The organism is Lysinibacillus sp. CNPSo 3705 (genome assembly GCF_028674935.1).
Taxonomy (GTDB): Bacteria; Bacillota; Bacilli; order Bacillales_A; family Planococcaceae; genus Lysinibacillus.
In genome coordinates, this window is sequence record NZ_JAQZSD010000010.1 from 1 (window position 1) to 56,639 (window position 56,639).

Annotated in this window: 66 protein-coding genes and 2 pseudogenes; 54 read left to right on the top strand and 14 right to left on the bottom strand. The window is 36.9% G+C overall.

Annotated elements, in window-relative coordinates; translation table 11 throughout:
• Positions 1-37 precede the first annotated feature (37 nt).
• The 4 genes and pseudogenes from PVA17_RS06355 to PVA17_RS25515 all read left to right on the top strand — a co-directional run.
• On the top strand, positions 38-1,021 hold the full coding sequence (locus PVA17_RS06355; protein ID WP_274067190.1) for an alpha/beta fold hydrolase: 984 nt from the start codon (positions 38-40) through the stop codon (positions 1,019-1,021).
• A 5-nt stretch (positions 1,022-1,026) separates the two neighbouring features.
• Positions 1,027-1,698 carry a response regulator transcription factor gene (locus PVA17_RS06360; RefSeq protein ID WP_274067191.1) on the top strand — a complete coding sequence of 224 codons (672 nt, stop codon included), beginning with the start codon at positions 1,027-1,029 and terminating at the stop codon, positions 1,696-1,698.
• The gene (locus PVA17_RS06365; RefSeq protein WP_274067192.1) at positions 1,695-2,687 is read left to right on the top strand and encodes a sensor histidine kinase; all 993 of its coding nucleotides are present in this window, start codon (positions 1,695-1,697) and stop codon (positions 2,685-2,687) included. Before PVA17_RS06360 ends, PVA17_RS06365 begins: the two co-directional genes overlap by 4 nt.
• A 24-nt stretch (positions 2,688-2,711) precedes the next feature.
• Positions 2,712-2,954: pseudogene (locus PVA17_RS25515) on the top strand (lactonase family protein); the annotation flags it as partial.
• Positions 2,955-3,103: 149 nt separating this feature from the next.
• Here PVA17_RS25515 and PVA17_RS06375 read toward each other — a convergent pair.
• On the bottom strand, positions 3,104-3,982 hold the full coding sequence (locus PVA17_RS06375) for a LysR family transcriptional regulator (protein WP_274067193.1): 879 nt from the start codon (positions 3,980-3,982) through the stop codon (positions 3,104-3,106).
• 118 nt (positions 3,983-4,100) lie between these two features.
• Here PVA17_RS06375 and PVA17_RS06380 point away from each other — a divergent pair, with 118 nt between their 5' ends.
• From PVA17_RS06380 to PVA17_RS06430, 11 genes are all read left to right on the top strand, one after another.
• Entirely contained in the window at positions 4,101-5,321 is a 1,221-nt protein-coding gene (locus tag PVA17_RS06380) for an MFS transporter (RefSeq protein ID WP_337993598.1), read from the top strand.
• A gap of 157 nt (positions 5,322-5,478) precedes the next feature.
• Positions 5,479-6,489 carry an ATP-binding cassette domain-containing protein gene (locus PVA17_RS06385; RefSeq protein ID WP_274067194.1) on the top strand — a complete coding sequence of 337 codons (1,011 nt, stop codon included), beginning with the start codon at positions 5,479-5,481 and terminating at the stop codon, positions 6,487-6,489.
• Entirely contained in the window at positions 6,486-7,274 is a 789-nt protein-coding gene (locus PVA17_RS06390; RefSeq protein WP_248718927.1) for an ABC transporter permease, read from the top strand. The genes PVA17_RS06385 and PVA17_RS06390 overlap by 4 nt, the downstream gene beginning before the upstream one ends.
• Positions 7,275-7,438: 164 nt before the next feature.
• Positions 7,439-7,825, top strand: a complete 387-nt coding sequence (locus PVA17_RS06395; protein ID WP_274067195.1) for an SRPBCC family protein — start codon at positions 7,439-7,441, stop codon at positions 7,823-7,825.
• 100 nt (positions 7,826-7,925) lie between these two features.
• Positions 7,926-8,459 carry a sigma-70 family RNA polymerase sigma factor gene (locus PVA17_RS06400; protein ID WP_132358437.1) on the top strand — a complete coding sequence of 178 codons (534 nt, stop codon included), beginning with the start codon at positions 7,926-7,928 and terminating at the stop codon, positions 8,457-8,459.
• Positions 8,443-9,327 (top strand): hypothetical protein, encoded by an 885-nt coding sequence (locus PVA17_RS06405; protein ID WP_274067196.1) that lies wholly within the window; start codon positions 8,443-8,445, stop codon positions 9,325-9,327. The genes PVA17_RS06400 and PVA17_RS06405 overlap by 17 nt, the downstream gene beginning before the upstream one ends.
• A gap of 171 nt (positions 9,328-9,498) precedes the next feature.
• Positions 9,499-10,215, top strand: coding sequence for a toast rack family protein (locus tag PVA17_RS06410; protein WP_274067197.1), 717 nt, complete (start codon positions 9,499-9,501; stop codon positions 10,213-10,215).
• A gap of 307 nt (positions 10,216-10,522) precedes the next feature.
• On the top strand, positions 10,523-10,945 hold the full coding sequence (locus tag PVA17_RS06415) for a hypothetical protein (RefSeq protein ID WP_274067198.1): 423 nt from the start codon (positions 10,523-10,525) through the stop codon (positions 10,943-10,945).
• A 79-nt stretch (positions 10,946-11,024) separates the two neighbouring features.
• The gene (locus PVA17_RS06420) at positions 11,025-11,567 is read left to right on the top strand and encodes a sigma-70 family RNA polymerase sigma factor (protein WP_132358429.1); all 543 of its coding nucleotides are present in this window, start codon (positions 11,025-11,027) and stop codon (positions 11,565-11,567) included.
• Complete coding sequence (locus PVA17_RS06425; protein ID WP_274067199.1) at positions 11,551-12,657, top strand: DUF4179 domain-containing protein; 1,107 nt, start codon at positions 11,551-11,553, stop codon at positions 12,655-12,657. Before PVA17_RS06420 ends, PVA17_RS06425 begins: the two co-directional genes overlap by 17 nt.
• A gap of 87 nt (positions 12,658-12,744) precedes the next feature.
• Complete coding sequence (locus PVA17_RS06430; protein ID WP_274067200.1) at positions 12,745-13,269, top strand: tubby C-terminal domain-like protein; 525 nt, start codon at positions 12,745-12,747, stop codon at positions 13,267-13,269.
• Positions 13,270-13,406: 137 nt separating this feature from the next.
• Here PVA17_RS06430 and PVA17_RS06435 read toward each other — a convergent pair whose 3' ends face one another.
• From PVA17_RS06435 to PVA17_RS06445, 3 genes are read right to left on the bottom strand one after another with little or no spacing between them, the layout of a single operon-like run.
• Positions 13,407-15,911, bottom strand: coding sequence for an ABC transporter permease (locus PVA17_RS06435; protein ID WP_274067201.1), 2,505 nt, complete (start codon positions 15,909-15,911; stop codon positions 13,407-13,409).
• Entirely contained in the window at positions 15,911-16,639 is a 729-nt protein-coding gene (locus tag PVA17_RS06440; RefSeq protein WP_483308010.1) for an ABC transporter ATP-binding protein, read from the bottom strand. Before PVA17_RS06440 ends, PVA17_RS06435 begins: the two co-directional genes overlap by 1 nt.
• Positions 16,640-16,691: 52 nt before the next feature.
• On the bottom strand, positions 16,692-17,153 hold the full coding sequence (locus PVA17_RS06445; protein ID WP_483308008.1) for a sigma-70 family RNA polymerase sigma factor: 462 nt from the start codon (positions 17,151-17,153) through the stop codon (positions 16,692-16,694).
• 602 nt (positions 17,154-17,755) lie between these two features.
• Between PVA17_RS06445 and PVA17_RS06450 the strand changes: the two genes are divergently transcribed.
• The 7 genes from PVA17_RS06450 (at position 17,756) to PVA17_RS06480 (ending at position 25,876) form a co-directional block, all read left to right on the top strand.
• The gene (locus tag PVA17_RS06450) at positions 17,756-18,760 is read left to right on the top strand and encodes a DoxX-like family protein (protein WP_132358417.1); all 1,005 of its coding nucleotides are present in this window, start codon (positions 17,756-17,758) and stop codon (positions 18,758-18,760) included.
• Positions 18,757-19,368: a DUF4166 domain-containing protein gene (locus PVA17_RS06455; RefSeq protein ID WP_274067203.1), complete on the top strand. Its 612-nt coding sequence runs from the start codon at positions 18,757-18,759 to the stop codon at positions 19,366-19,368. The genes PVA17_RS06450 and PVA17_RS06455 overlap by 4 nt, the downstream gene beginning before the upstream one ends.
• Positions 19,337-20,869 carry a YndJ family protein gene (locus PVA17_RS06460; protein ID WP_274067204.1) on the top strand — a complete coding sequence of 511 codons (1,533 nt, stop codon included), beginning with the start codon at positions 19,337-19,339 and terminating at the stop codon, positions 20,867-20,869. Before PVA17_RS06455 ends, PVA17_RS06460 begins: the two co-directional genes overlap by 32 nt.
• A gap of 70 nt (positions 20,870-20,939) precedes the next feature.
• A complete protein-coding gene (locus PVA17_RS06465) occupies positions 20,940-21,377 on the top strand; it encodes a hypothetical protein (RefSeq protein WP_132358411.1) in 438 nt (145 codons plus the stop codon).
• A 270-nt stretch (positions 21,378-21,647) separates the two neighbouring features.
• Complete coding sequence (locus PVA17_RS06470) at positions 21,648-23,330, top strand: methyl-accepting chemotaxis protein (RefSeq protein WP_132358409.1); 1,683 nt, start codon at positions 21,648-21,650, stop codon at positions 23,328-23,330.
• A 243-nt stretch (positions 23,331-23,573) separates the two neighbouring features.
• Positions 23,574-25,220 (top strand): right-handed parallel beta-helix repeat-containing protein, encoded by a 1,647-nt coding sequence (locus PVA17_RS06475; protein WP_132358407.1) that lies wholly within the window; start codon positions 23,574-23,576, stop codon positions 25,218-25,220.
• Positions 25,221-25,684: 464 nt separating this feature from the next.
• A complete protein-coding gene (locus tag PVA17_RS06480; protein WP_132358405.1) occupies positions 25,685-25,876 on the top strand; it encodes a hypothetical protein in 192 nt (63 codons plus the stop codon).
• 170 nt (positions 25,877-26,046) lie between these two features.
• On the opposite strand, the gene aac(6') is transcribed toward PVA17_RS06480, so the two are convergent.
• On the bottom strand, positions 26,047-26,481 hold the full coding sequence (gene aac(6') / locus PVA17_RS06485; protein WP_132358403.1) for an aminoglycoside 6'-N-acetyltransferase: 435 nt from the start codon (positions 26,479-26,481) through the stop codon (positions 26,047-26,049).
• Between the two features lie 123 nt (positions 26,482-26,604).
• Between aac(6') and PVA17_RS06490 the strand changes: the two genes are divergently transcribed.
• The 7 genes and pseudogenes from PVA17_RS06490 to PVA17_RS06520 all read left to right on the top strand — a co-directional run bounded on the left by PVA17_RS06490 (position 26,605) and on the right by PVA17_RS06520 (position 30,964).
• Positions 26,605-27,129: a cysteine hydrolase family protein gene (locus PVA17_RS06490; RefSeq protein WP_274067205.1), complete on the top strand. Its 525-nt coding sequence runs from the start codon at positions 26,605-26,607 to the stop codon at positions 27,127-27,129.
• A 578-nt stretch (positions 27,130-27,707) separates the two neighbouring features.
• Positions 27,708-28,282 (top strand): annotated as a pseudogene (locus PVA17_RS06495) (DNA-3-methyladenine glycosylase I).
• Positions 28,272-28,955, top strand: coding sequence for a DUF1963 domain-containing protein (locus PVA17_RS06500; RefSeq protein ID WP_274067206.1), 684 nt, complete (start codon positions 28,272-28,274; stop codon positions 28,953-28,955). Before PVA17_RS06495 ends, PVA17_RS06500 begins: the two are co-directional and overlap by 11 nt.
• Before the next feature lie 73 nt (positions 28,956-29,028).
• Positions 29,029-29,229 (top strand): hypothetical protein, encoded by a 201-nt coding sequence (locus PVA17_RS06505; RefSeq protein ID WP_274067207.1) that lies wholly within the window; start codon positions 29,029-29,031, stop codon positions 29,227-29,229.
• A 232-nt stretch (positions 29,230-29,461) separates the two neighbouring features.
• Entirely contained in the window at positions 29,462-29,752 is a 291-nt protein-coding gene (locus tag PVA17_RS06510) for a hypothetical protein (protein WP_274067208.1), read from the top strand.
• Between the two features lie 141 nt (positions 29,753-29,893).
• On the top strand, positions 29,894-30,283 hold the full coding sequence (locus PVA17_RS06515) for a hypothetical protein (protein WP_274067209.1): 390 nt from the start codon (positions 29,894-29,896) through the stop codon (positions 30,281-30,283).
• 60 nt (positions 30,284-30,343) lie between these two features.
• A complete protein-coding gene (locus PVA17_RS06520) occupies positions 30,344-30,964 on the top strand; it encodes an NAD(P)-dependent oxidoreductase (protein ID WP_274067210.1) in 621 nt (206 codons plus the stop codon).
• Positions 30,965-31,302: 338 nt separating this feature from the next.
• Here the strand turns inward: PVA17_RS06520 and PVA17_RS06525 are convergent, their stop codons facing one another.
• On the bottom strand, positions 31,303-32,154 hold the full coding sequence (locus PVA17_RS06525) for a hypothetical protein (RefSeq protein ID WP_274067211.1): 852 nt from the start codon (positions 32,152-32,154) through the stop codon (positions 31,303-31,305).
• Between the two features lie 262 nt (positions 32,155-32,416).
• Positions 32,417-32,548 (bottom strand): hypothetical protein, encoded by a 132-nt coding sequence (locus PVA17_RS06530; RefSeq protein ID WP_274067212.1) that lies wholly within the window; start codon positions 32,546-32,548, stop codon positions 32,417-32,419.
• A 205-nt stretch (positions 32,549-32,753) separates the two neighbouring features.
• Here PVA17_RS06530 and PVA17_RS06535 point away from each other — a divergent pair, with 205 nt between their 5' ends.
• From PVA17_RS06535 to PVA17_RS06550, 4 genes are all read left to right on the top strand, one after another.
• Positions 32,754-33,122, top strand: a complete 369-nt coding sequence (locus PVA17_RS06535) for a hypothetical protein (RefSeq protein WP_274067213.1) — start codon at positions 32,754-32,756, stop codon at positions 33,120-33,122.
• Positions 33,109-33,747 (top strand): O-methyltransferase, encoded by a 639-nt coding sequence (locus PVA17_RS06540; protein ID WP_132358381.1) that lies wholly within the window; start codon positions 33,109-33,111, stop codon positions 33,745-33,747. The genes PVA17_RS06535 and PVA17_RS06540 overlap by 14 nt, the downstream gene beginning before the upstream one ends.
• Positions 33,748-34,091: 344 nt before the next feature.
• Complete coding sequence (locus PVA17_RS06545; RefSeq protein ID WP_132358379.1) at positions 34,092-34,391, top strand: DUF2089 family protein; 300 nt, start codon at positions 34,092-34,094, stop codon at positions 34,389-34,391.
• A complete protein-coding gene (locus tag PVA17_RS06550; protein ID WP_132358377.1) occupies positions 34,391-34,690 on the top strand; it encodes a hypothetical protein in 300 nt (99 codons plus the stop codon). The genes PVA17_RS06545 and PVA17_RS06550 overlap by 1 nt, the downstream gene beginning before the upstream one ends.
• 259 nt (positions 34,691-34,949) lie before the next feature.
• Here PVA17_RS06550 and PVA17_RS06555 read toward each other — a convergent pair whose 3' ends face one another.
• The 3 genes from PVA17_RS06555 to PVA17_RS06565 form a co-directional block, all read right to left on the bottom strand.
• Positions 34,950-35,378 (bottom strand): GNAT family N-acetyltransferase, encoded by a 429-nt coding sequence (locus tag PVA17_RS06555; protein WP_274067214.1) that lies wholly within the window; start codon positions 35,376-35,378, stop codon positions 34,950-34,952.
• A gap of 172 nt (positions 35,379-35,550) precedes the next feature.
• Positions 35,551-35,883, bottom strand: coding sequence for a chaperone CsaA (csaA, locus tag PVA17_RS06560; RefSeq protein ID WP_132358373.1), 333 nt, complete (start codon positions 35,881-35,883; stop codon positions 35,551-35,553).
• Positions 35,884-35,895: 12 nt separating this feature from the next.
• Complete coding sequence (locus tag PVA17_RS06565) at positions 35,896-36,426, bottom strand: hypothetical protein (RefSeq protein WP_274067215.1); 531 nt, start codon at positions 36,424-36,426, stop codon at positions 35,896-35,898.
• A gap of 180 nt (positions 36,427-36,606) precedes the next feature.
• On the opposite strand from PVA17_RS06565, the gene PVA17_RS06570 reads away from it, so the two are divergent.
• The 4 genes from PVA17_RS06570 to PVA17_RS06585 all read left to right on the top strand — a co-directional run bounded on the left by PVA17_RS06570 (position 36,607) and on the right by PVA17_RS06585 (position 39,096).
• Positions 36,607-37,344: a polysaccharide deacetylase family protein gene (locus PVA17_RS06570; RefSeq protein WP_132358369.1), complete on the top strand. Its 738-nt coding sequence runs from the start codon at positions 36,607-36,609 to the stop codon at positions 37,342-37,344.
• Between the two features lie 93 nt (positions 37,345-37,437).
• Positions 37,438-37,605, top strand: coding sequence for an NUDIX domain-containing protein (locus PVA17_RS25270; RefSeq protein WP_337993599.1), 168 nt, complete (start codon positions 37,438-37,440; stop codon positions 37,603-37,605).
• Positions 37,606-37,951: 346 nt separating this feature from the next.
• Positions 37,952-38,650 carry a Type 1 glutamine amidotransferase-like domain-containing protein gene (locus PVA17_RS06580; RefSeq protein ID WP_274067216.1) on the top strand — a complete coding sequence of 233 codons (699 nt, stop codon included), beginning with the start codon at positions 37,952-37,954 and terminating at the stop codon, positions 38,648-38,650.
• A gap of 155 nt (positions 38,651-38,805) precedes the next feature.
• A complete protein-coding gene (locus PVA17_RS06585) occupies positions 38,806-39,096 on the top strand; it encodes a DUF5316 domain-containing protein (RefSeq protein ID WP_132358365.1) in 291 nt (96 codons plus the stop codon).
• Between the two features lie 193 nt (positions 39,097-39,289).
• Here the strand turns inward: PVA17_RS06585 and PVA17_RS06590 are convergent, their stop codons facing one another.
• A complete protein-coding gene (locus PVA17_RS06590) occupies positions 39,290-39,505 on the bottom strand; it encodes a YjcZ family sporulation protein (RefSeq protein ID WP_274067217.1) in 216 nt (71 codons plus the stop codon).
• 269 nt (positions 39,506-39,774) lie between these two features.
• On the opposite strand from PVA17_RS06590, the gene PVA17_RS06595 reads away from it, so the two are divergent.
• Positions 39,775-40,059, top strand: coding sequence for a hypothetical protein (locus tag PVA17_RS06595; RefSeq protein ID WP_274067218.1), 285 nt, complete (start codon positions 39,775-39,777; stop codon positions 40,057-40,059).
• A gap of 247 nt (positions 40,060-40,306) precedes the next feature.
• Here the strand turns inward: PVA17_RS06595 and PVA17_RS06600 are convergent, their stop codons facing one another.
• Positions 40,307-40,585 carry a DUF3784 domain-containing protein gene (locus PVA17_RS06600; protein ID WP_274067219.1) on the bottom strand — a complete coding sequence of 93 codons (279 nt, stop codon included), beginning with the start codon at positions 40,583-40,585 and terminating at the stop codon, positions 40,307-40,309.
• A gap of 473 nt (positions 40,586-41,058) precedes the next feature.
• Positions 41,059-41,562 (bottom strand): NUDIX domain-containing protein, encoded by a 504-nt coding sequence (locus PVA17_RS06605; RefSeq protein ID WP_274067220.1) that lies wholly within the window; start codon positions 41,560-41,562, stop codon positions 41,059-41,061.
• Between the two features lie 292 nt (positions 41,563-41,854).
• Between PVA17_RS06605 and PVA17_RS06610 the strand changes: the two genes are divergently transcribed.
• Complete coding sequence (locus PVA17_RS06610; protein ID WP_248718968.1) at positions 41,855-42,199, top strand: hypothetical protein; 345 nt, start codon at positions 41,855-41,857, stop codon at positions 42,197-42,199.
• A gap of 442 nt (positions 42,200-42,641) precedes the next feature.
• Here PVA17_RS06610 and PVA17_RS06615 read toward each other — a convergent pair whose 3' ends face one another.
• On the bottom strand, positions 42,642-43,076 hold the full coding sequence (locus PVA17_RS06615) for a PaaI family thioesterase (RefSeq protein ID WP_274067221.1): 435 nt from the start codon (positions 43,074-43,076) through the stop codon (positions 42,642-42,644).
• A gap of 431 nt (positions 43,077-43,507) precedes the next feature.
• Here PVA17_RS06615 and PVA17_RS06620 point away from each other — a divergent pair, with 431 nt between their 5' ends.
• The 15 genes from PVA17_RS06620 to paaX all read left to right on the top strand — a co-directional run bounded on the left by PVA17_RS06620 (position 43,508) and on the right by paaX (position 56,475).
• Positions 43,508-44,839 (top strand): phenylacetate--CoA ligase family protein, encoded by a 1,332-nt coding sequence (locus PVA17_RS06620; protein ID WP_274067222.1) that lies wholly within the window; start codon positions 43,508-43,510, stop codon positions 44,837-44,839.
• Entirely contained in the window at positions 44,836-45,852 is a 1,017-nt protein-coding gene (locus tag PVA17_RS06625) for an NAD(P)/FAD-dependent oxidoreductase (RefSeq protein WP_274067223.1), read from the top strand. The genes PVA17_RS06620 and PVA17_RS06625 overlap by 4 nt, the downstream gene beginning before the upstream one ends.
• A gap of 28 nt (positions 45,853-45,880) precedes the next feature.
• The gene (locus PVA17_RS06630; protein ID WP_132358351.1) at positions 45,881-46,120 is read left to right on the top strand and encodes a ferredoxin; all 240 of its coding nucleotides are present in this window, start codon (positions 45,881-45,883) and stop codon (positions 46,118-46,120) included.
• Positions 46,121-46,192: 72 nt separating this feature from the next.
• Positions 46,193-47,146 carry a 1,2-phenylacetyl-CoA epoxidase subunit PaaA gene (gene paaA, locus PVA17_RS06635; protein ID WP_132358349.1) on the top strand — a complete coding sequence of 318 codons (954 nt, stop codon included), beginning with the start codon at positions 46,193-46,195 and terminating at the stop codon, positions 47,144-47,146.
• 22 nt (positions 47,147-47,168) lie between these two features.
• Positions 47,169-47,537: a 1,2-phenylacetyl-CoA epoxidase subunit PaaB gene (gene paaB / locus PVA17_RS06640; RefSeq protein WP_274067224.1), complete on the top strand. Its 369-nt coding sequence runs from the start codon at positions 47,169-47,171 to the stop codon at positions 47,535-47,537.
• A complete protein-coding gene (gene paaC / locus PVA17_RS06645; RefSeq protein ID WP_274067225.1) occupies positions 47,515-48,315 on the top strand; it encodes a 1,2-phenylacetyl-CoA epoxidase subunit PaaC in 801 nt (266 codons plus the stop codon). The genes paaB and paaC overlap by 23 nt, the downstream gene beginning before the upstream one ends.
• Positions 48,316-48,346: 31 nt before the next feature.
• Positions 48,347-48,844 (top strand): 1,2-phenylacetyl-CoA epoxidase subunit PaaD, encoded by a 498-nt coding sequence (gene paaD, locus PVA17_RS06650; RefSeq protein WP_132358343.1) that lies wholly within the window; start codon positions 48,347-48,349, stop codon positions 48,842-48,844.
• A 19-nt stretch (positions 48,845-48,863) separates the two neighbouring features.
• Positions 48,864-49,166, top strand: a complete 303-nt coding sequence (locus PVA17_RS06655; protein ID WP_132358341.1) for an EthD family reductase — start codon at positions 48,864-48,866, stop codon at positions 49,164-49,166.
• Positions 49,166-49,942, top strand: coding sequence for an enoyl-CoA hydratase/isomerase family protein (locus PVA17_RS06660; protein WP_274067226.1), 777 nt, complete (start codon positions 49,166-49,168; stop codon positions 49,940-49,942). Before PVA17_RS06655 ends, PVA17_RS06660 begins: the two co-directional genes overlap by 1 nt.
• Before the next feature lie 2 nt (positions 49,943-49,944).
• Positions 49,945-50,718, top strand: coding sequence for an enoyl-CoA hydratase-related protein (locus PVA17_RS06665; RefSeq protein ID WP_274067227.1), 774 nt, complete (start codon positions 49,945-49,947; stop codon positions 50,716-50,718).
• A gap of 16 nt (positions 50,719-50,734) precedes the next feature.
• Positions 50,735-52,243 carry an aldehyde dehydrogenase family protein gene (locus PVA17_RS06670; protein WP_483308009.1) on the top strand — a complete coding sequence of 503 codons (1,509 nt, stop codon included), beginning with the start codon at positions 50,735-50,737 and terminating at the stop codon, positions 52,241-52,243.
• Positions 52,244-52,316: 73 nt separating this feature from the next.
• A complete protein-coding gene (locus tag PVA17_RS06675; protein ID WP_132358333.1) occupies positions 52,317-53,186 on the top strand; it encodes a 3-hydroxyacyl-CoA dehydrogenase in 870 nt (289 codons plus the stop codon).
• On the top strand, positions 53,183-54,385 hold the full coding sequence (locus PVA17_RS06680) for an acetyl-CoA C-acyltransferase (RefSeq protein WP_274067229.1): 1,203 nt from the start codon (positions 53,183-53,185) through the stop codon (positions 54,383-54,385). Before PVA17_RS06675 ends, PVA17_RS06680 begins: the two co-directional genes overlap by 4 nt.
• Positions 54,386-54,852: 467 nt before the next feature.
• Complete coding sequence (locus PVA17_RS06685) at positions 54,853-55,629, top strand: enoyl-CoA hydratase-related protein (RefSeq protein WP_274067230.1); 777 nt, start codon at positions 54,853-54,855, stop codon at positions 55,627-55,629.
• Between the two features lie 21 nt (positions 55,630-55,650).
• Positions 55,651-56,475: a phenylacetic acid degradation operon negative regulatory protein PaaX gene (gene paaX / locus PVA17_RS06690; protein ID WP_132358327.1), complete on the top strand. Its 825-nt coding sequence runs from the start codon at positions 55,651-55,653 to the stop codon at positions 56,473-56,475.
• The last annotated feature ends 164 nt before the right edge of the window (positions 56,476-56,639 follow it).

A 56,639-nucleotide genomic window follows, 5' to 3' on the forward strand; every position in this document is an offset into this window, starting at 1 on the left:
TGTTTATTGTTACAGTATCAACTGAAAGGGGAATTACATGAGAAAAATAGTTAAAAAAATAGCTATCTACTTTATTGCAGTTATACTTATTGGACTAGTGACGATCTTCAGCTTTGATCGCTATCAGCTTAGTAAGGAATCGAAACTTTTAGATACTATCGGAACACTTGTTGAGGTCGATCATCAAAAAATCAATGTTTACACTGAGGGGGATGGTCACGAAACTTATGTGTTTATGGCAGGCTCAGGAGTTGCGGCACCGATTTATGAAATGAAAGGGCTGTACAGTAAATTTTCTCAAGGACATAAGATTGCTGTAATTGAAAGAGCGGGCTATGGGTACAGCGATGTCTCAAAGGACGAACGAGATATTGATACACTATTAGCACAGACGAGAGAAGCGCTCCAAAAAAGTGGAAATAAACCTCCTTATATATTAGTACCGCATTCCATTTCAGGTGTTGAAGCTATTTATTGGGCACAAAAATATCCGGAAGAAATTAAGGGAATTATTGCGCTTGATATAGGTTTGCCAAGTCAATATGTGGAGCATAAAATGGGAGTAATCGATTTATGGACTGTTAAGGGAATGAATTTACTAACGAAATTAGGCGTACATCGATTAACACCTTCGCAAGTATATAATCCAGAAGTAATGAAGCAATCATTTTTATCAGCGGAAGAAAAAGAAATATATAAGGCACAATCCTATAAACAGGTTTTTAATGATGATATGAAAAATGAGCTACTGCACGTGTACGAAAATAGTTTAAAATCAGAGGCGCTACCGAAACCAAAAGACACACCGATATTAATAATTGATGCTATTACTGAACAAAATAAAGATTCAAATTTTACGAAGTACCATAGCCAGAAATATGCGGAATTTGCCGAGCAAATTAACATAGCGGAAGTGAAAGAATTAAGTGGTACTCATAGTATTTATTTATATAAGCCTGATGAGATTTATAATCTTGCGATCGCATTTATGGAGACAAAAGTTGGCAGCAAAGAAAGGTAGAGGTAATGAAAGGATTTAAGATTTTAATAGTAGAAGACGACCAAATGATTGGTGATTTGATGCAAAAAATACTACAACGTGAAGGTTACGACGTTGTATGCAAAACCGATGGACGGGAAATTTTGACTATAATCTATCAAATTGATTTAGTCATAATGGACATTATGCTTCCGGGAGAAGATGGCTACCAGCTGACAAAGAACATTAAAAGCCTAGGCTTAAATATCCCCATTATTTTCCTTTCAGCGCGGAATGATATAGAGAGCAAGCTTCAAGGGTTAACCGTAGGGGAAGACTATATGACAAAACCATTTGATCCGAGAGAGCTCCTTTTAAGAATGCAGAAAATGCTAGAGCAGCAATATGGAACATTCACGCAAATCCAACATCTATTGATTGATATCGAGCATCGTAAATTATATAAAAATAATATACATGATGAAATTTCATTAACAGCAATCGAACGTAAAATCTTCTTTTATTTAGTTGACAACAAGGATACGGTGTTAACGAAGGATCATTTTTTTGACTATTTATGGCCACTTGAAGATCGAAATCAAAATATCATCAATGTTCACATTAAAAAGATCAGAACGAAAATTCATGATTCATCAGGTACCATCCTACAAAATATTTACGGAGAAGGGTATCGATTAAATACCTACATAAAGAAATGACATTAAAAACAAAATATCGATTATTATTATTTACGGCAATAGTTAGTGTCCCAATCGTCTTATTAGGGATCAGTGTGTCGATGTCTATTCTTTACGAATTCACTTTTAAAACTAGAAATAAAGGCACTCCATTCCATGAATCTTTCGCCTATCCAACGATGGTGATTGTATTCTTCCTATCCTTATGTTTGCTAGCATTTTTATTTTCGAAATCGATCAATTCATTGCTGACGAAAATTAATATGCTAAACAAAACGATTCGTGACTTAGCGAGTCATGAAAGTACACCGAGTACATTAGAGGTTGGCAGTGAGGATGAAATAGGAGAGTTAATTCAAGCGGTGAATATACTAATTGAGCGAACTACTTATCGGGAATTAGAGCTTCAACAACAGCAGGAACTACAAAAAGAGCTACTGCAAAAGCTAAGGCACGACATAAATACACCGTTAACGGCGATCCGCTTACAATTATTTTATCTAGAAGAATACTATAAGGAACAACCCAAATTGGTCGAATCCTTGAATGGGCAAATTCAATATATCTCTAGTTTAACGAATGAATTTAATTTGCAGTCCTTAGACACACTAGAAAATTCTTATATCGTAACGGAAGAAGTGCAACTCACAACATTGTTAGAAACGATGATAAAAAAGTGGAGCTATTTGTATAGAATGCACAACATCGAACTAATCTATCATCCAGAAGATAGCCATGTAACATGGACGAGTAATGAACTATGGTTACAACGAATGTTCGATAATGTGTTCCAAAACACTTTAAAACATTCAAAAGCTACAAAGCTCGAGATAACAATAAAAGATAATCAGATTTTCATGATGGATAACGGTATTGGCTTTGAACAAAATCGTGTTAGTAGGGGTCTAGGTTTGAAGATCATTGATGACATCGCTAGAATTCTTCAAGTAAGCTATTCACGCCATTCAAACGAAGAAGGGACATCATTTTGTTTTTCTATTTCAACCTAAAAATAGCGGCTTTTTCACTTGCCGCGTTTTTTTATTACATCGAAAAAAGCTAGGTGTTACTGCACAACAATTGGACAGCTGTCCAATGGTGCCCTGTCAGTGGCAGGACAGATTACTAGTACACCGATAGGAACAACTCCAGAACTGCCAATGGATGTTGGTTTGAGTAAAGATGGACAGCATTTTTACACCCTTAACGGAAATCAGGGAACGGTCTCCGTATTTACGATTCATTATTTTGGATCACAAGGATTAGCTGTTCTTTGATTTTGTTGAGAAGTGGGTGATAAAAATAAAAAGTTGGGCGATAAACCTAAAAATTAGAGCGACAAATCTTAGAATTGTTCCGATAAATCCTAAAATTGTTCCGACAATTCATAAAATCATTCCGATAAATTAATTTAGACCCTATCGAACTAGCTTCGTTCGATAGGGTCTTCCAACAACAATGATTCAATCACATGTTTTAATTGAAAAATAGCAGATTGTTGACTCTCGCTCTTCTTGTACATAAAGACAGTCTCGATCACTTTATTTAACTTCGGCAAATTATAATAGTGAATGTTGGAATAGTTATAAAGGTCAATTAGTTTTGTATTTAACACAGCAATTGTATTGTCTATTTGTAGGAAATCAAGGATACTACTGACCGATTTTATTTCTTTCATCGTAAATGGAACTTGATTCATTTTTAACCACTCTGCCAGCGCCCGTGTATACATACAGCCCCTACTTAACACAAGGAGTGTGACGGGCGAACGTTTCTCAAAATCAATAATATGTGAATCGTTCGAAATGACTTCAAATGTTTCTGATGCAATTATGTCATAATTTACATCAGGGTAGTGTTTAATAGGATTACTCGTCAGTGCACAATCCATTTCGGCATTATGTATTTTTTCATTCAAGGAAGTGCTAGATTCCACAGTGAAATCTACATCTAAAGAAATATTATTTGTCTGCAATGCATTCATAATGGATGCGCCATAAATTTTAATCGTTGTATGGGAAGTGCCAAGGCTAATTTTGGTCTTCGTTTGCGCTAAACCAATGTCTTGTAAAAAGTCATCGTACTCCCGTGTCATAAGCTTTAGAAATTTTAAATATTGTGTCCCCACATTTGTAATCTTCAGCCCCTGCGGTGTACGTTTAAACACCTCCTGACCAATTTCCGCCTCCATTTTCTTTACTTTAGAGGTTAAGGCAGATTGCGTATAATTTGTCATTTCAGCGGATTTACTAAGATTTTGCCTCTCTAAAATTTCAATCTTTAATGCTATTTCTTCTATGTTCATGTTGGAAGTCACACACCTATAAAATTTTTTGATAGCTACTATCATTTTCCTCCATTTTACGCATTCATTGAGGAAGCGTAAACTCAAATACGTAAAGTCAATGAATTAGTGAAACAGCATTGGAGGGAATTTTATGAATACATATTATAAATGGATCATTGTATTAGTAGCTACACTGTCTCAAACTGCGGCAACTTTTGTAACTTACGGCATGGGGCCAATTGCCACATTTTATCAAATTGAATGGGGATTATCCTCGCTTCAAACTGGTTTTATCGTTTCTGCTGTTAATATTGGGCCAATTTTTTCGATGATTTTGTTCGGCTATTTAATGGATAAACGAGGGGAAAAACAAATTATAGGGTGGGGCTCCATTTTACTAGGATTTTCAGCGCTACTTCTTATGTTGGTCAATAATTATGCAGTGTTGTTATTTTTATTATTAATTGTGGGCATATGGTATGGAAGTGCACAAACAGGAGGCAGCACTGCAATTGTGAAATGGTTTCCAGACAAACATCGTGGTCTAGCTATTGGCATTCGACAAACAGGCATTCCAATCGGTGGAGCTTTAGCATCAGCCATTCTCACATATATGTACTATCACCATAGCCTAACATCGGTACATCTTGTGCAAGGCATAGTAGCTATTGCTGGGGGACTGCTTTTTTTACTGATTTATCAGGAGCCTAAAAATCGAGTAGCAGTAGCTGCCACCTCTGTCACTTTTAAAGAAAAGCTCGAAGCTATTAAAAATAATAAAAATTTATATCCAATCTATATTGTTGGAATTGTGATGATGACCTTACAAATGATACTCGTTGCTCATTTTATGAGCTATTTACATGAAGAAGGCGGTTATTCCTTAACAGCGGCGGGGCAATATTTAAGCCTTGTATTAATCGGTGGAATGATTGGAAGGGTAGCCATTGCGTGGATGAGTGATCAATTTTTTGCGCAGAAGCGGGAATTGTTATTAATGATCGTAATGGCTAGTGCAGTCATTCTTATCGTCCTATTGCCACTTATGCTACATGCGAAAATGTTGATGCCCTTAGGTTGTTTCTTATTGGGCTTTGTAGCACTTGGCTGGTATTCATTGTTTATCGCTTGTGTAACAGAGCAATCGAATCCACATTATGTTGGTCTCACTGTAAGTGCAGCCTTGACGTTGAATCAGTTTTTTATTGTAATTGCCCCTTCGTTATTTGGATTCATCGTCACTTTTTTTTCAAGCTATCAATTGGCATTGGACATTGTAGCGATATTTGTTGCTCTCGGTGCAATGAACTTATATAGGGTGACCCAAAATACGAAGATTAGTTCAAAAACGTTGTAGAATTGTAAAAATAATAAACCCAAATTCGGTTCACATTCAGTTCATATATTTGTTGTATCATCCGTTTATAGACAACATCTATAAAAAACTTAGAAAAGTGATTTTCATCTGTTTCAAGAAAAATGAAACGATGGAAATAAGCGAAGGAGGAAATATAATGAGTAGAACGAAAAGCTCGCTAGCGAATAGTGAGTGGGCCATTGAAGCACATGGTCTTATGAAACATTTTGGAGAAAATCGTGCTGTTGATGGTGTCGATCTAAACGTACGTGCTGGCACTATCTATGGTGTACTTGGTCCTAACGGAGCAGGGAAGACTACCACTATCAGAATGCTAGCAACCCTACTACGAGCAGATGCTGGGACGGCGCGAATATTCGGTTATGACATAGTGAAAGAGCCTCACATTGTACGTCAATTAATTGGCGTCACTGGTCAGTATGCTTCGGTTGATGAGTCACTTAGTGCAACGGAAAATTTGATTATCTTCTCTCGTTTGTTAGGATTGGGACGTAAAGAGGCCCGGAATAAAGCAGCTGAATTACTGGAAGAGTTCGGTTTATCAGAAGCCGCTAAACGTCCATTGAAAAATTTCTCTGGCGGTATGCGCCGTCGCTTGGACTTGGCTGCTAGTTTGATCGCACAGCCACCATTGATTTTCTTAGATGAGCCGACTACAGGCTTAGACCCACGAACACGTAATCAAATGTGGGATACGATCCGCCGTTTAGTAGATACAGGTTCAACCGTCCTATTAACGACACAGTATTTGCAAGAGGTTGATGAACTGGCAGATCGACTTGCCGTTATTGATCATGGCCGGGTTGTTGCGGAGGGAACAGTCGATGAGCTAAAAGCATCTGTAGGTACATCATCTTTACATTTGAATATTCGAAATCATCAGGAAACCATAGTTGCCTGTGAAACCATCGAACAAATACTCAAAGTAAAAACAACAGTTACACAGGACATTGGGAAGATTACGGCCCCGATGGCAAATGTTGACGCTGTTACTGATTTACTAATCGCACTTCGTCAAAAAGGAATTCAGCTTGACGAGTTTAGTGTACAAAAACCGACCTTAGATGAAGTGTTTTTGACCATTACTGGTGAAAATGTTCCCCAAGAAATCAAAGGCTCTGAGCAAGTAGAGGGGGAAAGAGTATGAAAAGTCAATTGCTAAAGAAGCCGAGCTTCAATCAATCTTTAAAAAATTCGTTAACGATGGCCTATCGAGGCGTATTAAAAATTCGACGTACACCAGAGCAATTATTTGATGTAACGCTTCAACCGATTATTTTCACCCTCATGTTCACCTATATTTTTGGGGGAGCCATTTCGGGCAATGTGCAAAACTATTTGCCAGTCATCATTCCAGGAATTCTCGTGCAAACGGTCATCACTACCTCAATCGTTACAGGAGTCCAATTGCGGGAAGATATGGATAAAGGGGTGTTTGATCGATTTAAATCATTACCTATTGCACGTATTGCGCCACTGGCAGGGGCCCTATTGGCAGATACGATTCGTTATACAATTGCAACTGTCCTTACTTTTACTATGGGATATATCATGGGGTATCGACCAGAAGGGGGATTGGGTCACGTTGTACTTGCGGGACTTTTAGTTATTGTCTGTGCCTGGGCTATTAGCTGGATCTTTGCCTTCTTTGGTGTCATTGCACGTACAGCTTCGAGTGTACAAGGAATTTCCATGCTAGTGCTATTTCCACTGACATTTCTTTCTAATGCTTTTGTTCCGGCAGAGACTTTGCCAAATTTCCTACAGTGGTTTGTGAAAATTAATCCGATTTCACATCTCGTCACAGCCGTCAGAGAACTTACAAATTCGGGAGCTATAGGCTGGGATTTGTCAGCTTCACTTATTGGTGCTGCAATTGTTGTCATCATTTTTGCGCCACTAACCGTTCGTGCTTATATGCGTAGAACATAAGAAATGTCCTTAAAGAGTGTGTTTTCAATTGTAAAAACACGCTTTTTATTTTGGGTTAATTCGGAAAAGCGTAGCAAACAAAGAATTAAAATTGCAACTGTTATTTATTCCTATTATAGGATAAAGTTATAGAAAAATCCGGTTTCAGCAAATGGAGGAATGCGATGATGGATCAAGAAAAAAGCTCGATTTGGATTGATGCAAGTATTGCAACAGTTTGGCGGGCTGTCACAGAGGAACAGCTGCTGACGCAATGGTACGCTCCTGATTCAACTTGGGAAATCCCCAAATTAGCGGTAGGAGAAGAGATAATATTCACGATTATGCCGAATGAACAAAATCAGCTTGCTGAAAAATTACCGATGGTGTTAACGATTAAACGTGTAACGCCAAATCGAGAGTTTTCGTTTTACTTAGGTATAGAAGAAACGCTGATCGCTATTGTCTTAGAGGAAGAAAAAAATGGTACCACGGTCACTTTTAATACGAAGGGCTACGAGGCTTCTCTCGCTAACTTACAAGCTTTAGTGGAGGGAAATGATAACTTTTAACATATAAGTTTCATGGAGAAATTTGATTTTTCCATGAAACTTTTTCATTGTTCATCAGTCTAACTGTAAATGTTTTTGTAAAAGTAAAGGGGGCGAGCAAATGTTAAAAGAACAAAAGGACGCTCACTTATCTAGAGCCATGACAGTGTACGGGGATTATTTATTACGTGTATGCTTTACATATGTTAAAGATTGGACAGTGGCTGAAGATTTGGTACAAGACACATTTGTTAAATACTATGAAAAAATGGAGCAATTTCGTGAAGAAGCTTCCATCAAGACATATTTATATCGAATTGCGATTAACAATTGTCACAGTTATCTTTCAAGCTGGCGTTATAAAAAAATACAAGTCATTGATTATTGGAGCAAATTCAAGAGCCTTTCCAATAATCCTGAAAAGGAAGTATTGATGGGAGAGACAGATGCATTGCTAGTGGCATCGATTGAGAAACTTCCGACGAAATACAAAGATGTACTACTACTATTTCACTTTGCAGAGTTTTCCTTAAAAGACGTTGCAGAATTGCTAAAGCTACCAGAAAATACGGTCAAAACACGATTAAGGCGAGCGCGTCAAATGGTGGGCATCACGCTATTGGAGGAGGGGTTCGAATATGGATCGGATTCGTAATGCCATCAACGAAATGTATAAGGAAGGTAACTTCTCGTATGAAAATCATGAAAAAACATTTCAAAAAATCAATCAAAAAACGAAGAAACGAACACCGTTAATGCCAATTATCGTAACAGCAGTCGTATCAGCATGTCTGATCATTGGCTTAAAGATGATGCTTTTCCAACATGATATCCAATCCACGACGTCGGCAATTATCGATTCACATCTTTATCCAGAAAAGTCTGGAAAGGTGAAAGACTATAGCGCCTTATCACGACCATGGATGGTAGTAGGGTTAGTTAGTACCGTCTTCCTGTTTATTTTTACATTATTTGCTCTCGTTAAAAAATGGTTTTGGCGAGCACTACTAAGTATCATCATAATAATTGCTATTTTGGGGAATATGTCTGAACGAATTGGCTATCGCGTTTACGTACAAAATGAAGCAGAAATTCGAAATACTGTAAAACTTGGACCTTTTCATCCGGATACTGTTAAAATGAATGGTACAATAACGATACAACAGTATAGAATGGGTTATTTTTCAGAGAATCGCTTTCAAGGTATAGCAATTTTCAAGCATGATGGTAAAGGCTATGCATTGGATCAATATATACAGAGCGAAGAAGATACTATGAATTCTATTTATTTGAAAGACATTCACTATCTTGTTATTCCATTACTTAACGATCATAACATTGAAAAAGTAATAATAGACACTGGGACCGAGCGTATTGAGAAAGCAGTTGATTCCAATGATGCGCAATTAATATCAGTGCCTTTAAATTCAGAAATAGCTACTTCTCAATTGGTGATACATGCATTGGATCATGAAGGAAATACTTCTATTCTTTATAATGATTCACGTATTTTCACCTATTAACAGCTACCCCGTATGAATATGATGTTTTCATACGGGGTTTTTGAGATCCATGGAAGGGGTGCACACTACGTCTTAGGTCTTAGAAGATTTTAAAGCGGAGGGTCGTTTTTATAAATGAAAATTCCTATATAATGAATTTATTGGAATATTATATAGCGGGAGGAAATTACATTGAAAAAATTTATGGGACTTGGTTTGGTAATAGGCGCCTCATTAATTGCGCTAGCGGGGTGCAACTCAGTCGTACCAGGTAAAACCAAAGATGAAACGATCTTAGTTGAAAAGGATAAAGCAGAAAAGTTAGATGTAGAATTAGAGCTTGGAATTGGAGAAATAACAGTAGAAAAAGGTGCTAAGGATTGGATTGAAGGTACTGCTCAATACAATGTTGATAAATTGGCTCCAAAAGTAAAATATGACCTACGCGGCAAGACAGGAAAAATATCGATTGATCATAAAGGCTCGACTAACGTGCGTTTAGGGAAAATAAAAAATATATGGGATATTAAACTAAATGAAGATATTCCAATGGATCTCTCAATCGAAACGGGAGCATCGGATGCAGAAATAAATCTACAAGGGTTGCAGCTTGAAAAATTAGATATTAACACGGGTGTTGGCGATCTTAAAGTAAATTTAGGTGGCGATTGGAAAAAAAGCTTCGAAACGAATATTGAAACAGGTGTTGGGAGCACTACTGTCACTTTACCGTCAAAGGTAGGGGTAAAGCTTACGACAGAAAAAGGCATCGGCACATCAAATATTGAAGGCCTCATTTCTAAAGGAGAAGGGGTTTATGTAAATGAAGCATATGACAAATCAGATGTAAAAATAGAAGTCAATTCAGAAATCGGATTAGGCGACATTACGTTCAAATTGGATAAATAAAGAAAAGTTTAGTAGGCTACTTTAAGTGAAGTAGTCTACTTTTTTTGTAGAAACATAGGTGACGGATAGATGACAAAAGTAATGGATAGAACGGTAGTGTACGATGGAAGGATCAAAGTCGTGGATGGAAGAGCCAAAATCAGGATAGAAGAGCTGAAGTCATGGATAGAACAATCAGAATCGTGGATAGAAGAGCCAAAATCGTGGATAGAACAACTAGAATCGTGGATGGAAGAATCAAAGTCATAGATAGAAGAGTAAAAGTCGTAAATAGAAGAGCCAAAATCAGGATAGAAGAGCTGAAGTCATGGATAGAACAATCAGAATTGTGGATAGAAGAGCGAAAATCGTGGATAGAACAACTAGAATCGTGGATAGAAGAATCAAAGTCGTGGATAGAAGAGTTAGAATCGTGGATGGAAGAATCAAAGTCATAGATAGAAGAGTAAAAGTCGTAAATAGAAGAGCCAAAACCAGCGATGTTCCGTTTTCTATCAGCGATTATGGCTTTCTTATCAGCGATGTTCCGCGTTCAATCAGCGATTATAGCTCTTTTATCAGCGATGTTCCGCGTTCAATCAGCGATTATGGATCTCTTATCAGCGATGTTCCGCGTTCTATCAGCGATTATGGCTCTCTTATCAGCGATGTTCGGCGTTCAATCAGCGATTATGGCTCTTTTATCAATAATGTTCAATTTTCTATCAGCGGTTCTCGCTCTCTTGGATAGAAGATTTATAAAAAGATTTTTTCAAAGTGAAACCTTTTGATTGAGTTAATTACTCTAAGTATTGAAAGGAGGAAACAGCATGGAACATGACTTATCGATCGTTAAACAGGCTATAACAGGAAATAAGGAAGCGTTTGAGCAGCTACTTATTTTAGAGGAAGAAAAATTATTTTATACCGCGCTTTCTTATGTTGGCCAAAAAGAGGATGCATTGGACGCTATTCAAGAAGCAGCATGTAAAGCTTATCTAACCGTGCATCAACTAAAGCATCCGGAATTTTTCTCCACATGGCTGTTTCGGATTTTAATACATGAATGTTATCGTTTGCTAAAAAAAGGGCAGAAAATCATTCCTTATGAAGAAAGTGAATTATTACATCGTTTACAGGAGCAAGAAAATGTTATGGCGAATCCAATTGATTTATCGGATGCTATACAGCTTTTGAATCATTCTCAGCAAATGGCCATCATTTTATTTTATTATCATGATTTGCCGATTAAAGAAATTTCAGAGGTAATGGAAAAGCCAGTTAGCACTATTAAAACGTATTTGCATCGTGGAAAAAAACAATTAAAACGAGAATTAGAAAGGAGTGCAACGTTTAATGAAAAAGCCATTTAATGAAAAAAGTACCCTTCCGGAATTCCCAAGAGATGAGGTACGAGCAGCGATTGCCAATGGCATAAAACAAGCAGAGGAGCAAAAAAATATGACTCAAACACCTGTACAAATTAAAAGAAAAAGTAAACGTAAACCATTATTGTATGTAGCAAGTGCGGCAGCCGCATTTAGTATTATGGTAGGTTCTGCCGCGTATGTATCACCAACTTTCGCGAGCACATTATCACAGCTACCAATTGTCGGGTCGGTATTCAGTAACTCAGGCTTACCTGGGCTTAAACAAGCTAGTGAACAAGGATTAACAAGCACTATTGGAGAAAATCATACTATTAATGGTATTTCTGTAACGATAGACGAAGTTCTTTATGATGATTCTAATATTACAGTAGGATTTACAGCTAATTCTGAAAAGGCATTAAGTAAGGATTACTTTGGGGCAGGACTAAACTTTACTATTAATGGTAAAAACCCAGAAGTGGCATCTGGAACCTTTTATGAAAAGGTAATAAGTCCAACGGTTCATACAGGTCTTGCAAGATTTGCTGTGATGGGAAAGATGCCAGATTCCTTTGAAATGGGCTTAATGTTAGAAGGGAAAGAAGGGGAGAAATGGGAATTTACAGTTCCTGTTGAAAAGATTAAGAATATTATTGATGTACCAGTTAATCATCAGCAACAAGCAGAGGGCATTCAGCTGGATGTTTCCAAAATTTCATTAAGCCCATCAGGTATAGCACTTGACTATAAAGCGTCTGAAAAGGGGACAATTGATAATTCACAAGTAGGTGCATCGTTTATAGAATTCCGTATTACCGATCAGAATGGCAAGGAGATTACTTCGCATTCTGGTGGAGGAGAAGGTCATTTCGAAAATGGTGTATGGAACTTTAGCAGTATAAAGTCCTTTGACCCGATTTCAAACGATGTTCAAAAATTAACGATTACTCCATATTTAATGCTCCCTTCAGACGGGGGCGGTGTACAAATGGATAAGGATGGCATAGAAACAAAAATACCATTCGATAAGTCATCACTAAAAGAAGTGAAGTTCCAACCATTCACAGTCGAAGTACCTAAGCAAACTAAATAAACACTAAAGGCGTCAAATACAACCTTTGTATTTGGCGCTTATTTTATGTTAGTTTATAGAAAGCAACTGAATGAAGGAGCGAACGGATTGAAGATTTATACATATAAACAACCAGCGGCCATTGAGTCAACAGAATCAGTAGCCATTTTAAATGAAGCGGGGGAAGTATCGACGACTGTTCAACGTGTTTATTCGAATGGACTGAAAAAGGCATTTGACCGCACGATGGACTATCGCTATTTTGTACGTTTTGATGTTAGTGATGTCACTGGTCAGCCTCTTTTCACATGTAAGAAAGTGTCGCGTCGTGGTCGAGTGCATTTTATAGGGGAGGATTTCGTCACAGGCAAAGAGTATATGATTGCCTATGATGGCTGGCAAATTATGATCCCTGATTTAATCATCACAGACGGCGTCCAAACTATAAAACTCAACAAGGAAATGGAGGACTGGTCCGTATTTTCTCTTGATGATCAACCAATTGCACGCTGGCAGGCTGTCTTTTGCGAGACTCATTTTGAGATTACGCTGCAAATTGTAGACAACAGCCCGATACAGCATGAAGCATTTTTTATTGCAATCGGACAGGCAGTGCTGTTTGTAGGAGCGTAAGATGTCGATAAATTTGAAAAAATGTCCGATAAAATGAAAAAGTTGGGCGATAAAATGAAAAAATTAAGCGATAAAACGATAAAATAGCTCGATAAATGAAAACAGCCCCTCTGCTACTTAAGAGGGGCTACTTTCATTTAAATATCTAGCATTTCATTCGCTAATTTTCTACGACTTATCCAGTAACCTTGTAGTGTAAAGACAATAAGTGTCGCGCCTAAAAAGACGATACTCGTAACACCTAATGTAACGAAGTCATAAGTTCCTCCGTCAATCGTGAACAGTAATTTTGTAACTAGAAGTCCGAGAAATGTCCCAACAGCCAGTCCATAAAGAACAAAGGATAACACTTGCGTCAAAATCAGCTTAATTAATCCTCGCGGTGAAAGACCTATAAGCCGCTGAATTGCATAATCGGCACGTTTTGAGTAAATGGAGTGAAGCAGTGTTTGCAATACGCCGAGACAAGTTGCGGAAATTAGGATAACAAAGACTCCAACAAAAAGGCTCCAGCGCTGGAAGGTCATTTCATCGTATTGCTTGATAAATGTCTCTTTATCAGTAATTTTTAAAGCTGGCCAACGTTCTTGTAAGTATGAGAGATCGGCTAATGCCTGCTCTGTATTATCTGCTTCCACCATTATGTTTGTAATGATAGTTGAATCAGAAGATACTATAAAAGAGGACCAATCCACAAATAAATCTATATATTTATTATAAGAATCAAGCGCTACATCAATTACTAGTAATTCACCAATTGGCAGATTTTGTTGAAGTGTTTCATCAAACGTCCCTGCCATTATACGATCACCAACTGCTAATTGATGTTTTCTAGCAAATCTTTCTGTAATGATCACTCCATTTTTCAAATCTCCTTTAACAGCATCAAGCTTTTTTAATTGGACGTATTTTTCAACATCAATGGCCTCGAAGTTACTACCTTCTTCCCAGCCATTTTCGCCTTCAATCGTGATCCAAGGTGCTTCACTTCGTGCATAGGCATAGGCTACACTCGGCAATGCCTCAATTTCTGTTATTAGATCCGGTGTAATGGTTGGGTCATTTAATTCATTATCAATTTTAATCGATGTTTCATATTGAGAGTTAATATACTCATAGGAGCTTTGCTGAACTGATTTAAATAAAGAGCTGCCGAAAATTAAAATGACCATTAAGCCGATAATGCTAAGTATAATCGGCATATTTCTTCGTACTTGTGGCATAAGCTGCTGACACGCTAAGTATGCTTCTTTGCCGAGCACAGTACGAATAGGCTTCAATGAAAATTTAAATAATGCTGTAAAGAGGTATGGTATCAGATAAAGGAAGATTCCACTGACGAGTAATGTGCCTATTAAAATCATAAGTGCACCTTGTCCACTATTTTTTCCGACTTTATAAGCATTTAAAAACAAGAATAGGGACATGAACGCAACGCCACTCACAATAATCGTTTTCCATTTTGTCCATCGTAAACTTAAATTTTCATTCTCTGTTGCGATTTGTAAAGGTAATAGACTTGAGCTTTTATGAACTTGCCACTGTGTGATTAGCTGGAGCAATAAAAAACTTACAATAGCAATCGCCAATACAAAGATCATCGGTAAATCAGTTTTTGCATCTGGCATTTTCATCAAACTAATGAGCTGTGGTAACCAACTTTTTATTATCAATAAACTGACCGCTGTCCCAAGCAATACGCCTACGCCAATGATTGTAGATAATTGCAATTGTACAATGCGTCCTACTTGCTTGTTAGAGGCGCCAAGTGCACGAAATACCATAAGCTGTTCTTTAATTTTGTAAAATAATAGCTGGAACGTTGATAGCAGTAAAACATTTGAAATAAGTAATATAAAGAATGAAAGTACAACCATAAAAATGATTAATGCTTGTAAATTTCTCTTAAATTCATCATAGTCACTCATGACATCTACACGTAATGTTTCATCAAGTTGTTTCAAATCTGTACCAACTGAGGTAGCCATATTATCTTCCGTTTTAATGAGTGCAAACATACCGGCCGTTTGTGCATTACTATTATTCATCCAAGTTTTCAACTCATCATTTTGCATAAGGATAAAATTAGGACTATCTGTGCCTTTAAGGGGTGAAAGGATTTCTTGTATCGTAAAGCTACCTGTATTTGCTTCAACAGAATCTCCAATCGTTTTATTGAAAGTAACGTTTAGCGTATCGCCGACCTCTTTGTGGAAAAGACGTGCCACATTTTCAGTAATCACAACTTCGTTCGGGCCAAGATCGACATTAAAATGATAGCGGCTTTTCACTAAGTCGTCGTTTTCCACACCAACTGTATAAAATGATGTATTTTTCTCATTTTCAACATTAGTTTGAGCTAGTGATACACTCGAAACTTTTGTAACACCAGGTATTGCTTCGAAATTTTCGATTTGCTGTGAAGATAACAGCCTATTTTGATCGGGGTTATAGCCGACCATTAAATCCATTTCGCCATATAATGCTTGTATGTCTTCTTTCATTTGACTATGGGCATTCCATATGTAAACACTCATTGTCATGACAAGGCAAATGGAAATGGTAATAATACTAATACTCGTTAATACATTGGCCCATGCTGCACGAAATAGCTTCAGAGCAATGGTACACATCGTAAACATTACACATCACCTCTAGTAATCAGCTTGAATTTCGCTAAAATACAATCTAAATCCTCCGCTGTTTGCGTATTTTGATAGGAATCCACAATGGCACCATCATGGAAAAATAATACACGATTTGCATAAGTCGCAACATAAGGGTCATGTGTCACGAGTAACATGGTTTGATTCATAGTTTTTTGCAAGTCTACTAACAGCCCTAAAATTTCATCAGTCGTATTCACATCCAATGCACCAGTCGGCTCATCTGCCAGCAATATTGGTGGGTTTGCGATAATAGCGCGGGCTATGGCCACACGTTGCTTTTGACCACCAGAAAGCTCATTTGGTCGATGCTTTGCCCAGGCAGCAATATTTAGCTTTTCCATCATTTGCTGTACGCGTCCTTTAATGTCTTTACTTGGTACATCATTGAGGATAAGAGGGAGCGCAATATTATCTTCAACTGATAAATCCTTCAACAGATGGAATGATTGGAAGATAAAGCCGATATTCTCTTTGCGGAATTTCGATGCTTTTGGCTCTTGATAAATATCATGTGCTTCCTTTCCAAATAAGAATAACGCTCCTTCAGTCGGTTCATCGATGGCGCTAATCATATTGAGCAGTGTACTTTTACCAGAACCGCTCGTTCCCATAATGGCCACCATTTCACCTTGATAAACCGTACAATGGATATTTTTCAAAGCTTTGACCGTATGATGCTTTTGTTGAAAGATTTTTGACATCCCTTCGATGCGTAACACTTCTGTTAAACGTCCTTCGGGGATCGGAATCGCATTAATAACTCCTTTCAACGGATTGAACCCATTCATCTATATATGCCCCCTTTAATTGTTGTCGTAAAGCTTGTAAGCCTCGGCGAATATGCGTTTTCACAGTGCCCTCAGGATATTGTAAAATCGCTGCAATATCTTTTACCGAGTAGTCTTGATAAAAACGTAATAGTAAAACCGTTTTGTATTTTTCCTCTAGCTCGCAGAGAGAATGCCATAGATCAAGTTCTTCTTCGATATATGTAGGTGAAGTACTATTGAGATCTTCTAATGTATGTGGTTCAACAAGCTGTACCGAGTTTTTCTTGGCAAGATAGGTTTTACAGCAATTTATAATAATGCGCGTTAACCAGGTAGAAAAATATTGAGGGTCGTTTAATTTAGGTAAGCCCTCATATGCACGGATAATTGTCTGTTGAAAAACTTCTACGGCGTCATTTTCATTTTGGACATAAACATAAGCCATTCGATATAACTTATGTTGCTCCTGCTCAATAAGCTGATAAAAAGCTTGCTCATCTCCGTTTTGTGCTAACTGTACTAATGATTCTTGCTTTGTAGTAATGAAAAACGCCTCCTTCCGACTATTAGACTTGGCAAACGATCATTTCGATTCAACTTTTTTTATTTTATAGGAATTTAATGGTCCATTTCCGAAAACAGGATATTACTTTTGTTAAAGACTATACAATGCATATCAGTTGATCTTCGTTCCGACTTGGCTCCTCCTTGGGGATTAGCGATAGGGGAACGAAGGCTAAACCTGTGATAACGCTTTAGTGACCAACATCGTGTTAGCCCAAGACCCTGGAGCGAAGCGGATGTTTTCGGTGCAAAAGGTGTAGTGCTAACGTAGCAGCAGCAATAAAGTTTTATCAGAGCGAAAGCGCTCAGTAGGAACGGAAATCAACCCTATGTTATGGTATTGTTCCGATTAAATGGGTAAAGTCCAATTTATGGTTAAAAATTAATTTATTGCTATAATACCATTAATAGAGTAGTGGTTATGGAGGATTATAGAAAGGAAACTAAAATAACCAATAAGCTTGTTTGAAGGAGGATATAAAGATGAAGAAAAAGCCTATTTATGTGGAGGTGGATATACGAGCACCCATCAATGAGGCTTGGAATTATAGCCAAAACCCTAAGCTGCATGAGCAATGGGATTTACGTTTTACTGCTATTACATATATCGATAAAAAATCTCCTGAAGAAGCTCAGCGCTTTACCTATGAAACGAAGGTGATGCCGGGCATATCAGTTAGTGGCTGGGGTGAGAGTAAAGGAGAGCATCATAAAAAAGATGGCACGAAAACATCCTCGTTACATTTTGGCACACCCCAAAAAATATCTCCAATTGCAGAGGGGAAAGGTTACTGGAAATACATTCCTAACGGCAAGGGGCTCACATTTTTAACTCAGTATGATTATGATGTTCGCTACGGGAAACTAGGGAAATTATTTGATGCTGTGTTTCGTCCCGTAATGGGCTGGGCTACAGCTCTTAGTTTCGATGTTTTAAAAAGATGGCTTGAAAAAGGAGAAAATCCTTTTTCTCAGTATCGTCGCTTCTTATTAACAATGCTTATTAGTGTGCTTTTTTGTTTTGTGTGGTTGTACCACGGTCTTGTACCGAAAATTATCGTACAACATCCTACTGAGGTGATGATGATTGAGGAATTATTAGGCGGGGATTATAGTCAGTTGAATGGATCGGGCGTAGAGCCGAGCGGATCTGTTGTAGCGAACAAATCTACAACAATGCAAAAACTTGCAGAGTCACCTAAGAGTAACACTAGCCAAATCGTAAACTGGATTGGCCTTGCAGAGATCATCTTTGCACTTTGTTGGTTATTGCCTAGAGGAAAGCGTTTATTGTTTGGCGTGCAAATATTGCTATTTCCAATTTTAACATTGGGTGCCGTTCTAGCGGATAAAACGATTGCATTTGCTCCATTTAATCCTGTAACACTTAATGTAGCATTGTGGGTATTGTCTATTATCGGGTTGATTTTAAGTAAAGATATGCCGAGTGCCAAAAGCTGTAAACGAAAGCGAGGAGGAACAGCATGACGATTTATCAAACTTTATTAGGTGAGGGCTTTTCTAGACTCCATCCAATGCTACAGAAGCGTTATATGTTACCTGTAGATCAGCCTTTTTATGCTACTGGTGTGATGCATAAAATTGAATCTGGTGCAAAGTGGCTGCGTCCTTTTTATGCGATAGCTACCAAAACTAGATTCCTATTTCCTGAATCAGGCGACGATGTTCCGTTCTCAATTTGTAATACTTGTCGTGTATTACCAAATGGGGAACTCGAGGTGTTATGGGAGCGTACTTTCCATTTTTCAAACAGCACTAGACATTTTGATGCGAGAATGACGATTGATCCAATCCGAAAAATAGTCAAGGATTACTTAGGATCACCAGCTCTTTTTTATTCAGATTTGCATTTTGCGGTGACAGGTGAGGGGAAATTGGTTATTCGCTCCGGAGTCCAACGATTTGTCGTTTCTAAAATAGAATGTTCAATACCCAAAATATTAGAGGGGCGTGTTATCGTCGAGGAAGGATTTGATGACAAAAGGAATGTGTTTACCATTCATGTGTCCATTCATAATCCAATAATAGGGAGGCTGATGATGTATGCTGGTGAATTTACGCAACAATCTATGTAGTCCTGTCCTACTATTAGGGCTTATGCTGTCGGTCGTTTGTTATTTGTTTAGCCCGCAGCCTGAATATATGTTGCTACTCACAGTTGCACAGCTGATCTTTGTTCCAGCGATGGTGAAAATGATCATTTCCTTTAACAAAGCCGGCGACGCTATTATTGTTGCGATGATGTTTGCTATTACGTTGTTACATTGGTCTGAAGGTTGGATAGCGATCGTTCTCGTACTTATTTATGTTTTTTATACGGCGTTTCTAGCTATACAAGGTATGAAGCGATTTTTACAGCGAGGCTTTACAAACATAGCGGAGATATCAATTGACGTGGGGCTTATTTATATATGGATTGGTGGACTATGGTTTTTTGCTTTTATCGCAAACATCGATACAGGTTTTTCATCGTTAATAACGTGGTTAACAGCCATCCATTTTCATTATTCAGCTTGTTTATTAGCTATTTCTATAGGTCTTTTTGGGCGAATACATAAGAGTAGATGGTACAATGCAGTCGTTGTTATATTATTGACAGGCCCACTTCTTGTAGCAATTGGTATAACGTTCTCTACAATAATTGAAATTATTTCAGTGATTCTTTATATCGCTGCGATTTATAGTTTATTTTTCCTTGCTTTCAAAACGAAACTTCCTCGTGGACAAGGTTTACTGTTACGCATTTCCTACGGGGCACTATGTATCACGATAATATGGTCATTTATGTATGCATTTGGCTATGTAGGGATACCAGAAATGCTCACATTTCATGGATTTATGAATGGTATTTTCTTCGGTAGTGTAGGGGTGCTAGCTTGGGCTATAGCTATTCCCGAAACTAAATTTCAACCATTCCATTTTCCAGTAAGCCAAATTAGGGGGAAATTGCGAGAACGAAAAGACCCGCACCCAGGTTTAGTCGATGCGCTAAGTGACTTTGTGGATACGACAAAGCTACCACACATCATTCCACATTTTTATGAAGAAACAAATCAGTATCGTTTAATGGCATCTATAAAGTGGAAAACCTGGTTTAAACCGTTTGCTTTAATTTATCAAAGCTTAAGTCGCTTCATGCAACAGCTGAATTTACCCTTCTCCAGTAAGCAAATTGAGATGACAGGAAAGGTTGTTAAAGTAGATGAGCTGCACGATGGACGTCCAGCTCCACGCGCATGGATTCGTAAAATAGAAAAACAAACAACCTTTGTCGCAATCTATTCAAAACATACAACAGGACAAACCACCTATATGAATATTGCACTTCCACTGCCTTTTTCAACAATGATAGGGGTGTTATATGTATATGAAGATAATGGTGCTTTATATTTAACGAGTAATCACGATGGAGATGCTGGGATTTATTTAGCTATTAACCGTTTTTTATTTCAACTACCTTTACAGGAGCATTTTAAGATAAAGGCACAAGATGAAACAACGCTAACGGCTGTGCACAAGATGCGTATTTTCGGTCTACCTTTTTTAGAAATTAACTATCAAATAACAAGAAAATAGATTTTTATTGAAGGAATCTGCCTATCTTTGCTAGAAGGTCATATAGATATAATTATAAAGGGGTGATTCGTTGCGATTAACGAAAGGGATTTCAGGTTTTGATGCAGACCATCTTATTGAACAGGATATGCGATCTTTCCAGTCGATGGTTTATCATTTAGTTACAAGTGAACAACGAGCAAAAGCTTTACAGTTTATTGATCATCCTCATGTTGTTTATATGCAAGCGGTAATTCAACTGGGAGATGAGCGTTTGACGATAATTCATCATAGGCTAATGCCTTATATTGCATTTGCTAAATTTGATGAAGAGCTAAGCTTTCAATTTTTAACAAAAGCTGAATTACACAAATATTTTCCGATGCGTAAATGCCTTACTGCTGATACACTAAACACATTGTTGATGCAGGATAAGGAGTTGCACAGTTTATCGGAGGTGGAATGGAAATACATTTCACACTTTGATAGTAAAACAATCGGAGATGTTATGTTTAATTATTGGGATTAATATTTAAATAGAAGGAACAGTCTACTTTTGAGGCTGTTCCTTTTGTGTGTCAAAAGTCCTGTTGTGTAGATTTTTAGATAGTCTATATGTCTGAAAATTATGGGAATTATTATCCGCTGAAAATTACATGAAATTCAACTAGTTATTTCATTTAATCTAGGTAAAATTCCAAATCAATCCAAACCTGGATCAAGAGTGTTAAATTACTAATGGTGTGCAAATTATAACAATGCACATTAGATTGCATTTGGAAAGTAAGGAGAATTTGAAATGAATTTTAAGTCAATTAGTAAAAGAATCGTTTTTTCCTTCAGCATTGTAGTAGCGGTAGTAATTTTATACATTGGTTACAATTTTTACGCAGTCCACCAAAGCAACAGCGCAACAGAACGAATTATTGATGAAGAAATGCAATTACTAATTACAGATTATGAGGAAGCTCAGACGATAGGGCTAAGAATTGCCGCAGCTAGAGGCTATATACTTTCTGGTGATGAAAAGTATAAGAAAATTTTTGAAGATAATGTGAAGCGTGCGGATGAGAATGAGAAGCAACGTTTAGTAATATCAGAGACAGGTGATTTCAACGAATTTGCGGAAATGGCTAAAGAATGGAGCCGTTATGTTGAAAAAGAAGTATTTACTGTTTATGATCAAGGCCAAATTGAACAAGCGACGAAAAATTTAGCAACTATGAGTAATAAGGCAACGGAAATACGGGAAGGCTTTGAGGGGTTAGCAGAGCATCGTAAGCAATCGATTAATGCGACTGGTGCAGACATTGTCAGTGCAGGTGAGACTAAGCAGCTTACAGGTATAATCGTCGGTATTGTCATTGTTATCGTATCCATGGTGATTGCATTATTAAGTGCTCGAATCATTTCTAGACCAATCATCGCTGTGACAAATCGTATGCAACGAATTACGGAAGGTGATTTAAGTGAGCCTGCACTTGTGGTGAATTCCAAAGATGAAGTAGGAAGGCTTACAGAAGCAACGAATACGATGTCTGATATTTTGAACCGTTTATTAAAACAAATTCAAACTGTGTCTAATGATGTAGCTGCACATAGTGAGGAGCTTATGCAATCAGCGACAGAGGTGAAAACGGGTACGGCACAAATTGTTGACACAGTCACTGAAATCGCGAGTGGTACAGAAGTGCAGGCAAGTAATGCATCAGATGTAGCTACAACAATGACAGAATTCACCTTAAAGATAACAGATGTCAATAATAGCAGTACGGATGTTCAGCAATATTCCCAAAATGTGATGGCTTTAACGAAAGAGGGCCAAAATTTAATGGACGCATCTACTGAGCAAATGACATCCATTCATCATATTGTGAAGGATGCAGTTCATAAGGTGGACGAACTAAGTAAACAAACTCAGGACATTTCCAAAATCGTGGCAGTGATACAGGGTATTGCTGCACAAACGAATTTACTGGCACTTAATGCAGCGATCGAAGCGGCTCGAGCTGGAGAAAATGGTAAAGGATTTGCGGTCGTTGCAGATGAGGTTCGTAAACTTGCCGAACAAGTAGCCGTCTCGGTTGACGATATCACAGGCATCGTACAAAAAATTCAACAAGATTCAAACAGGGTGACATCTTCACTGGAAAATGGCTACGAAGAGGTTGAAAAAGGCACAACTCAAATTGCTTCCACAAATGAAACATTCAGCCACATTGCAGAAGCTGTTTACTCAATGTCAGCAAACATTGACAGCATGACGACAAAGCTAGAAGACGTAGTACAAAGCACTGTCAATATTAATAAATCGGTGGACGAAATTGCCGCTGTCTCGGAGCAATCCGCTGCAGGCATACAGCAAACTTCTGCAACAATCGAACAAGCAGCCAGCTCTATGGATGAAATCAATAATAGTTCAGCCAATTTAGCACAAATGGCAGAGAGTTTAAACGACCTTGTTAGGAAATTTAAATTGTAATTATGTCTGTTGTAATTTTGGACTTGCATTTAAAGTAGCTGCATCGAAAATTTAAAATCCGTTCAACCAGCAATGACGAGAAAATCGTTTAATTGCTGGTTTTTTATTGTGTGCTTTAGCGGATGAAATAGAAAAAAGTCTACGCTCTATAACAGAATCGATTGTAAATTATTTGTACAAAATTGAATAATAGGAAGTTCAATGGGGATATAAATAAAAGAAAAGCGACATAGGAGTGTAGAGATGGCGACACTTGTTGTAAAGAGAAGTATTATGCACCGATACCAAAGTATTGGGCAGGCGATTCAAGAGGCAGAGCCGGGGGATTTCATTGAAATCCGGGATGGGATATATGAAGAAAGCTTCGAAATTTCCAAAAGGCTGACACTTTATGGAGTGGGGAATGTGACCATTAAAGGTGGCGTGTTTATCCGCTATCAGACACTTGTAAATATGCGAAACTTGCGTTTTACTCAAGGGCAGGGTATTTATGTAAAGGGAGATTTACAGTTAGAAAACTGTGTCATTGAGCAACAAATGGTGCAGACACAAGTGACCGTAAGCTTCGGTAGTTTAATGATGAAAAATGTCGATATTTTTGCAAGTCCAATCAATCATATTGGTTTAAGTATTGATAATGGCTCAAGCGTTATTCTAGTGGATTCAACGATCCAGCATCATGTTAAAGCTCAAATTAATGTGCAAAATAGTGAAATCGCTTTAACTAATTGTATGCTGTTAGAAGGGCAAACGAATGGCATTTATGCAATGCGTGATGTAAAAATGGAGCTAGTGGATTGTGAAATTCATGGACATAAAAAGGCACAAATTGTAGCAGCCTGCAGTTCAATTTCTATGACCAATACACTTATTCACCAAGGGAAAGATGTAGGGGTGCAAGTATTTGATAGCTCGAAACTAACGATGGATGGCTGTGAAATCAAGCATCATCAAGACACACAACTAGTTGTTCATCAAAGTGAATTGATGGTGACAGATTCTATCTTTTCTGATGGAGTAGGAAACGGACTATATGTTGGTGAGAAATCTAGGGCGATCATATATGATTGTAAGATCCAGCGTCATGTGAAGTGTCAGTTGTTAATTGAAAATAGTAAAGCGGAGTTTCGTACATGTAGGATAAATAAGGGAAAGGCGACAGGCGTTACGATTGTCAACGAAGCCGATGTATCGATGACAGAGTGTGATCTCCAAGAACACCCACAATTTCACTTTATTATTGACTCAAGCGGGTTAAAGCTCAATCAGTGTAAGATCCAATTTGGGCAGGCAGGTGGTATTTATGGCAATGATCACGCCAAAATTACGCTGCACAATACAAGTATTCAAGAGCTTGAAAGTCATCATATCTATATAAATAATGCTCGACTCTTTACAGATAATTGTACGTTTGAACACATTCGCGGAAATGCAATTACTTGTATTGATGCTATTTTTGAAGTTGCGAATAGTGAGTTTAACAACTGTTATGAAGGTCAATATGCCATAGTTTGGTCTGATAAATCAATCGGTCGTATTGAGCATTGTACGATTGATAAAGCAGATCGTCCATTTTTAGCGATGTCCAATCAATCTTTACTTGAGATGGTGTATACAGATCTAACGGCTGTAAAAATACCGGCTATTGTACAGGGGAAGAGCCAATTATTCATCGAAGGGTATACTAACAAGACAATATGGAAGACTGATACAACGTCGAGAATAGTTAATTTGCCAGTCAATACTAGTGACAAGACAAAGAATGTTATATTAAATCAAACAGAAATAGTGAGTATCCAAAAATTGGATGTAAAATTACAAATATCAGCTGAAAATTTACAAAAATTTAACATAAATGCCCCGGATAATAATCGTAACAAAACAGTGTAAATTAACCTAATACAATAGAAGGGTAAGTAGTTTCAATTATTTTGAAATTACTTTTTTTGTGAGCTAAAAGCAATGTAAAACGACAGATGATGTATAATAAAGATAAAAATGTATTAAAAAAATGAGCAATTTATTTGTTGTCCTTATTCATTCAAACATGCCTTCGTATATAGACTTATAAGCCGTACTGAAGAATACTAAAATTCGACAAATGGGGTTGTTATTTTTATAATAGAATTAATTAATTTTAAAAATCATTACACTGAAAGTTATTATCGAATAATAATGATTTTTTATAGAGGTTGGAATTTTATTAAAATAAAGTAAAATTTGGATTAATTAAGTCTATGTGTTATCCTATAATCAGTGAAAATAGGTCATGGAATGGTTGTATAAGTTCGCCGTTTGAAAAAAGTGAATAATGATTATGAAATAATAAATCATTAATTGGAGGTGAAAATAGTATGTTTGGGCTTTCGAAAGAAGAAATTATGTTATTGCTTGAGAAGGTAGGATTAGAAGAAAAACAAAAAAAAGCAATTGCAAACATTATGTATCTTAACAATGAGCGAATAGAGCAACAACTTGCATTTATTATCCACCTAGTAATGGACGAGCGCGAAAGAAACATTTCAGCCAATACATATTTAAATTAATAAATAGTACATATCGTTTAATAGCCAAAATAAAAGGACTTTAACGTTTGTGTTCCTGTTATAATTCCTTTATATATCGAACAAATATTAATCACAAGTGTGTAAAAAAGCACTTGTGATTTTTTTCTTTTTTGCATTATTAACTGTCTATATACTCGAATCACCTCATTTTATAATTCCTTCGTAAAACAAATAATGCGGTTTGCTTCGGTGAAACCTAATTTAAGATGGACCGCTAGACTTTCGAGATTTTGTATTTCACAATCACTCGCGAATTGTAGACATCCTTTATGTTTAGCCCAATGCTCACAACTCTCGATCAGAAGCTTTGCAAAGCCTTTCTGCCGATATTGTTCTTTTACGAAAAGTCCTTCTAAATAGCCGACCGGGCTTGAGTGGGTACCTTCAACATAATCTGTTCGGAGTTGACATTGTGCAAAACCGACTGCTTCATCATCCACATATGCAAGGAAAATCGTAGCGTTTTCAGCATTTATTAGTTGCGCCATTTCCTCGTTAAATTCATCTAACGTATGATTTGGCCAGAGTTGTAGTGCTAAATTTGATGCTGTTTGAACATCTTCTCTAGTGGCTTGTTTAATCATATTGAGTCTCCTTTGTTTAAAATGGTAAAAATTGAAACCTTTTGCTTTTTAAGAACGTAAAAATATAAAAATACAGGGAGGTTAATATTTTGAAGCAAGCGTTAATGGTACTCGATATTCAAAATGATTACAAATCAAGCCCGAATGCCTGTGGCAAAGCATCAAATTGAGCCCATTTTAAAAGGCATTAATGACCTGATAAGAAGAGCTGAAAAATCAAATGTCCCTATCCTCTATATTAGGAATGAATTTGAGCGAAAGCAAATACTTTCCAACCTTTTACGAAAATTCACTGCATTAAAAGGAAGTAAAGGTGCGGAAATGGATAAACGATTATTAAAAGCTGAGGGAGTGTATTTTTCAAAAAATAAAGTGGATGCATTTAGTAATCCTAGCTTAATGAAGTATTTAAACAATCATGGCATCCACGAATTAATAGTAACGGGCGTTTTTATAGAAGGCTGTGTAACTGCTACAGTGGAAGGGGCTTTAGCTAGAAATTTTGCTGTAACTGTTGTGGGGGATGCAGTCGCAGGTGCTACTGATCAAAGTAAGGAAGCAGCTTTAAATAGGTTAGCTACACAAGACATCTTAATCCTTAGTTCGGAACAAATTTTTGAAAGTGAAAATGACCAAAGAGGAATTTGAAATGATGCTTTTCCAACGATACATTGTACAAGCTAAATCCAAAGAGTATTCATAGGCATAATGATACAAATAAGGAGCATAGTGGTATGAATGCTTGGCTAATGAAACAGGAGACATAAATGATGGTGATCTTGTGTTAATTGTTGGCTGTGAGGCGGAAAAACATTTCAATCCTTATCGAATATTAATCCAAGTGGTAAAATCTATGATAAAGACTTTTTTGTACAGGCTGTCAAACACTCCATAAAAACAAATCAAATGGAAAAGTGATCATGACCAAAGCAAGTGTTTCAAGCATTTCATAAACAGATTATTTTTTTGATACGATTCCAAACTGTTTTTGGTTGCACATAGCAAATGTTGTGAAGGTTGTATTTAGAATATTGGAGGACGATGAGAAGAATCATAATTTCAGAGCTAAAATTAATTATCATATGAAAGCCTATAAAACAAAACCTAAAATCAAGTAGCTGTTTGGAAGTGTTGGGTTTAAAACCGTTACAATAAAGGAACACACATAAAAAAGGCTAGCTTTGTCTAAGAGCGATAAAGGAATACATAAAATGGAGGATATAGAAATGAAAAGATGCGAATGGGTCAAGTTAGATGAACCTTTATATGTTGAGTATCATGATAAAGAATGGGGTATTCCCGTCTATGATGATCAGCATTTATTTGAGATGCTCTGTTTAGAGGGAGCACAAGCTGGACTTAGCTGGTGGACAATTCTACAAAAACGAGAGGGCTACCGGGCAGCTTTCGATCAATTTGATGCTTCGAAAATCATACTCTATACGGATGACAAGCTACAGGCGCTTCGTCAGGATTCTCGTATCGTACGTAATAAGCTTAAAATTGCTAGTGTTGTACGAATGCTCAAGCCTTTCTACGGATCCAAGAGAAATATGGCTCCTTCTCTAAGTATATTTGGGGATTTGTGGATCATCAGCCGATTAATAATGAATGGTCGTCCATAGCCGATGTACCTGCTACAACAGAAATTAGTGAACGAATGAGCAAGCAATTAAAAAAAGACGGCTTTAAATTTGTTGGCAGTACGATTTGCTATTCATTTATGCAGGCAACAGGAATGGTTAATGATCATGTCGTAGATTGTATTTGTCGAAGTGAGGGATCTGCTAATGGACATTGATAATATTAAGGCACAGCTAGTGAGACAGGCAACAATTTTTGAAACAGGTGGGTTTAGACCTACATATGACCTGCTAGAAAGCTGGATTGGCTATGTTGGATGGTCCTTACCTGAGGAACAGAGGCCACAAAGGTTTCAACCACTAGCGACCTTATTTTTAAAGGATCTTTCTTTTGTGCCTGTGTCACTAAAGCATATTGAGCTGCTAACATTATTTATCAATGATGAAATATTTGATCACCTCATAGAAGAGGATCTTAGCCGTTTTTTTGAGATAAGAGCATATACCTCTATAGAAGGGTTAATCCAGCAAAATTGGCAGCATGACCGTATTCGCGCTTTTCCGCTTAGTCCAAAACATATTGATAATGATTATCCGACATGGGATGGAGGTGGGATTCCATCTGATGTGGAGGATGAAATTTTAAGTTTAGAGCACGAGGAGGATATTGAATACTTCGATGATATTGTAGAGGAAATATACGCTATTCATAAAATAGGTGGCTATCCAGCTTTTTGTCAAAGTGGTCATGATTACGGTGAGGACTTTCCCTTTGTATTACAGATTGCCTCAGACGAGAAGGCATATTTCAATATCGTCGATAATGGAAATTTCTATTTCTTTTTTAATCCAGAACTACATGAATGGCGTGTTCATTGTGATTTTTATTAGCGGTGAAATTATAAATCATAAGATAGATGTTACAAACATACGTTCATTGATGACGTGATTAGGAGGAATAAAGATGAGGAGGCAAACTTCTGAAATTAGAAAAGTAAAGAAGGTGAGGAAAATGGAAAACAAAACCGTTATTAAGAGCGGTATTAGTTTTGGCTCCGTGTTGGCCATTACTATTTCCTGGAGTATAAATCATTCCATTATCTGGGCAATCATCCATGGTTGTTTAAGTTGGTTTTATGTTATTTATTACGCACTAATAAGATAAATATTGTTTTAATGTGAAATCCAATGATAAAAGCGGGATGAATGTGGACCTGACACCTGTGCAATTGTTTAACGATACATTGAATTGTATACATACAATAGAGAATGTGTGCTTTGTTCATAACCTTTGAGCATTTAGCATAAATAACTAAGTGCTCGTTTTTCGATGAAAAGCTCATATTAAGAAAGATTACTAACATCTTTCCATGTATCGTAGAAGAAAGGTTGATAGGATGACACATCAAGTGACCGCCACAAGCAATATTGATTTTAATGCTACAGGCGTTGATGAAATATTACAAAATGTAGCTTTTATATTATCAACTTTCGTAATATCTTGCCCTTTTTACAGAGATTTAGACACGCTTCCACCTTTCCAGCTTGTCAAAAGACGCAACACCGCTCGTCTTTTGGAAAGCATTCAACGTTTCGTGCCACGAGCTATAGTAATAGATGTTGATTATGTTGGGGATGCATATGTAGGAAAATTAGAACCTGTTGTGAAAGTAATCGTAAACGAATAAACGACTAAGGTGAATGTTGTCTCTTTGCCAGGCCATCTAAATGTTAGCCTGGCAAATAGTATAAGGATTATAAAACAAATATTTCATATTATTTAATATGATCAACGTATTCTATTAAAAAAGATGAAATGGAGAGAACATATGAGAGGATTAATAAAAGGCCTTTTTATTTTATTTTCCTTGATGTTAGTAACTGCAGCATTGCTAAAATATAATCAACCTTCATATGAAAAACCCATTCAAAAAAATCCCGATACAAATTATAGTGAAGAAATTGGTGAAAAATTACAAAGTACGAATTTTACACAAAAAATTATAGTAGCGTTACGAGCAGCAGGTTATTTTCCAGATAGTACAATCGGCTACTTAATTGAATCTCCGAGCAATCAACTAATAACGATACAATTACATAATTTAGATAAACTCGAAAAGAGTACAGAAAGCGAAATCCAAACTATTGTCAATAGTATCGCGGAAACTAATGATCTTCAGCTTTTTATCGTTAATATCAGACTTACTGATGTTCATTAACAATGCTTTAAATCGTTACAGAACATTTGTGTGCTATAATCAAGAAAAGAGGTGATCATAGTGAGAATTTTAGTTTTAGGTGCCACTGGACGCGTTGGTAGCCATATCGTTTCCCTAGCGTTACGAGATAAACATAGCGTTACGGCTTTAGTTCGTCACCCAAATAAGCTAAAAATAAATGATGAAAATTTACATATTGTACAAGGAAATGTTTTAGAAAAACAAGATATAGCAAAGGTCATGGCGAATGTTGACATTGTAATTAGTGCATTAAACACTGATGGCACAAATACATTAACTGAAAGTATGCCGCTCATTCTTGATGCAATGGAAAAAGAGCATGTGAAAAGAATGATAACTGTCGGAACAGCTAGTATTCTACAAAGTCGATTGACACCAAGTATTTTACGTTATCAATCAAGCGAATCAAAAAGAAAAACAACCTTTGCGGCAGAGGAGCATCATAAAGTTTATCATTTATTGAAAAACTCTAATACTGATTGGACAATTGTTTGTCCGACATACTTACCGGATGGTGAATATACGGGCACTTATCGTATCGAACGAGACTTTTTACCGGAAGGTGGGGTAGAGATATCTGTAGCAGATACCGCAGAGTTTGCCTATCTACAAATTCACAGTAAAGAATATGTGAAATCGCGTGTAGGTATTGCGTATTAGATTTTCAAACAAATACTGAAAAAAACATGTTTTAAAGGTTGATAGAACTTTGTTCAGCTTTATGGAGCGTTAATCGAAAAGGGTTAACGCTCTTTTTGTTGGTCAGGAAATTTAAAAAATGTGGATGTGTGTAATGTGAGGAATAAGTAAAATTCAATTGGATTTTCGAATAAGAAGGATTATCAGAGGATTTCTATTCTGAAATATTAGATTGAGATCCTAAATTACTTGAGTAGGGGAAACACGTCTAGAAACGTCTTTTTCTTTTCTTCCATAGACAAAGAAGGTCATCTTCAGAAAGATGACCTCAAAAAAATCGTTACCAATAAATGGTCAAATCATCCATTTTTCTTAGTCATTTTGGTTAACTGCTGGTAAATAATATCCTGATAGTTAACGTTTCGCCATATTGTAATAACATCCAATTCTTCAAGTTCTTGAAGGCAGCTTTGTATGAATTCATATGCGATAAAATAAGCTAAGCGATGGATACCAAATCGTTTACCTCCATTTATAGAGAACCATTCAAGATAAACTGCTCTTGCATTTAGCGAAGTTAAATCGCTTAAAAACGCTTCAATAATAATATGTTTATTATTTGTAGCAAATGTTATCCACTCTATGTCTTCTTGAAACGCAAAGTATTCATCTTTCCTTGCACGTACCGCTTTTGTAGAAAAATATGTTGCAATACCTTCCTGCAAAAGCCAAGTGAATGGGCTCTCCCAGTCTACCATTGTCCAATCAATACCATTTTTATCGGATAGTAAATAGTGTAAAGCGTGCCCAAACTCATGAGCAATAATAATTTGTAAATGGTGATCTTGAGTGGAAAGTTTCTCTAAACAAAATGCAATTTCCGGTATGATTTGTCGGTAAGTAAAAGCATTACTTCCGTATAAACCTATAATCAGATGTACATCTTTTGTAAAGGTGATATCGTACATCTTCTCATAGTCCCTTGCGATATCACTAATAAGCTTAGGCATTTTATCTTTTATTTCAATGAACGTTGAAATCTTTTCCTGATGCTTTGGAATAGCCATTTTCATTTTTTTATCTACATTATGGCAATGATATCGAAAGTATTCTTCAAAATGGCTCGCATGCTTTTCATAATATTTTTTTAAATACTCAATGGTAGGCAGATAATTATCGGTGAAATCTGTCACTGTATCATGAATGAACATGTTCGTCTCCTTTCAAAAAAAATCAGCCCTCAGATAGAATTAAATATCGTTTAACCACATTGTTAAATTTTACGATGAAAATATCATCACGTTCTTTTACAGAATAAATTTTTGCACCAATTGGTAAAAGGTTAGCTGTACCATTTTTAAAATCTTCAGCTTTAGTTGCGTTAAATTCGATCTCACCAATATATTTGTTTTCATTGAGTTCCAGTTTATCAATCCATGCTATATTGGTTTGTAAAATGTTCCCTTCCCACTGTTAAATATCTGCATGGTTGTCCAATCTTAAAACTTCTGCTGCATCAGGTTTTTTAGATTCTGTTACTGTTTCATTACAACCAACTAAAAAAAGAATAAACAATACTAAAAATAAACAAGATTTTTTCTTCAATATACCACCTTTTCACATATGACATGCTACTAAACCAATTTCCCTTCTAGTTTAATGGAAAAACCAGAAGAGGTAAATATTACAAACTGCTTATAGGTAAAGTAATGGGAAAATGAATAAAGGTGATTGACAAAATGTATACATTTGTATACAATCAAAACAGAATTAAGTGTATACAAATGTATACAATAAAAGGGGTTTAAAAATGAGAAGTGAAAAAATGAAGGAATTTAGGGAAGAGGGACATCATCGTGGGCGACGTCACAGAGGAAGAGATGGCTCTCAGCAACGCGGACCTAAAACTTTTCGACGTGGAAGAGCCATTGCTTTTTTAGAGATGATGAATTTAAAGCGTACAACGATTAAGCAACAATTAGAGCAACCAGAGTTTCAATCTATTCAGCCAATATTAGTGGGTGAATTAAAAGCCATTGATATGGTCATCAATGAGTTCATTCAATTATTTGAAATACATGAAAGTGAAACGATGGCTCCATCTGACAGTGAAGAAGAAGATAATGAAAAATTTTTAAAAAATGATGAAGAAGGGAATAACCTGAATGAAAATAATTAATCAGTACATTGATGCCGTGTTTTATAACGAAGACGCTATTTTAGAAGAGGTCATTACATCTATTGAAGAAAATGGAATGCCCGCCATTTCTGTTTCTCCTTCCTCTGGAAAACTTTTAACAATGCTTGTCTCAATAACAGGAGCTAAAAACATTCTTGAAGTAGGGGCTCTCGGTGGATATAGTGGTATTTGTCTAGCAAGAGGATTCGGCAGTGATGGCAAATTAACTTCTCTAGAATTAGAGGAAAAATATGCACAGTTAGCAAATGGTAATTTATCGAAGGCAGGTTTTGGTGAACAGGTAACTTATATAACAGGTCCTGCATTGGAAAGTCTTGAAAAACTGGTACAAAGAAATGAGCGATTCGACTTTTTCTTTATCGATGCTGATAAGGATAATTATGAAAACTATTTAAATTACTGTGTACAGCTAGCAAATCCCGATGCGATTATTGTTACTGACAATGTACTTGCTGCAGGAAGTGTGGCAAACCCAAATACCCAACCAAAACGCTATACGGAAATAATGAAGAAATTCAATGTAGCAGTAGCGAACCATCCCCAATTAGAATCGATTATTATTCCAATTGGTGATGGCATGACACTTTCTAAAGTGAAGAAGTAAGCATTAATTTGTTACGAAGGCACTGACAGTTTGCATGTTAGTGCTTTTTTGCCAGCCTACAAGTATAAACCAATTAAATATCCACCCGGTAGCCCCCTAAGATTCCTCTATAATTATGACAATTCCAGCTTTTACAGATGATCATTATTTTAAAATGATGCCATTCAAACGACAATAATTCCACAAAACAATTGAACAAATGATTAACCTAGCATTAGTCCAACGGAAAGTTTCTACGTCAAAAAAACGTTTTGCTTAAAATAACCTTAAAAATATAAATAATGTTAATGATTAATTGAATTTTATTTAATTATTGTTTAACATTGTTAAAAAGGAGGGGTGATATGAACCGTGATGAAGTACCATCTTGGATTTTATCTTTAGATAAAGAATCTGTTGAATTTATAAGAAAATTTATAATAAATTCTGGGTCTTTAAAGAATATATCTAAAATTTATGGTGTCTCATATCCGACTGTAAGGATTAAATTGGATACTTTAATTAAAAAAATTGAACTGAATAGCAATACTGAAGACCTGGAGTTTGTAAATATGATTAAAAATTTGGTTATTGATGAACGGTTGAGTTTAGAGACGGCAAAAATGATTATTGATAAATATAAAAGCGAAAGGAATGATGATTAATGGATCCAAATTATAAATGGTTGATAGCCATTTTAATAGCCATTGTAATAATAGGCGTTCAATCATTTTTATCTAGAAGAGCCAACGTTTACTTTGGAGCAATTGTACCTATTCTGTATTTAGTTTTTATTTTTGGATGGTGGACAACTAGAACGGGAAATGTCAATACATCTTCACTCATTAAAGTTGCAGTTGCTGGTACGGTGTTTTTATTAGGAACTTGGGTTAAAGGAAGGGAATCTTTAAAAAATAAAAGAAAGAAAGAATTGGAAAAAATGAAGTTACATGATATTCATTAATAAATAGAAAGTTTAGGGGATATTTTGATTAAACTTTTTTAAAGGTATGCTTTTAATTGAAACAAATGGATAGACAAGGAAATACAGATAACTATGATAGTTTAGGTCTTTCGAATTCCAGTATCTAAATTATCTTAAGCACAAATTCAAAATGGCATTATTATTAAAAAAATTTAGGGAACCATTTAGGTATCCCTAATTTTTTTAAATCTAAATTTACCATAGCCTATGAATAAAGTAGCAGGATTGCCTTTGCTAATTACGTTAATACTAGATGAAGTATTGGATAAGGACGACCTAAGCTATCTGTTGGATCTTCACTAACAATAGTAAAACCATTTTTCAAATAAAACATCTTTGCGTTTTCATTGTCTTTGTTGACATCAACAGACCTTATACTAAACTCTCTAATAAGTTGTTGTATTAATTGTTTGCCATAACCTTTTCCAATCTCAGCAGGTTCTAAAAATAGCATTTCTAAGTGCTGGTTATTGGTTCCTGAAAAACCTATCAATTCATTGTCCACATACCAAAGTCTCACATCAAGATGTGGGAAATACATAGGAATTTCCTGTTTAATGTCTTCCTTATCTTTTAAACTTAAAAAATCGTGGGTTTTAGTAACGGATCGATCCCAAAGATTTATAATAGTTTCATAGTCATTAGTTGTTGCTTGTCTGTTTTTCATAATGTTCGCTCCTTTTTATCTTCATTATCACGCTCCTTTCTATTTTTATTGGAAGATTTTAATGATGTAGCACCAATCATAATAAATTTTCATTTTCTTTGATCCTCTCGATTTAGGTTAAAGCTATTTTTGCCTGTTACACAGTTTCATTTTTTATCACAAAATCCTAGCATTAACTAATTTTAGTTCCGTTTGGTACAGGCTGATCAGGAGTTAATAAAATCACATCTCCTTCTACAGGAACGCCGCCAATTACTAAAACTTCAGATTTAAAGCCTGCCACACGACGGGGAGGGAAATTAACGATCGCTACTACTTGCGTATTTATAATTCCTTCTGGCGTATAGCGTTTTGTAATTTGAGCAGAGGATTGCTTAATGCCAAGATCTTCTCCAAAATCAATTTTCATTTTAATAGCAGGAACCCTTGCTTTTGTAAGTTCTTCGGCTTGGATAATAGTACCGATTCTAATATCAAGATTCATAAAATCTTCTATTGTTGCCATGGAAAATACTCCTTACTTTTCAATTTGTATAAAGTCATGTAAATTCATTACGATCAAAGTATTTATTTTTTCTATAATAGTTGGATAAATGTTCTCGAATATTGCATATAGCGTTTCAAAAGAGGCATGAAGCTCTTTATTATCATTTAATTCATCGCGAGTGATTGTAAAATTCTCTAATGTAGTAGGATGATTATGTTGTTTTAGTTCCTGTTCAATTTTCTCCAGGAGTAAAAGAAAAGGTTCATCATTAAAATATTTAAAACAGGCTTTGATCGCTGCCCAATTTTTAGGCTGTGCCATGAAATAAGCACTCCACCAATAAAATTCGATAAGAGATTTACTAATATGGTTATAATAAACATAAAACATAAATAATGCTCGTTGGCCTTCCGTAAGTTCCTCATAAAAACGTTCTTTTACACCGATATTAGTTTCTTTGGACATCCTTACCTTATAAATCTGAATGAGCGGTTCAAAACACCTTTGACTTAGGTTGGAGCTGTTTAACTCGAATTCCTCTTCCTTTACCTTTATTATCAAAATAATCACACTCCTTCCAAATAATATAACATTTTTAAGAATAGAATGTGTAGCGTTATTTACATTCAAGTTGGATTGTTATTGGTTTTATATACAATTAAAAGAACAAAAATAAAAGCATTTTTTAGTTTAAACCTCAAATAATAATGATTAGAAATATTATTTGCAGGAGGTGAAAATTTGAGGAAATACTATCTGCTGATTGCATTATGCTTTTTCGGGTTATTTTTATTTTTTGTTAATGAAAAATCTTTTGCAGACAAGGGAAGGAAGTATTACGAAGAGGCAGGACAAATTTTGTGGGATATTAATACGGATGAAAAAGTGATCGCCTTAACCTTTGATGATGGTCCTCATAAAAAGTACACACCTGACATTTTAGATATATTAGACAAGTACAATGCAAAGGCTACATTCTTTATTGTGGGTGAAAATGCAGAAAAAAATCCAGAGCTCGCTTTACGTATACATGAAGAAGGTCACGAACTAGCCATTCACACATATACGCATCCTTTTAGAACGAATGTTTCCAATTTGATGAAAGAAATAAAACAAACACATGCAACAATTTATGGTATTACAGGTTATGTCCCTGTTTTATTTAGACCCGTTGAAGGCCAATATACGGATTCCATGATTGATGCAATATCAAAAGAAGGGTATAAAGTTGTCATGTGGTCATGGCATTTAGATACATTTGATTGGAAAAGTCCTGGAGAAAAGAAAATTGTCAATACTGTTTTAAAAGGTGCTAAGCCTGGAAGTGTCGTGTTATTTCATGATGGCGGTGGAAATCGTGAGCAGACTGTGAAAGCATTAGAAAAAATCTTACCAGAGCTTGATGAGCAGGGATATAAATTTGTAACGATATCTGAACTACTCGAGATTCAAAAATTAAGTAATAAGGATGGAAAATAAATAAAGGCAGGGCTCATTTTTTTATGTAATTTGGGTCTTGCTTTTTTGTATTTAAACTCAATTATGAATGATTACATTAAAACGATGGGACAAATGATCGGGCATAAAACTCTATTGACTATTGGCTGTGGAGCAATAATTGAAGATGATAGGGGGCGTATTCTTTTACAAAAAAGGGCTGACGGTGATGTTTGGGGAATCCCAGGAGGTATCTTGGAAATCGCAGAAACCTTTGAGGACACTGTTAAAAGGGAGGTTTGAAGAAACTAATCTTATTCTGAACAATATTACATTGTTTGGCTTATATTCTGGTAAAAATGGTTTTGCAGAGTATTCAAATGGCGATAAAGTTTATAGTGTTCAACTAATTTTTTATTCATGCGATTATAAAGGTACTTTACAAATCAATGATGAAAGTAGCGAACTGTACTTTTTATCGAAAGATGAAATACCTTTAAATCTTAATCCTCACCAATCCTCATGATTGGAGAAAAAGTATACCTACACCAGTAATAAAATGAAAAAGTTCTTATGCTAATGAGTGCGTTTCCTCTAGAAGTTTTATATAATCAGAAAATACAGTATATTCAAAAAGAGGGGGAGAAAAATGAAACAAATTATTGCATTAGGAGGGGGAGGCTTTTCTATGGAGCCTCATAATCCATTATTAGATACATATATTTTACAGCAATCTAACAAAGTCAATCCTAAGCTTTGCTTTGTTCCTACTGCAAGCGGAGACTCAGAAAATTATATTGCAAGATTTTATTCTTTTTTTAACGCACAACAATGTATGCCGTCCCACTTATCACTTTTTTCACCTCCAACTCGAGATTTAGAAAGTTTTATTATGGAAAAAGATATTATTTATGTTGGGGGAGGTAATACTAAAAACCTTTTAGCTTTATGGAAAGAGTGGTCTTTAGATAGTCTTTTAAAGGCAGCCTGGCATGAGGGAATCCTTTTAACAGGCATTAGTGCTGGTTCAATTTGTTGGTTCGAGGAAGGAATAACAGATTCATTTGGAGGAGAGTTAGAGCCGATAACATGTTTAGGAATTATTCCAGGAAGTAATTGCCCTCATTATGATGGTGAAGTCAATCGAAGACCAGCTTATCATAATTTGATTAAAGCTCGTAAACTATCGTCTGGAATTGCCGCTGATGATGGAGTTGCCGTTCATTTTATCGATCAAGAAATCCATAAAATCGTTAGTTCAAACCCTAATGGTAAAGCATATAAGGTATCCTTGGATAAAGATATCTATGAGCAAAAATTAGCTGTTGAATATTTAGGAAGTATATAACAACTTCAAAAAATTTAAAAAGCCTTATTTTCATTTTAGAAGAAAAACCATCCATACCTATTCTTAGTGTGAATTATAAAAAAAGAAGAAATGATTACAAAAAAATAAAACAGAAAATGGTAATCGAACGTAAAATAACGTAGGGGGGATATGGGGTGAAATATGTATTAATTGGTGTTTTCTTATCACTTTGCGGTGTTTTGATATCGATGATGTTATGGGGAATGGAAAAGATTTATTTAGTTTCAGGCGCGGTTGGCTGTATCTTCATTGTCATTTCAATGATTTTTTCAGGGTCTATGGTTAGTGGGGATCGGATGAGGGCAAATATTGCTACCGAAACAACAGAACATCGGGATGAGCGCAATAAAATTACTTTAAATTCCTTATACATTGCTTTACCAAATATTATTGTAGCGGTTTTATTTTATTATTTAAGTAAATGATAAATAAAAGGTCACCGGACAAAAGTGACCTTTTTGTTTTAACTGTAGTATGTTAGGCTGGTTAGTTATCCTTCTATTACTAGCTATTTGAAATTTAGCAACAGAGTTTATGGAAATGATTAATTGTGACAATGATAAATAGCATTAACTTTTTCATGATTCATCGGATTTAGCAACGAAAGTATTGGAAAAATTAATAGACGAATGTTGCGCCAACAATAATTAAAAGAATGAATAGAACGACAATTAATGCGAATGCTGAACCATGTCCTCTGCCATGACCATAACCATAGTATCCGCAGCAGCCACTGCTACCATAGCTACCGCCACCGTAGCCACCGCCGTAGCCACCGCCATAGCCACCGCCATAGCCACCGTAACAACAGTTATTTCCACCGTAATATCCCATGAAATATCCCTCCCTTCTACAATCTATAATATGTCTTGGTGTAAAAAGGAGGGGAGGTATTCATCTTGGTTTTACTCAGTTTGAATTAAAAATCCGAAAAATTAATGATGATGAATGACTGAATTCCAAAATGGGATAGCAATGAATAGTATTCCTCAAAATTCTTAGGGGATAAAGCATGTAAGAAACATTTTTATAGAATAATAAATTTGAAACTATTACAAATGTCAATCGTATAAATAAGGAAGGCTCTTGGAGGTGATTGTACTATGTCGTTTATTGGATGGGCTATTCTAATTTTTTCGATTGTCTGCTATTTACCTTTCTTTATTTGGCTTTCTGCTAAGTATCTAAATAACGGTGATCAATCAAAAAGAAAAAATAATTATTGGTTATTGTTGATGTTAACTGGATTATTAAATTCTTTGAATACTTTCTTGTTTAAGATACAAGATACATATTTTTTAGCCGTAACAATCATTTTCATTTTATTATTTAGCCTTTACATGTTTTCCGCTGTTCGTAGAGATAAAGGAAAAGAATCGTTTAGATAAAAGTGGTGGAATAACTAACGAAATGGTTTAGAATGCTACAATGTGTCTAAACATGTTCCCTTGAATATGGACCTTGTCTAAATATTCAAGGGAATATTTTTATAATTTCTATATGTTTTAAAGTGGATCATCACCAAAATGTGTGGTTGATTTCCGTTCCGACTGGGCGCTTTGTTGCTGTCGCTTCGCTTTCGCACAGTTAAAACATTTGTTGCTGACGCTTCGCTTTCGCACAGAGCAGAGCTTCCTAGGGGCGTCCGATGAGCCGCTTCGCTGCGCTGCAGGGTCTCATCTGTGACGCTGTGATCTGACCCCAAAATTTTAGTCCAAAAGGTAATAGTAAAGTAATGATACCTACTATGTATGAGAAAACACCAAATAGCTTAGCTAGTTTATCTTTATTCCCAATAAAACTATCTTCTTGGTAACCCGCGATAAGCCACAGTTTCTTTTTAATATGGATCAGATAACCTATAAAAATAATAATTAAAGCAACAACAAAACAAGTAATATATCCAGCAATCATTTTTCGTCACCTTACTGATGTTTGTTCTAATAAATATACGAATATAATAAGAAAAAGGTTTTCCAATAATTTATTAGATAGCTATAGTCAATAACATATAAAATCTAAGATAACACATCAAATCATGCTTATATATTTAGTTAGTATAGTTATGAAAAAATTGGGGGCATTCACATAACAATAAACGATAAATAAATAAGGGTCACTCGAACCAAAGCGACCCTAAACCACAAACTAGGAGGTGCAAAGCTAAGTTAGCTTTACACTACTATTAATATGACTTAGTAGCTATGTTTGTATAGTGAAATGCCTGAGAATAAAATTAAAAAAATAATAATCTAACAGGTGAAGATTTAAAATGTTGTATCAATCACTTTTTCTACATGATTTAGAGGCTAAAAGTAATTAGTATAGCTGGTAAAATAAAATACTATTAGAAGTTGCCTATGTATGAAGCTATAGTCAAATGCAACTCATAAATAAGAAGGTTTATTACTTAACGCTGCTTGTAATAGTAAGTGTATTAACTCATGATCATTAATTAAATAAGGTATTTCTTCCGGTTCAACCCAAATACGCGAAATTGTTTCATGTTCTCGAAGGAATGGTAGGCATTCTTGAATGTCCATACTATAAAACATTTGATATCCGATTAAAGGGTATTTACTATTAGCATTAAATAAGGGGTTCTCTTCGTGACTGACTTCAATTGCTCCCAAATAATTGATCGGCCCCTTAACATAACCTTCTTCAAATGCCTCTCTATGAAATGCTTCTTCAGGTGTTTCTCCTTTTTCAATATGTCCTCCGGGAAAGTTAAATCCTCTCCCGTCTACATGAACTAACAAAACATTCCCTTGATAAAAACAAACGCCATGTACACTTGTTACTTTGCTGACATCGTCAATTCTATGATTTTGAAACCATGTCAGTTTAAGTTGATGTCCGCTCCAGTTCACATAAATTTGGTTGTTCATATGGTACCTCCCTTATTACGTATTAAAATAATCAATATATTTCCATTTTAGTTAATTGCAAAGTCGAAGTATATTAATTTTTAACTCTGTTTGGACGCAATTATACAGTGGCGTATTTCATTAAAAACAATTATTGAAGCGAATCTAAGCGTTAATGATTTAGCTTGTAAAACTAAACAAAAATACAAAATCGTCACATTTAACTAGGTGTGGCTTTTTCTTATGCATTTACTAGCTATGAATAGAAGAGATGGGGCAATCTTAATGCCATCTAATTAAGGTGCAGCCATATTTGTCATCAACTTTACGCAATGAAAGAGGTGGTACGATGCAAATAACAGATGGTACATGGATATTTGATTCGGAAACGATCGATGAAGCGGCAAAAAAATTACAACGAGATGAGCAGGAAAGGGAGATGTTAAATGCTTTTGCTCGGTATGCTTATCTTCGTTACAAGCAGATTAGAGATTGTGTAAACCCTCGAAAATGTAAATACATGAGAATCGATCAAGTGCGTGAACAATTAAAATCACCAGCCAAAGTACAAAAAGTTAGTAGTTTATTCAATATTTCAGAAGAAGAAGTACATTACATTGTAGATTTTGTGAAAAAGTATTTGAAGTATGTTAAATAAAACAAAGTCTCCCGGTCAAAAGTTTCAACCGGGAGATATTTATTTTACATAAACCATCAATTCATCATCTATAAAATTCCTTATGTAGTTCATTAACTGTAGCGAATTTTTCTGCTGGATCGGTAATGAGGGAAATAATTCTAGAAAATCATTGCATGCTTTGCTTAATATCGATCTTTTGACCAAACAATATTCACTTTTGATTGAATAGTGCAATTACAATAATTCGAATACCATGAATTAGGGATTTATCGAAACTGTTTTTAAATAGTTACCCAGCACGAGGGTTGCTAAATAATCCAAGGTAAACTACAGACAACGCAAAAAAGACATTCTGTAAGAATAAGATAGCTTCATCAAGATCCCTTCTTGTTGTGGCAAGTGAGGATTTTAAAAAAAGATATGAGCAACCTATTTGACGCAGGTTGCTCACATCTTCCTCTTATTCGATGAAATTTTCATTTTTACGATAAACCATCGCTTCCATTGTTGCGCATAAGTCATCGTTGCTCCAAACATGGATTTGATACCAAGCTAAACGGCTCGTTTTTTTAACCTCTTCTGCGATAGCTGTTAGTTGGTGATCTGCCAAACCTGGGCTCATGTAATGTATTGTATTCGTTACACCGACAGCTGTTTTGCCGTACGAATTACTAGCGGCCGCAAAGGCGTAGTCGGCTAAAGAAAAAATAATACCTCCATGTACAGTTCCATGTGTATTGAGCATATGAGGTGTTGGGGAAATTGTCACTTTTGCAAAGCCTGCTTTTAATTCTACTAATTCCATCCCTAAATAATTTGCAAATGGTTCCTTTGATAAAGCTGCGAAAATATTATCATAATATTTCTCATGTTGTTGAGCCTCAGTTAATGTCAAAGTGAATCCCCCTTTGTTTTCAAAAAATATATATGTAAAATAGACGAAAATTATTCATACAAATTAATTACGATTGAAGTTAAAGTGAAATATAAAATTAATTTAACACCTAGTATTGGGAAGGTAAACAGTATTAACGTAGTTTTATAGAATTATGTTTCGTTTACGATTCTTTTGTGTATTTATGTAATTATGCCTTATTAATAGTAGGTTTAAAGGGGATATTTACAAATGGCTCTTTGTGTTTATGGACAAACAGTATGTAAGCTAAAACGTTCTTAAACGACAATTAAGCAACTTTAATTAGAAATAACGAAATATATTGACAATTCGGACAAATAAGTTTATCTTAATCTTAGTTACGAAACTATTACTACCGTGGTTAATTTGTTATATAAGGAGAATTGTAATAGCATAAAGGGGGTTAGGGAATGTATCATCCAGAAATAGAAACAGCTTCAAGGGGAGAAATGGCAAAGATTCAGCTGGAGCGCTTAAAAGCAACAGTAGAAAAAGTGTATAACAATACACCTTTCTATAAGGAACTGTTTGATCAGCTTGGCGTTAAACCAGCTGATATTCAAAGCTTGGAAGATATTCGCAAATTGCCATTTACTAAAAAAGTAAATTTACGTGAGCAATATCCATTTAAACTTTTTGCAGTACCGATGGATGATGTAGTTCGCATTCATGGTTCTTCAGGAACTAGTGGAAAACCAACAATTGTTGGTTATACAAAAAATGATATCGATATGTGGTCGGGACTTTTGGCTCGCGCTATTGTTACCGCAGGGGGACGCAAATCAGATATCTTTCATAATGCTTATGGCTATGGTCTATTTACTGGTGGGATGGGTTTACACTACGGAGCCGAAACTTTAGGCGCAGCAGTTGTACCGGTCTCTGGTGGGAATACGGATCGTCAAATTACATTAATTGATGATTTTAAACCAAGGGGCATCGCAGGGACACCTTCTTATATTCTAACGATCGCTGAAAAGATGGAGGAAATGGGAATCGATCCAGCGACGAACGGGATTGAATATGGAATTTTTGGTGCAGAGCCTTGGTCAGAGGAAATGCGCCGTGCGATAGAAGATAAATTAGCGATTCGCGCAATGGATATTTATGGTTTAAGTGAAGTGCTAGGTCCTGGTGTATCAATCGAGTGCTTTGAAGCGCAAAATGGTTTACATATTGCTGAAGATCATTTCTTCGTAGAAGTGATTGATCCAGATACATTGGAACCTGTAGCTGATGGAGAAGATGGAGAACTGGTTATTACTAGTTTAACGAAGGAAGCGCTTCTAATTATTCGTTATCGTACGGGTGATATTACTTCGCTTACACGTGAAAAATGTAAATGTGGACGTACAACAATGCGGATGGCACGTGTTAAGGGACGTACAGATGACATGTTAATTATTCGTGGAGTCAATGTTTTTCCATCTGAAATCGAGCGTGAGTTATTGCAAATAGAAGGGTTGGCACCACACTATCAAATCCATTTGTTAAAGAAAGGAAATATGGATGCGATCGAACTGCATGTTGAGTTAACATCAAAATTATACGAAAAAGTAGGAGGTGACCTCAGTCATCCGCTTATCCAATTACTGACGAAGGAGATTAAGCACGATTTAAAAAATGCCTGCTTAATTTCCGTTAGTCTAGTCATTGAAAATAGTGGTGCTATTCCACGCTCTGAAGGAAAGGCAATTCGTGTCATTGATAGAAGAATGGAACAGAAGGAGGTTCTTCAATGATTGATACTGAGCAAATAAAAGATGTGACCATTATAGGTGGAGGGCCTGTTGGTATGTTTGCTGCCTTCTATGGTGGTATGCGAGGCATGAGCGTCAAAATTCTCGAAAGTCTTCCTCAGTTGGGCGGTCAGTTAGCTGCTCTTTATCCAGAGAAATATATTTATGATATAGCGGGTTTTCCAAAAATTCGTGCACAAGATCTTATCAATAATTTAAAAGAACAAATGAAAACTTTCCCGGTAGATGTTTGTACGAATGAATCTGTACAAACTATCGAAAAAGATCAAAGTGGGATTTTTAAAATTGTTACTACGAAGAGCACGCATTATTCTCGCACAATATTGATCACTGCTGGAAATGGTGCATTTAACGTTCGGAAGCTTGAATTAGATAAGGACGACAAGTTTGCACAATGTAATTTACATTACTTCATTACTGATCTTAATGCTTTTAAAGATCGCAACGTGATGGTGTTTGGTGGTGGCGATTCTGCAGTCGACTGGGCGATGATGCTAGAACCAATTGCTAAAAAGGTTGCTATTGTCCATAGACGGGATAAGTTTCGTGCGCATGAACATAGTGTAGAAAATTTATTGCAATCTACTGTCGAGGTCATTACACCTTTTGTACCCGAAGAACTCGTAGGGGAAGAGCGCATCACACATGTCAAATTAAAGCATGCGAAAGACGAAACGATCCAACCAATCTATGGTGTCGATGATATTATTGTGAACTTTGGCTTTGTGTCGTCGTTAGGGGCCATTAAAGACTGGGGCTTGGAAATTAGGAAAAATGCCATCGTCGTTAATTCACGCATGGAAACTAACATTCCAGGTATTTATGCGGCAGGTGATATTTGCACATATGATGGGAAAGTTAAGCTAATTGTGAGTGGATTTGGAGAGGCACCTACAGCTATTAGTAACGCAAAAGTATATATTGATCCAACATCTAAAGTGCAACCGTTGCATAGTACGAGTCTAATGGAAGAAAAAAAGAAACAACTTAGCTAATGCTGTAGGTTGTGGAAAGGATGAGTGTATGGCGAAATTCACTAGAGTAGATCAAGATACATGTATTGCTTGTGGCGCATGTGGCGCATCGGCTCCGGATATTTTTGATTATAATGACGAAGGCATCGCCTTTGTTATTTTAGACAATAACAAAGGATGCAAAGAAGTACCGCTAGATTTATATGATGATTTAGAGGATGCAATGGAAGGTTGTCCAACAGAATCAATTAAAGTAGCAAATGATCATAAAGTCTTGTTAGAAGTGTGATTTTTTTTACCCTCTAACATAACATAATAGTGACGGTTATCGGAAATTGGTTATACAAGGAGGTTTTTTACTATGAGTGTCGTTTCACAAGTATCGGAGCAACAATTACAAGAGCAATTTGAGGCGCGGATTGCTGCAGGTGAAAAGATTGAAGTAGATGATTGGATGCCGGAAGAGTATCGTTTGGCACTAATCAAATTAATTTCGATGCATGGTATTAGTGAAATTATGGGTGCTCTTCCAGAGAAAGAGTGGGTTCCAAAAGCTCCGACATTATATCGAAAGCTAGGGATTATGGCGAAGGTTCAAGATGAGATGGGACATGGTCAATTATTATTACGTGTAGCAGAAGATTTGCTAAAACCGTATGGTAAAGATCGCGGCGATATAATGATTGATTTATTCGAAGGGCGTCTTAAGTTCCATAATGTATTCCATATGGAAACAAAGTCATGGGCAGATGCGGGTTTAATTGGCTGGCTTGTAGATGGTTCTGCCATTATCTCACAAACAAACATGTTAGGTTCTTCGTATGGTCCTTATGCACGTGCTTTACAACGTATTTGTGCAGAAGAAGTTTTCCATGCACAACACGGTGAAGCCATTATTATGGCGTTGGCAGAAGGTACACCTGAACAGCGTGAACTTGTGCAAGATGCGTTAAATCGCTGGTGGGAATCACTATTATTTTTCTTTGGTCCAGCTTCAAAAGATACAACAGGTTCTAGTAAGCAAGATATAACGATAAAATATAAGATTCGTGTTTTAACGAATGAAGAATTACGTCAAAGCTTCTTAACAAAATACGTTCCTCGTATTCAATCAATAGGTTTGACTGTGCCAGACCCAACTTTGCACTTTGATGAAGCGCAAAAAAAATGGATTTACCAAGAGCCAAACTGGGAATATTTCAAAAAAATCCAACGCAACGAAGGTCCATGTTCTCAAAAACGCTTAGCACTTCGTCGTTCATCCTATGAAAATAACGCTTGGGTACGGGAAGCATTAACGGCTCTGGTAGATTAACGCTATAGAGAGGGGGATCATCGTGGAAAAACAATCTTTCTATCAAGAATTCGAAGTATTTAGTAAACGAACACCAACATCACATTTCCAGCATCAATTCAGTCTTTTAGCACCGAACGGAGAAATAGCGTTAGTGATGGCACAGGAAAATTTTATGCGTCGTGAGCCTGTGGTAGACATTTGGGTGGTCAATCGTAAACATTTACACGGCTTAACTCAAGATAATAAACAAGCGCTGCAACGATTAGACAATAAAGATTACCGTACAACAAAAGGCTATGGCTATTTAAAGAAAAAATGGCGTCACTATGAACAAGTTATGCTGGACGAAAAAGAAATTCTATCTTGGGGTGGGGGAGGGAAGAAAGATGACTCAAGAAGTAAAACCTGAATATAAAAAGGCCGTCCTTGCAGTACTTTATCAATTAGCGGATGATGATTACTTATTTTCGTATCGTGGCTCTGAGTGGCTTGGATTGGCCCCGCATATTGAGGAAGATGTAGCATTCTCATCCATCACACAAGATACAATGGGACACGCTAAATTATATTACACGCTTTTAGAAGAGCTTGGCGAAGGCGCGGCAGATTCATTAGCGCAGCTCCGATCAAAAGAGGAGCGGTTTAACAGTCTTCTTGTAGAACGCCCGAACGGGGAAGGGTACTACAAAGATGCGCCGAATTATGATTGGGGATACGCTGTAGCACGTAATTTTGTCTATACAACGGTGAAAAAAGCGAAGATTGATGCACTCAAAGCGAGCAGCTATACACCCCTCAAAGAAGTGGCTGTGAAAATTAGTACGGAACTTTATTATCACCAGATGCACTGGACAACGTGGTTTACGCAATTATGTACAGCAACAGAAGAATCACGTTCACGTATGATGAAAGCATTACAAGAGGTAATAAAAGATAGTGGGGATTTGTTGTCATTGGGCAGCACAGCCGCGCATATAACTGCATATGAATTGATCGAATCAGAAGCGGTCATAAAAGAACGTTGGTTGGCCATTGTAACGCCCACTTTTGAAGCTGTAGAAATCGCAATACCTGTATTACCAGAACCGATTATCAATGGTCGCAACGGACAACATACAGATGATTTAACTTCGGCTATTGAAACAATGTCAGAGGTGTATCGATCTGATTTGGCAGCAAGCTGGTAACGATCTATTGCAAAAAAAAAGGAGGATCACGATGACAACTACGGGTCTGCACGAAGCGCACATCTATGAAGTACTCGAGGCAGTGAAGGACCCTGAAATAGATACGGTCAGTATTATTGACCTTGGCATGATTGAGCGTGTGCAAGTGAATGATGGTCATATCCGTATTGAAGTGCTCCCGACATTTTCAGGATGTCCTGCATTGACAATTATTCAACAAAATATAAAAAAAGCAGTCGAACAATTAGAAGGCGTTCGGGAAGTGAGTGTCGTGTTTATGAATCATCCTACCTGGACTTCTGATCGTGTAACAGAGAAGGGACGTCAAGGACTAAAGAAATTTGGTATTGCGCCACCACCTCGTTTTTTAACAGAAGACGGCTCTTGGCATGTAGATTGCCCGTACTGTGGCTCTACCTATGTCACGCTTGAAAATATTTTTGGCCCAACAGCTTGTCGCAGTATTTTATATTGCAAAAGCTGTAAAAATCCATTTGAAGCAATGAAAATAATTTCTACTTCCATGTAGACAAAGGAGCGTTTTTAAGATGGCAAAATTAATCGCGTTATATAAACATCCTGTTGATAAAGTGGCATTTGATGAGCATTACGAAAAGGTTCATACACCGATTACTGCGAAAATACCAGGTTTACGTGAAATGAAAGTCACAAAATTTAATTCAACGCCGATGGGTACGGAAACACCCTATTACTTAATGTGTGAAATGACATATGATAGCGCAGAAGATTTAAAAAATGGACTACGGTCACCAGAAGGGAAAGCATCTGGCAAAGATTTAATGAGCTTTGCGAGCGATATCGTTACATTAATCATCGGTGAAGATGCATAATGACAGCATTCGAATTTATTGAAGTAACGATTGACAGTGGGATAGGGTTTATTCACTTAAACCGTCCCCGCCAATATAATTCATTAAATCGTGCGATGGTACGAGAAATTGTGCAGGCGATGGAATTGTTCGATCGTGACGAAGGCGTACGGATCATCGTTTTAGCAGGAAATGGGAAAGCTTTTTCATCCGGTGCAGATATTGATGAAATGGCGGCAGACAACACAGTTCGTTTAGAGCTATTAAATCAATTCGCTGATTGGGATCGCTTAGGGCAAATTAAAAAGCCTATTATCGGTAGTGTTAAAGGATTCGTTTTCGGAGGTGGTTTTGAATTAGCCCTTTGTTGTGATGTATTAATCGCCGCAGAGGGCACAGAATTTAGCTTCCCTGAAATAAACCTTGGCGTTATGCCTGGTGCGGGCGGTACACAGCGCTTAACAAAATTAGTAGGGCGAACGAAAGCATTAGAATGGATTTGGAGCGCGGCAAGGATTACTGCTGATGAAGCGCTCGCATATGGCATCATCAATAAGGTTGTGCAACCAGAGATATTAATAGAAGAAACACTTAAAACAGCGACGATGCTCGCACAAAAACCTGCCCTCGCTTTACGTCTTATTAAAGAAGCTGTCAACAAAGCTGTGGATTACTCGCTCTACGAAGGGATGCAGTTTGAACGGAAAAATTTCTATTTATTATTCTCTTCAGAAGATCAAAAAGAAGGCATGCAAGCATTTGTTGAAAAACGTCAACCGAACTTTAAGGGGAGATAAATATGTTTGAAACTATACAATACGAACTGAAAGAATCCGTAGCCTATATTTCATTAAATCGTCCCAACACATTAAATGCATTTACTGCACAGATGAATGATGAAATTCGGACGGCCGTCAAACAAGCATCATTAGATGATGAGGTGCGTTGTATTGTACTTCGTGGTGAAGGACGCGCATTTTGTTCAGGTCAAGATCTTTCGGCTATTGGTGAAGATTTGAAGCTTGGTGATATATTAACAGATTACTATGGTCCGATGGTTAAACAGTTACATAACTGTGAAAAACCAATTATTGCAGCTGTCAATGGTGCAGCTGCAGGTGCTGGCTTTAGTTTAGCGCTTGCTGCCGACTTTCGAGTAATGTCGGAAAGGTCTTTCTTTATGAATGCCTTTATCCATGTAGGGTTAATTCCTGATTCTGGTAATTTATACTACTTAAAACGATTAGTTGGCGATGCTAAAGCACTTGAAATTTCTGTGCTCGGTCAACGTATTAAAGCAGAGGAAGCCAAACAATTAGGTTTAACAACTGCTGTCTATAACGATGAAACATTTGAAGATGACGTTCATTCATTTGCGCAACAGATTGTCCAGTTACCGACAAAAGCAATCGGCCTTATTAAACGTAATATTAAGGCAGCAGAACACTTAAAGTTCGAAGACTTCCTAGTTTACGAAGCACAAAGCCAAAGTATTGCGGGAGCGACAGATGATCATCAAGAAGGTATGAAAGCATTTGCAGAAAAAAGACAGCCTCAATTTAATGGACAATAAAAAGGAGTGAATGATAATGACACAACAAGTACAAGAGAAAGTATTAGTGAAACGCGATTTTTATCATTTAATTATAAACGGTGAAAAGGTAGAGAGCAGTAAGGGTGAGACATTCCAAACGATTAATCCTGCGACAGGTGAAGTCGTAGCAACTGTTGCAAAAGCTTCACAGGAAGACGCAGAGCGCGCAGTGCAAGCGGCTCGCCAAGCGTTTGATTTCGGAAAGTGGAAGCAATATCCTGTGAATCGTCGCGCACAGGTGCTCCATAAGATTGCTGCTATTATGCGCTCTCGCTTTAATGAAATCGTAGAGCTTGAGATGCTAGATACAGGGAAATCCCTTGGCACTGCGCAGGGCCAAGTAAACCAAGCGATAGAAGATTTCGAATTTTACGCAGGCGCGATCGTTGGCCATCGTGGAGCCGTAAATAATATGCCAGGTCAATTTCATAATTATACTGAAAAAGAGCCTGTTGGAGTATGTGCACAAATTGTTCCTTGGAATTACCCACTCATGATGGCTGCTTGGAAAATTGCCCCAGCCATTGCTGTTGGTTGTTCCGTTATTGTTAAACCAGCTTCTTTAACACCTTTAACAGCGATCGTGTTAGGCGAAATTTGCCTAGAAGCAGGTGTACCAGCTGGAGTTGTGAATATCATTCCTGGTTCAGGTAAAGATGTAGGGAATTACTTAGTGGAGCATCAACAAGTCGATAAAGTGGCCTTCACAGGTTCCACACCAGTCGGTAAAGGAATTATGGAAAAAGCTTCGCAAACATTAAAACGCGTTACATTAGAGCTAGGCGGGAAATCACCCAATCTAGTGTTTGAAGATGCTGATATTGATGCGGCGGTAGATGGTTCACTGTATGGCATTTTTTATAACTCAGGCCAATCTTGCGAGGCACGTTCACGCTTATACGTGCACAAAGACATTTATGATGAGTTTTTAGAGAAATTTGTTGCTAAAACAACAGCAATTAAACTAGGTGATCCGTTCGATAAAGCTACTCACATGGGGGCAATTATCGATCAAGACCAATTAAATACAATCGATGGCTATGTGAAATCTGCCATTGCAGAGGGCGCAACCATTTTAACAGGTGGCAAAGTGGCGACTGTAGAGGGCTTTGAAAAAGGCTTCTGGTATGAACCAACTATTATTACAGACGTAACTCAATCCATGAAAGTTGTGCGTGAAGAAATATTTGGCCCGGTAGTTGTTGTCATGCCATTTAGCGATGAAAAAGAAGCGATTCGACTAGCAAATGATTCAGAGTTTGGTTTAGGCTCAGCAGTTTGGTCTAAAGATGGGGCACGTGCCACTCGTGTTGCGAATCAAATCCAAGCAGGAATCGTAATGGTCAATTGCCCATTCTCTGCAATGCCAGGTACCCCATTTGGCGGGTATAAACAATCTGGTTTCGGACGTGAGCTATGTATCGAAACGTTAGATTTATATACAGAGACGAAAAGTATCATTTCATATTATGGTAGCCGCCCACTCAATCCACTAGGCGTCTAACCACCACAAAAACCATATGCGATGAGATATCTTCACTCGTCGTATGTGGTTTTCACAATAAGGAGGTTGCTTCATGAAAAAAATTATTGTCATCGGGTCAGGGGTTATGGGTCGTGGAATTGCCTACGTTAGCGCAATCAGTGGCTTTGAAACAGCTCTTATAGACATTAACGAACAAGCGCTACAAAATGCCGAAAATGACATTACAGCCATTTTCGAAAAATCTGTTGTACGAGGAAAGTTAACAGCACAACAAGTACAAGAAGCAACATTACGTCTGACTTATGTGACAGATTTAGCTACTGTCGCAAATAAAGCAGACTTAATCATTGAAGCCGTACCTGAAAAAAGGGACATTAAACGGGCTGTCTTTGAGCAGATGGAACAGTTTGCTTCACCGCACTGTTTATTTGCCACAAATACTTCAACGATGAGCCCAACAGAAATTGCTTCTTATGCAAAACGACCTGAACAAACGATTGCGATGCACTTTTTTAATCCTGTGCACAAAATGGAACTCGTGGAGATTATTAGAGGTTTAGAAACTAGTGATGAAACAGTCCAAACTATTTGCGAAATTGCTGAACAAATGGGCAAACAAACGGTTGTGGTTAATGAATTCCCAGGTTTTGTTACAAGTCGTATTAGTGCACTCGTTGGGAATGAAGCATTTTATATGTTACAGGAAGGCTTAGGTAGTCCTGAAGACATCGATAAAGCCGTTAAGCTAGGCTTAAATTATCCAATGGGACCGTTCGAATTGGTCGATTTAGTCGGTCTTGATGTTCGTCTGAATAATTTGCGATATTTACATGAAAAGCTCGGTGAAAAATACCGGCCAGCACCATTGCTCGAACAATATGTACAAGCTGGACGTTTAGGTCGAAAGAGTGGAAAAGGGGTTTATGACTATAGCGAGCAAAAAGAGGTGGTGAAAAAATGACAGAAGTCATAATTGTAGATGCTGTTCGTACACCAATTGGTCGTTATAAAGGTGCATTAAAAACTGTTCGGCCGGATGACTTAGCTGCGACGGTCATTAAGGCGCTTATAGAGCGTAACCCAAAAGTGCCAGTCAAACAAATCGAGGATGTCATTTTTGGAAATGCCAATCAAGCGGGAGAAGATAATCGAAACGTCGCCCGTATGGCTGTATTACTTGCTGAGCTACCAATTGAGGTCGGGGGAACTACTATTAATCGCCTTTGTGGTTCAGGCATGGATGCTATCCAATATGCAGCACGTGCTATAAAGAGTGGTGAAGGTGATATTTTTATCGCAGGTGGTACGGAAAGTATGACGCGTGCACCTTTTGTGATGGGAAAACCGGAAGTGGATTATCCGAGAGGCGATCAAAAGATGTTTGATACAACGATCGGCTGGCGTTTTACGAACCCGAAATTGCAAAGCATGTATGGAGCGGATACAATGCCCCAAACTGCTGAGAACGTAGCTAAACGTTTTAATATTAGTCGCGAGGAACAAGATGCTTTTGCATTTGAAAGTCAACAGCGTGCGAAAAAAGCGCTTGCCACAAAGCGTTTCGCTGAAGAAATCGTGCCTGTGTACGTGAAAGATAGAAAAGGACATGAAATTATCGTGGATACTGATGAACATCCACGCCCCGATACAACCTTAGAAGCACTTGCTAAACTAAGACCTATTTTTGAAAATGGGACTGTGACAGCTGGTAATGCTTCTGGTGTGAATGATGGTGCATCGGCATTATTATTAATGAGTGCTAAAAAAGCAAAAGAGTTAGGTATAACACCATTAGCACGATATATAACAGGAGCTGTTATAGGCTTAGAGCCTGCTGTTATGGGTTTAGGGCCTATTTATTCTTCAAAAAAAGCATTACAACGTGCAGGCTTAACAACAAAGGACATTGGTTTATATGAAATAAATGAAGCGTTTGCTGCTCAAGCAATAGAATCCATTAAGCAGCTTGGACTGAATCCAGCACAAGTTAATGTCAACGGAGGCGCTATTGCATTTGGTCATCCATTAGGTGCAAGCGGTGCCCGAATCGTGACAACATTGCTTTACGAAATGAAAAAACAAAACGTACAATACGGCCTTGCTTCCATGTGTATTGGTGTTGGGCAAGGGATTGCCACGATTATTGAAAATATTGAATGATATTAAAGTGTCCAATTAAATGAAATTATGATTTTTTGTGACACGAAGGGGTGATTTCCGTTCCGGCTGGGCGCTTTGTTGCTGCCGCTCCGCTTTCGCGCAGAGCAGAGCTTCCTGGGGGCGTCCGATGAGCCGCTTCACTCGCGGTGCTCGCTCCAGGGTCTCATCTGTGACGCTGATCCCCAAGGAGTCGCCCAGCCTCCACTCCAATCACCCATATCACCTTACATGTATATTCTGGCATGTCATAATTTTTAAACGAATATGCAACAACAGGTGTTTTCTGTAGCGAAAGCAAAGCGGCAGCTACAAAGCGAGTAGCCCGTAGCAGAAAATCAGCCTCTTCGAATTAATGGTTAATCAATACACTTTTTAAAATTAACATAAAAGTTTTCAACAACATGAAACGGCACAATCGATGTGCCGTTTTTTTCGGAAAAAATCGAATAGAAAAGGAGAGTTTGCAAATGAAAAGTATTTCATTTAGAATAGAAAATTATATTGCATATGTAACAATAAATCGCCCAGAGGTGTTAAATTGTTTCAATTATGATACTTTATCTCAACTGCAACAAGTAGTAGATGAATTACATATAGATGAGGATGTCCGTGCTGTCATTTTTACAGGTGCTGGCGAAAAGGCATTTAGTGCGGGTGCTGATTTAAAAGAGCGAAAAACATTGACAACGCAAGAAGTACGTCGAAACGTACGAGCAATTCGAGACGTATTTAATAGTATAGCAAATTTACCACAACCGACTATTGCAGCCGTAAATGGGCATGCATTAGGTGGTGGATTTGAATTGTTATTAGCATGTGATTTTGCGATTGCAGTTAACGAAGCACTACTCGGACTAACTGAAACAAGCTGGGCAATCATTCCTGGTGCAGGTGGTACGCAGCGATTACCACGATTAATCGGTGAAATGAAGGCCAAAGAAATGATTTTAACAGCTGCGAAAATTACCGCTACAGAGGCAGAGGCTCTAGGCATCATTTTAAAAGCAGTGCCACAAGAGGCGTTGTTGGACGAATGTGAATCACTCGCAATGCGAATTATGCAAAATGGCCCTGTCGCTGTTCGTCAAGCAAAATATGCTATTACGCAAGGAATGAATACCGATCTACAAACGGGTCTTGCGATTGAATCGAAGGCATATGAGTTAGTCATTCCGACAGAAGATCGTTTTGAAGCTTTACAGGCGTTCAGTGAGAAACGGCAACCTGCATTTCAAGGAAAATGAGTTAGAAAGTAGAGGGAGAGAATGGGTGCAAATACACAGTCTATGATTTTTACGCTCTATGGCGATTATATTATGCATTACGGTTCAAAAATTTGGATCGGTAGTTTGATTCGTTTATTAAAAGAATTCGGTCACACAGAGCAAAATGTACGCGTATCTGTATCCAGAATGGTTAAACAAGGATGGCTGCAATCAGAAAAACGAGGGAATCGTAGTTATTATTTTTTAACAAAACGCGGTGAAATACGAATGCAAGAGGCAGCAAATCGTATTTTCAAATTAAAACCGACTCAGTGGGATGGAAAATGGAGACTATTAATGTACTCTATTCCAGAAGATAAACGACAAATTCGAGATGAATTACGTAAAGAGCTCTTATGGAGTGGATTTGGGTCCTTTTCGAACGGCTGTTGGATATCCCCGAATAATTTAGAAGAAGAAGTTAAACTCCTCATTCAAAAATATGATATTGCGAATCATGTAGACTTTTTTACAGCTGAATACATTGGCCCTCATGATCATGAAGCACTAATCGAAAAAAGCTGGTCGTTGGCTGAAATTGAGGCACGTTATGAGCAGTTTATGGATCAATATAGTAAGCAATATATTATTCATCAAAGTGCAATCTCAAGACAAGAAATGTCGGATGCCGAGTGCTTTGTAGAGCGTACAAATCTTGTTCATGAATACCGTAAGTTTTTATTTATCGATCCAGGACTGCCACAAGAATTATTACCGCCTATGTGGAGTGGAAATCATGCTGCACTATTATTCCAAGAATATTATAATTTATTGGAAGGTCCATCATGCCGTTTCTTTGAAGAAATATTCCATGCAGATAATTAAGAATGAAAAAAGAGCTTGTCCATATTTATGGATAAGCTCTTTTTATGTTAAAATATGGTTTTTTTAGCAAAGAGGAGAGCTTTTGAATAAAGTTCGATTAAAAGTAAGGTTGCAAACGCTGATTTTATACAGAAAGAAACCAACTGTTTTGAAACAAAATTTGA

Coding starts and splice junctions, on each gene's coding strand:
- PVA17_RS06395 (WP_274067195.1), top strand. CDS start 7,439: ATGATGGATCAAGAAAAAAGCTCGATTTGGATTGATGCAAGTATTGCA.
- PVA17_RS06555 (WP_274067214.1), bottom strand. CDS start 35,378: ATGAAAAACAGACAAGCAACAACTAATGACTATGAAACTATTATAAAT.
- paaA (WP_132358349.1), top strand. CDS start 46,193: ATGAGTGTCGTTTCACAAGTATCGGAGCAACAATTACAAGAGCAATTT.
- paaC (WP_274067225.1), top strand. CDS start 47,515: ATGACTCAAGAAGTAAAACCTGAATATAAAAAGGCCGTCCTTGCAGTA.
- PVA17_RS06510 (WP_274067208.1), top strand. CDS start 29,462: ATGACACATCAAGTGACCGCCACAAGCAATATTGATTTTAATGCTACA.
- PVA17_RS06625 (WP_274067223.1), top strand. CDS start 44,836: ATGATTGATACTGAGCAAATAAAAGATGTGACCATTATAGGTGGAGGG.
- PVA17_RS06355 (WP_274067190.1), top strand. CDS start 38: ATGAGAAAAATAGTTAAAAAAATAGCTATCTACTTTATTGCAGTTATA.
- PVA17_RS06375 (WP_274067193.1), bottom strand. CDS start 3,982: ATGAACATAGAAGAAATAGCATTAAAGATTGAAATTTTAGAGAGGCAA.
- PVA17_RS06595 (WP_274067218.1), top strand. CDS start 39,775: ATGTCGTTTATTGGATGGGCTATTCTAATTTTTTCGATTGTCTGCTAT.
- PVA17_RS06515 (WP_274067209.1), top strand. CDS start 29,894: ATGAGAGGATTAATAAAAGGCCTTTTTATTTTATTTTCCTTGATGTTA.
- PVA17_RS06550 (WP_132358377.1), top strand. CDS start 34,391: ATGGATCCAAATTATAAATGGTTGATAGCCATTTTAATAGCCATTGTA.
- PVA17_RS06435 (WP_274067201.1), bottom strand. CDS start 15,911: ATGTTTACGATGTGTACCATTGCTCTGAAGCTATTTCGTGCAGCATGG.
- PVA17_RS06600 (WP_274067219.1), bottom strand. CDS start 40,585: ATGATTGCTGGATATATTACTTGTTTTGTTGTTGCTTTAATTATTATT.
- PVA17_RS06505 (WP_274067207.1), top strand. CDS start 29,029: ATGAGGAGGCAAACTTCTGAAATTAGAAAAGTAAAGAAGGTGAGGAAA.
- PVA17_RS06445 (WP_483308008.1), bottom strand. CDS start 17,153: ATGGCTTATGTTTATGTCCAAAATGAAAATGACGCCGTAGAAGTTTTT.
- PVA17_RS06665 (WP_274067227.1), top strand. CDS start 49,945: ATGTTTGAAACTATACAATACGAACTGAAAGAATCCGTAGCCTATATT.
- PVA17_RS06605 (WP_274067220.1), bottom strand. CDS start 41,562: ATGAACAACCAAATTTATGTGAACTGGAGCGGACATCAACTTAAACTG.
- PVA17_RS06620 (WP_274067222.1), top strand. CDS start 43,508: ATGTATCATCCAGAAATAGAAACAGCTTCAAGGGGAGAAATGGCAAAG.
- PVA17_RS06670 (WP_483308009.1), top strand. CDS start 50,735: ATGACACAACAAGTACAAGAGAAAGTATTAGTGAAACGCGATTTTTAT.
- csaA (WP_132358373.1), bottom strand. CDS start 35,883: ATGGCAACAATAGAAGATTTTATGAATCTTGATATTAGAATCGGTACT.
- PVA17_RS06535 (WP_274067213.1), top strand. CDS start 32,754: ATGAGAAGTGAAAAAATGAAGGAATTTAGGGAAGAGGGACATCATCGT.
- PVA17_RS06470 (WP_132358409.1), top strand. CDS start 21,648: ATGAATTTTAAGTCAATTAGTAAAAGAATCGTTTTTTCCTTCAGCATT.
- PVA17_RS06685 (WP_274067230.1), top strand. CDS start 54,853: ATGAAAAGTATTTCATTTAGAATAGAAAATTATATTGCATATGTAACA.
- PVA17_RS06680 (WP_274067229.1), top strand. CDS start 53,183: ATGACAGAAGTCATAATTGTAGATGCTGTTCGTACACCAATTGGTCGT.
- PVA17_RS06525 (WP_274067211.1), bottom strand. CDS start 32,154: ATGTTCATTCATGATACAGTGACAGATTTCACCGATAATTATCTGCCT.
- PVA17_RS06460 (WP_274067204.1), top strand. CDS start 19,337: ATGCTGGTGAATTTACGCAACAATCTATGTAGTCCTGTCCTACTATTA.
- PVA17_RS06365 (WP_274067192.1), top strand. CDS start 1,695: ATGACATTAAAAACAAAATATCGATTATTATTATTTACGGCAATAGTT.
- paaX (WP_132358327.1), top strand. CDS start 55,651: ATGGGTGCAAATACACAGTCTATGATTTTTACGCTCTATGGCGATTAT.
- PVA17_RS06545 (WP_132358379.1), top strand. CDS start 34,092: ATGAACCGTGATGAAGTACCATCTTGGATTTTATCTTTAGATAAAGAA.
- PVA17_RS06655 (WP_132358341.1), top strand. CDS start 48,864: ATGGCAAAATTAATCGCGTTATATAAACATCCTGTTGATAAAGTGGCA.
- PVA17_RS06420 (WP_132358429.1), top strand. CDS start 11,025: ATGGAACATGACTTATCGATCGTTAAACAGGCTATAACAGGAAATAAG.
- PVA17_RS06590 (WP_274067217.1), bottom strand. CDS start 39,505: ATGGGATATTACGGTGGAAATAACTGTTGTTACGGTGGCTATGGCGGT.
- paaD (WP_132358343.1), top strand. CDS start 48,347: ATGACAACTACGGGTCTGCACGAAGCGCACATCTATGAAGTACTCGAG.
- PVA17_RS06540 (WP_132358381.1), top strand. CDS start 33,109: ATGAAAATAATTAATCAGTACATTGATGCCGTGTTTTATAACGAAGAC.
- PVA17_RS06415 (WP_274067198.1), top strand. CDS start 10,523: ATGGATAGAACAATCAGAATTGTGGATAGAAGAGCGAAAATCGTGGAT.
- PVA17_RS06630 (WP_132358351.1), top strand. CDS start 45,881: ATGGCGAAATTCACTAGAGTAGATCAAGATACATGTATTGCTTGTGGC.
- PVA17_RS06405 (WP_274067196.1), top strand. CDS start 8,443: ATGGATCGGATTCGTAATGCCATCAACGAAATGTATAAGGAAGGTAAC.
- PVA17_RS06490 (WP_274067205.1), top strand. CDS start 26,605: ATGATTACAAATCAAGCCCGAATGCCTGTGGCAAAGCATCAAATTGAG.
- PVA17_RS06360 (WP_274067191.1), top strand. CDS start 1,027: ATGAAAGGATTTAAGATTTTAATAGTAGAAGACGACCAAATGATTGGT.
- PVA17_RS06455 (WP_274067203.1), top strand. CDS start 18,757: ATGACGATTTATCAAACTTTATTAGGTGAGGGCTTTTCTAGACTCCAT.
- PVA17_RS06440 (WP_483308010.1), bottom strand. CDS start 16,639: ATGTCAAAAATCTTTCAACAAAAGCATCATACGGTCAAAGCTTTGAAA.
- PVA17_RS06450 (WP_132358417.1), top strand. CDS start 17,756: ATGAAGAAAAAGCCTATTTATGTGGAGGTGGATATACGAGCACCCATC.
- PVA17_RS06580 (WP_274067216.1), top strand. CDS start 37,952: ATGAAACAAATTATTGCATTAGGAGGGGGAGGCTTTTCTATGGAGCCT.
- PVA17_RS06480 (WP_132358405.1), top strand. CDS start 25,685: ATGTTTGGGCTTTCGAAAGAAGAAATTATGTTATTGCTTGAGAAGGTA.
- PVA17_RS06675 (WP_132358333.1), top strand. CDS start 52,317: ATGAAAAAAATTATTGTCATCGGGTCAGGGGTTATGGGTCGTGGAATT.
- PVA17_RS06390 (WP_248718927.1), top strand. CDS start 6,486: ATGAAAAGTCAATTGCTAAAGAAGCCGAGCTTCAATCAATCTTTAAAA.
- PVA17_RS25270 (WP_337993599.1), top strand. CDS start 37,438: ATGATCGGGCATAAAACTCTATTGACTATTGGCTGTGGAGCAATAATT.
- PVA17_RS06400 (WP_132358437.1), top strand. CDS start 7,926: ATGTTAAAAGAACAAAAGGACGCTCACTTATCTAGAGCCATGACAGTG.
- PVA17_RS06385 (WP_274067194.1), top strand. CDS start 5,479: ATGAGTAGAACGAAAAGCTCGCTAGCGAATAGTGAGTGGGCCATTGAA.
- PVA17_RS06475 (WP_132358407.1), top strand. CDS start 23,574: ATGGCGACACTTGTTGTAAAGAGAAGTATTATGCACCGATACCAAAGT.
- PVA17_RS06500 (WP_274067206.1), top strand. CDS start 28,272: ATGGACATTGATAATATTAAGGCACAGCTAGTGAGACAGGCAACAATT.
- PVA17_RS06425 (WP_274067199.1), top strand. CDS start 11,551: ATGAAAAAGCCATTTAATGAAAAAAGTACCCTTCCGGAATTCCCAAGA.
- PVA17_RS06660 (WP_274067226.1), top strand. CDS start 49,166: ATGACAGCATTCGAATTTATTGAAGTAACGATTGACAGTGGGATAGGG.